At 39.8% G+C, this 56,373-nt stretch carries 46 protein-coding genes; 17 read left to right on the top strand and 29 right to left on the bottom strand.

The features are described 5' to 3' along the window. The 12 genes from AC4E96_RS06220 to AC4E96_RS06165 all read right to left on the bottom strand — a co-directional run. A partial coding sequence (locus AC4E96_RS06220) for a bifunctional metallophosphatase/5'-nucleotidase (protein WP_490255220.1) occupies positions 1–1,331 on the bottom strand: 1,331 nt, incomplete at its 3' end. 151 nt (positions 1,332–1,482) lie between these two features. Next, positions 1,483–1,983, bottom strand: a complete 501-nt coding sequence (locus AC4E96_RS06215; RefSeq protein WP_488033120.1) for a lipid-binding SYLF domain-containing protein — start codon at positions 1,981–1,983, stop codon at positions 1,483–1,485. A gap of 225 nt (positions 1,984–2,208) precedes the next feature. Next, complete coding sequence (locus AC4E96_RS06210; RefSeq protein ID WP_490255219.1) at positions 2,209–3,105, bottom strand: WYL domain-containing protein; 897 nt, start codon at positions 3,103–3,105, stop codon at positions 2,209–2,211. Between the two features lie 78 nt (positions 3,106–3,183). Continuing rightward, positions 3,184–3,876 (bottom strand): orotidine-5'-phosphate decarboxylase, encoded by a 693-nt coding sequence (pyrF, locus tag AC4E96_RS06205; protein ID WP_490255218.1) that lies wholly within the window; start codon positions 3,874–3,876, stop codon positions 3,184–3,186. 39 nt (positions 3,877–3,915) lie between these two features. After that, a complete protein-coding gene (locus AC4E96_RS06200) occupies positions 3,916–5,070 on the bottom strand; it encodes a hypothetical protein (RefSeq protein ID WP_490255217.1) in 1,155 nt (384 codons plus the stop codon). After that, positions 5,063–5,275, bottom strand: coding sequence for a lipopolysaccharide assembly protein LapA domain-containing protein (locus tag AC4E96_RS06195; protein ID WP_488033111.1), 213 nt, complete (start codon positions 5,273–5,275; stop codon positions 5,063–5,065). The genes AC4E96_RS06200 and AC4E96_RS06195 overlap by 8 nt, the downstream gene beginning before the upstream one ends. A gap of 62 nt (positions 5,276–5,337) precedes the next feature. Further along, complete coding sequence (locus AC4E96_RS06190; protein ID WP_488033110.1) at positions 5,338–5,619, bottom strand: integration host factor subunit beta; 282 nt, start codon at positions 5,617–5,619, stop codon at positions 5,338–5,340. A 78-nt stretch (positions 5,620–5,697) separates the two neighbouring features. Continuing rightward, complete coding sequence (gene rpsA / locus AC4E96_RS06185) at positions 5,698–7,365, bottom strand: 30S ribosomal protein S1 (protein WP_488033109.1); 1,668 nt, start codon at positions 7,363–7,365, stop codon at positions 5,698–5,700. Positions 7,366–7,458: 93 nt separating this feature from the next. Continuing rightward, entirely contained in the window at positions 7,459–8,136 is a 678-nt protein-coding gene (cmk, locus tag AC4E96_RS06180) for a (d)CMP kinase (RefSeq protein WP_490255216.1), read from the bottom strand. 178 nt (positions 8,137–8,314) lie between these two features. After that, positions 8,315–9,607, bottom strand: a complete 1,293-nt coding sequence (aroA, locus tag AC4E96_RS06175) for a 3-phosphoshikimate 1-carboxyvinyltransferase (protein WP_490255215.1) — start codon at positions 9,605–9,607, stop codon at positions 8,315–8,317. A 4-nt stretch (positions 9,608–9,611) separates the two neighbouring features. Further along, positions 9,612–10,712 carry a 3-phosphoserine/phosphohydroxythreonine transaminase gene (gene serC, locus AC4E96_RS06170; protein ID WP_488033106.1) on the bottom strand — a complete coding sequence of 367 codons (1,101 nt, stop codon included), beginning with the start codon at positions 10,710–10,712 and terminating at the stop codon, positions 9,612–9,614. 93 nt (positions 10,713–10,805) lie between these two features. Beyond that, on the bottom strand, positions 10,806–12,299 hold the full coding sequence (locus AC4E96_RS06165; protein ID WP_490255214.1) for a cryptochrome/deoxyribodipyrimidine photo-lyase family protein: 1,494 nt from the start codon (positions 12,297–12,299) through the stop codon (positions 10,806–10,808). Positions 12,300–12,539: 240 nt separating this feature from the next. On the opposite strand from AC4E96_RS06165, the gene AC4E96_RS06160 reads away from it, so the two are divergent. Next, on the top strand, positions 12,540–14,765 hold the full coding sequence (locus AC4E96_RS06160) for a carbohydrate binding family 9 domain-containing protein (protein WP_490255213.1): 2,226 nt from the start codon (positions 12,540–12,542) through the stop codon (positions 14,763–14,765). A 100-nt stretch (positions 14,766–14,865) separates the two neighbouring features. Here the strand turns inward: AC4E96_RS06160 and gyrA are convergent, their stop codons facing one another. Then, entirely contained in the window at positions 14,866–17,529 is a 2,664-nt protein-coding gene (gene gyrA, locus AC4E96_RS06155; protein WP_490255212.1) for a DNA gyrase subunit A, read from the bottom strand. Positions 17,530–17,789: 260 nt separating this feature from the next. Here gyrA and ubiG point away from each other — a divergent pair, with 260 nt between their 5' ends. From ubiG to yfaE, 4 genes are all read left to right on the top strand, one after another. Then, entirely contained in the window at positions 17,790–18,521 is a 732-nt protein-coding gene (gene ubiG, locus AC4E96_RS06150; protein ID WP_490255211.1) for a bifunctional 2-polyprenyl-6-hydroxyphenol methylase/3-demethylubiquinol 3-O-methyltransferase UbiG, read from the top strand. Positions 18,522–18,836: 315 nt separating this feature from the next. Next, on the top strand, positions 18,837–21,152 hold the full coding sequence (nrdA, locus tag AC4E96_RS06145) for a class 1a ribonucleoside-diphosphate reductase subunit alpha (protein ID WP_490255210.1): 2,316 nt from the start codon (positions 18,837–18,839) through the stop codon (positions 21,150–21,152). A 385-nt stretch (positions 21,153–21,537) separates the two neighbouring features. After that, on the top strand, positions 21,538–22,668 hold the full coding sequence (nrdB, locus tag AC4E96_RS06140) for a class Ia ribonucleoside-diphosphate reductase subunit beta (RefSeq protein ID WP_490255209.1): 1,131 nt from the start codon (positions 21,538–21,540) through the stop codon (positions 22,666–22,668). 36 nt (positions 22,669–22,704) lie between these two features. Beyond that, the gene (yfaE, locus tag AC4E96_RS06135; RefSeq protein ID WP_488033099.1) at positions 22,705–22,977 is read left to right on the top strand and encodes a class I ribonucleotide reductase maintenance protein YfaE; all 273 of its coding nucleotides are present in this window, start codon (positions 22,705–22,707) and stop codon (positions 22,975–22,977) included. Positions 22,978–23,027: 50 nt separating this feature from the next. Here yfaE and AC4E96_RS06130 read toward each other — a convergent pair whose 3' ends face one another. From AC4E96_RS06130 to AC4E96_RS06120, 3 genes are all read right to left on the bottom strand, one after another. Beyond that, positions 23,028–23,735 carry a DUF2987 domain-containing protein gene (locus AC4E96_RS06130; RefSeq protein WP_490255208.1) on the bottom strand — a complete coding sequence of 236 codons (708 nt, stop codon included), beginning with the start codon at positions 23,733–23,735 and terminating at the stop codon, positions 23,028–23,030. Positions 23,736–23,769: 34 nt separating this feature from the next. Further along, on the bottom strand, positions 23,770–24,588 hold the full coding sequence (locus tag AC4E96_RS06125) for a glucosaminidase domain-containing protein (protein WP_488033097.1): 819 nt from the start codon (positions 24,586–24,588) through the stop codon (positions 23,770–23,772). 112 nt (positions 24,589–24,700) lie between these two features. Continuing rightward, positions 24,701–25,198 carry a hypothetical protein gene (locus AC4E96_RS06120; RefSeq protein WP_490255207.1) on the bottom strand — a complete coding sequence of 166 codons (498 nt, stop codon included), beginning with the start codon at positions 25,196–25,198 and terminating at the stop codon, positions 24,701–24,703. 163 nt (positions 25,199–25,361) lie between these two features. On the opposite strand from AC4E96_RS06120, the gene yfbR reads away from it, so the two are divergent. From yfbR to AC4E96_RS06090, 6 genes are all read left to right on the top strand, one after another. Beyond that, positions 25,362–25,961, top strand: a complete 600-nt coding sequence (gene yfbR / locus AC4E96_RS06115; RefSeq protein ID WP_488033095.1) for a 5'-deoxynucleotidase — start codon at positions 25,362–25,364, stop codon at positions 25,959–25,961. A 68-nt stretch (positions 25,962–26,029) separates the two neighbouring features. Next, positions 26,030–27,367, top strand: coding sequence for an anti-phage deoxyguanosine triphosphatase (locus AC4E96_RS06110; protein WP_490255206.1), 1,338 nt, complete (start codon positions 26,030–26,032; stop codon positions 27,365–27,367). Positions 27,368–27,688: 321 nt separating this feature from the next. Beyond that, a complete protein-coding gene (locus tag AC4E96_RS06105) occupies positions 27,689–29,224 on the top strand; it encodes a GGDEF domain-containing protein (RefSeq protein ID WP_490255205.1) in 1,536 nt (511 codons plus the stop codon). Between the two features lie 12 nt (positions 29,225–29,236). Next, a complete protein-coding gene (ppnN, locus tag AC4E96_RS06100; protein WP_488033092.1) occupies positions 29,237–30,589 on the top strand; it encodes a nucleotide 5'-monophosphate nucleosidase PpnN in 1,353 nt (450 codons plus the stop codon). Between the two features lie 95 nt (positions 30,590–30,684). Then, entirely contained in the window at positions 30,685–31,065 is a 381-nt protein-coding gene (locus AC4E96_RS06095; protein ID WP_488033091.1) for a DUF3192 domain-containing protein, read from the top strand. After that, entirely contained in the window at positions 31,065–32,876 is a 1,812-nt protein-coding gene (locus AC4E96_RS06090; RefSeq protein WP_490255204.1) for an HDOD domain-containing protein, read from the top strand. Before AC4E96_RS06095 ends, AC4E96_RS06090 begins: the two co-directional genes overlap by 1 nt. A 27-nt stretch (positions 32,877–32,903) precedes the next feature. On the opposite strand, the gene AC4E96_RS06085 is transcribed toward AC4E96_RS06090, so the two are convergent. From AC4E96_RS06085 to AC4E96_RS06075, 3 genes are read right to left on the bottom strand one after another with little or no spacing between them, the layout of a single operon-like run. After that, complete coding sequence (locus tag AC4E96_RS06085; RefSeq protein WP_490255203.1) at positions 32,904–33,281, bottom strand: DUF423 domain-containing protein; 378 nt, start codon at positions 33,279–33,281, stop codon at positions 32,904–32,906. After that, positions 33,271–33,978 carry an alpha/beta family hydrolase gene (locus AC4E96_RS06080; protein WP_490255202.1) on the bottom strand — a complete coding sequence of 236 codons (708 nt, stop codon included), beginning with the start codon at positions 33,976–33,978 and terminating at the stop codon, positions 33,271–33,273. The genes AC4E96_RS06085 and AC4E96_RS06080 overlap by 11 nt, the downstream gene beginning before the upstream one ends. After that, on the bottom strand, positions 33,971–34,879 hold the full coding sequence (locus AC4E96_RS06075; protein WP_488033119.1) for a transcriptional regulator GcvA: 909 nt from the start codon (positions 34,877–34,879) through the stop codon (positions 33,971–33,973). The genes AC4E96_RS06080 and AC4E96_RS06075 overlap by 8 nt, the downstream gene beginning before the upstream one ends. A 236-nt stretch (positions 34,880–35,115) precedes the next feature. Between AC4E96_RS06075 and cysK the strand changes: the two genes are divergently transcribed. Beyond that, on the top strand, positions 35,116–36,084 hold the full coding sequence (cysK, locus tag AC4E96_RS06070) for a cysteine synthase A (protein WP_488033087.1): 969 nt from the start codon (positions 35,116–35,118) through the stop codon (positions 36,082–36,084). A gap of 112 nt (positions 36,085–36,196) precedes the next feature. Then, positions 36,197–36,655 carry a hypothetical protein gene (locus tag AC4E96_RS06065; RefSeq protein WP_488033086.1) on the top strand — a complete coding sequence of 153 codons (459 nt, stop codon included), beginning with the start codon at positions 36,197–36,199 and terminating at the stop codon, positions 36,653–36,655. Between the two features lie 16 nt (positions 36,656–36,671). On the opposite strand, the gene ggt is transcribed toward AC4E96_RS06065, so the two are convergent. Next, entirely contained in the window at positions 36,672–38,426 is a 1,755-nt protein-coding gene (gene ggt, locus AC4E96_RS06060; protein WP_490255201.1) for a gamma-glutamyltransferase, read from the bottom strand. A gap of 83 nt (positions 38,427–38,509) precedes the next feature. On the opposite strand from ggt, the gene rrtA reads away from it, so the two are divergent. Then, on the top strand, positions 38,510–39,109 hold the full coding sequence (gene rrtA, locus AC4E96_RS06055) for a rhombosortase (protein WP_490255200.1): 600 nt from the start codon (positions 38,510–38,512) through the stop codon (positions 39,107–39,109). A gap of 67 nt (positions 39,110–39,176) precedes the next feature. On the opposite strand, the gene AC4E96_RS06050 is transcribed toward rrtA, so the two are convergent. The 3 genes from AC4E96_RS06050 to AC4E96_RS06040 form a co-directional block, all read right to left on the bottom strand. Next, positions 39,177–41,642: a S9 family peptidase gene (locus AC4E96_RS06050; RefSeq protein ID WP_490255199.1), complete on the bottom strand. Its 2,466-nt coding sequence runs from the start codon at positions 41,640–41,642 to the stop codon at positions 39,177–39,179. A gap of 38 nt (positions 41,643–41,680) precedes the next feature. Then, the gene (gene sohB / locus AC4E96_RS06045) at positions 41,681–42,715 is read right to left on the bottom strand and encodes a protease SohB (RefSeq protein WP_490255198.1); all 1,035 of its coding nucleotides are present in this window, start codon (positions 42,713–42,715) and stop codon (positions 41,681–41,683) included. A 105-nt stretch (positions 42,716–42,820) separates the two neighbouring features. Then, positions 42,821–45,484, bottom strand: a complete 2,664-nt coding sequence (locus AC4E96_RS06040; protein WP_490255197.1) for a VolA/Pla-1 family phospholipase — start codon at positions 45,482–45,484, stop codon at positions 42,821–42,823. Between the two features lie 236 nt (positions 45,485–45,720). Here AC4E96_RS06040 and AC4E96_RS06035 point away from each other — a divergent pair, with 236 nt between their 5' ends. Continuing rightward, the gene (locus tag AC4E96_RS06035; protein WP_490255196.1) at positions 45,721–46,470 is read left to right on the top strand and encodes a YciK family oxidoreductase; all 750 of its coding nucleotides are present in this window, start codon (positions 45,721–45,723) and stop codon (positions 46,468–46,470) included. Positions 46,471–46,589: 119 nt separating this feature from the next. Here AC4E96_RS06035 and AC4E96_RS06030 read toward each other — a convergent pair whose 3' ends face one another. Next, complete coding sequence (locus tag AC4E96_RS06030) at positions 46,590–48,545, bottom strand: sensor histidine kinase (protein WP_490255195.1); 1,956 nt, start codon at positions 48,543–48,545, stop codon at positions 46,590–46,592. 176 nt (positions 48,546–48,721) lie between these two features. Here AC4E96_RS06030 and AC4E96_RS06025 point away from each other — a divergent pair, with 176 nt between their 5' ends. Further along, positions 48,722–50,302, top strand: coding sequence for a DUF3369 domain-containing protein (locus AC4E96_RS06025; protein ID WP_490255194.1), 1,581 nt, complete (start codon positions 48,722–48,724; stop codon positions 50,300–50,302). Positions 50,303–50,409: 107 nt separating this feature from the next. Here AC4E96_RS06025 and rluB read toward each other — a convergent pair whose 3' ends face one another. From rluB to AC4E96_RS06000, 5 genes are all read right to left on the bottom strand, one after another. After that, the gene (gene rluB, locus AC4E96_RS06020; RefSeq protein ID WP_490255193.1) at positions 50,410–51,276 is read right to left on the bottom strand and encodes a 23S rRNA pseudouridine(2605) synthase RluB; all 867 of its coding nucleotides are present in this window, start codon (positions 51,274–51,276) and stop codon (positions 50,410–50,412) included. Positions 51,277–51,299: 23 nt separating this feature from the next. After that, entirely contained in the window at positions 51,300–51,938 is a 639-nt protein-coding gene (gene scpB, locus AC4E96_RS06015) for an SMC-Scp complex subunit ScpB (protein ID WP_488033076.1), read from the bottom strand. Then, on the bottom strand, positions 51,931–52,731 hold the full coding sequence (locus AC4E96_RS06010) for a segregation and condensation protein A (protein WP_490255221.1): 801 nt from the start codon (positions 52,729–52,731) through the stop codon (positions 51,931–51,933). The genes scpB and AC4E96_RS06010 overlap by 8 nt, the downstream gene beginning before the upstream one ends. Before the next feature lie 61 nt (positions 52,732–52,792). Further along, entirely contained in the window at positions 52,793–53,413 is a 621-nt protein-coding gene (locus AC4E96_RS06005) for an L-threonylcarbamoyladenylate synthase (RefSeq protein WP_488033075.1), read from the bottom strand. A 58-nt stretch (positions 53,414–53,471) separates the two neighbouring features. After that, on the bottom strand, positions 53,472–54,317 hold the full coding sequence (locus tag AC4E96_RS06000; RefSeq protein WP_490255192.1) for a PHP domain-containing protein: 846 nt from the start codon (positions 54,315–54,317) through the stop codon (positions 53,472–53,474). A gap of 349 nt (positions 54,318–54,666) precedes the next feature. On the opposite strand from AC4E96_RS06000, the gene AC4E96_RS05995 reads away from it, so the two are divergent. Continuing rightward, positions 54,667–56,301, top strand: coding sequence for an anthranilate synthase component 1 (locus AC4E96_RS05995; RefSeq protein ID WP_490255191.1), 1,635 nt, complete (start codon positions 54,667–54,669; stop codon positions 56,299–56,301). Positions 56,302–56,373 lie beyond the last annotated feature (72 nt).

Here is a 56,373-nt window from a genome sequence, read left to right as displayed (position 1 = left end):
TTAATAACTTTAAGTTCTTGAATGTAACTGATCAAAACCTCAGATAACAAAGGCGCCAATCGAACTCCAATAGACATGGTCTTATTGCTTTTAAACATTGTATAACCATCTCCCCCGGCGGCTATATAGTCAGAGGTAGCGACGGTGTATTCGTCATTCATTACCAGCGGCTGGCCATTTATATACACTGACTGAACACGAAATTCTTCGCCTAATTTATTAATTTCATATTTAAGACCTGAAACATGGGGAAAACGACCTTTCAATTCAGTAATTTTACTGACTCCATTATTAAGGGCTTCTAGTATCTGCTTCCCTGTCACTTTTATCATCACCACACGACTTCGAAATGGTAACTCAGTCGCTATCAAGCCCCTGGTTATTGGAGTGCCTGGGTTGTATACGTTATTCCCCCTAATTACGCCACCATTTATCAAGGCAATATCACTTCCAGTAAATAACCTCATTGAATCGGCTAATAAGTTTCCAAATGCGTTTTCTTCACTTCTGACCGATCTCCTCGTAGTGTTGATACGGCTTGCAAATATACCTAATTCTGTATCCAGAAGGCGGTTTAATCGCGTGGTATATTCTTCAATTTGTTGACTTATCGCATTGTCAGCCGGAAGGTTGCTCAAACTTATATAGTCAACATAGTGGTCCTTACCGTTAGTGTTAATGACTAAACCAGTATGCGGTTCGTTATATAAAACAACATTTTTATCTCGTTTTAATGACTGAATATTTTTCTCTGACAAAGACGTGTCTGTAATGATTATGAGATCAATAACCTGACTATTAATTATTTTTTGAATCCGTTGGTCATAATAGGACACTATTAACAACGTAATATCGGGATCTTCAGGTGAAACTCGTTTTAACTCACTTGTTATTGCATCTATCGGATTTATTACTTCTACTCTTTTTAACAAATATTCTTCAATGACTGACTCGTTAATTAACCCAAACACCGCCATTTTCTTATTTTTTCGTTCTATTACGACATGTGAACTAAGTCCATCAAGAGGTGTCGATGTTTTCTTATCAACCAGATTAGTAGAAAATATAGGAAAGCCAGCTTCGTAAGCGCGCATTGATAACTCATCTTCAAAGTAGATAAATTCTCTTTTTGTTACTGCCATCGCGTCAGGTTCGATTGTATTTAATATGTCGATAATATGTGAACCTTTATCAAAGGAAGACATTGGACTTGGTCCTATAGAGCCACCACCAAAGATGAAAAAACTTGGAACCTCTTTTTGTCTTTGTTTTTTTACAAGGTAGGCTAGGTTTCTATAATCGCCCTGTAATTTGTTCAACATTGCTGGCATGTCTGCGCTAAACACTATGGTTATATTATTTTCATTTTTGATGTTTGATGCGGACACAACATAGGCGCTGATGAAACTAAAGATTAGAAACATCAGCCGGAGGTATTTTATTAAAGGTTGTGTATTGGTGTTTAACATAGATAATAACGAGTTAGTTTAGTTCTTTATCCAACCAGAACTTGGTTCCTTTTATTGTAGCTTGCAGTGCAATGCCACTTTCGGTGTAGGTATAAACTGTGACATCACCGTAATACGCTTCACCTTCTAAAGAGCCGCCCTTGCCTCCTGCTTTAACTCCTGCATCGGCGTTTCCTCCAAAGGTCCAACCGTTTTCAACAAAATCTTTTAGTGCTTTAGCGTTGTGAAATACCATAACAATTCGGTAATCTTTAGCCCCAAAGCCTAAACCAACGCCCGCTTCTGCCATATTCATATAATATGTCTTACCAGAGACTTTGTTTTTTACAACACCGTACCCGGTGCCCGCAGCGACAAATATAAAATTAACATTTGCGTTACTGAACACTGCATAACCAGGTGCAGTCGCTATTTGAGCCCTTGTATCTGGTTTTGCTTTATAAAGCTCCCTCAAAGCTTCTTTTTCCATATCATGTATCGCTGCTCGTTTGTCTTGCGGCGTACCATCTCCCATAGATGCACACCCATTTAACGCAAATAAAACGAATAACACGAAACAAGTTTTAAGAGATAGAAAGGAATGTGCGAATTGGGTAATAAAGCGTGGGTTTGGTTGGCGGTTCATAATAGCTCCATAAAACAATACAAATTAAAACAGTTGTTTAGACATAAGAATAACTATAGTCCCTATAACAAAAAGCCCCAATATAATTTGAGGCTTTAGTCGTCTTCATTTTGTTTAAGATATACCAGGAGCGATTACACTATTTTGCACATCACGTATATTAAGGTGGTTTCGAAGCCAAAGTTGATATTCTCCCCCGTTTAACTTGGCATCTGGAGAACAATCAACATTCCACCGTCTTAATAAGTATCCGACAAGAGCTGCATTGGTTTGTATTTTCAACATTCCATCGGTCATACCATAATCAATTTCGATGGCAGTGGAATATTTAATGTTATTTGGATGTGGGACTATTTCAAGTGTAATCGGCGTATTCCATTGCTCGTCAAAGTGTTTAGACTCTCTTTTATCAATTTGGTTAGACAATAAAGTAACTTTACTTATCCTTGTTAAAACAAAGTCCCTAAAGCTGTCTGATTTGCGATCATAACCCCTGACATGCCATCTTAATCCATTATCGACAATACTATGCGGCACAACTTCTCGTGCTGCAGAGCCACTACTTACCGAGGTGTATATAATACTGACTGCATTTCCATTCATTATTGCTTGTGAAAGTCGCGCAACAACCAATAATTCTGGAACGTTTAGTAAAGATGGTGTTTGAATTGGGTATGGTTGATTAGTAATAGCGTCATACCCATCTGATATTTGGTTGGACAGCTTTACCAGCGTTTTCCTTACATCATACTCAAACATAGGTTTAAAATTTGTTGCTTGAAACAAACGTTGATTCTCTGGATCTTCAATTATATTTTCAGGCGCAAAGCCTTTATACAGGGCAAAAGCTTTAAGTGCTTCGCTAGGTGCAGTTCCGAATCGCTCTTGCAACGAGAACGCATTTAAGTGCCCTTTGAAAAATAAGCTAAAATCGACAAAAGCCAACATTTGTTTTTCAGTGGTGTTTAAGGATTCCATTTTATTTTTATTATTTGAATGTGAAGCGCCCATTGATTGTTATCTTTTATTTTTATTAATTATAAGTTAATAAAAAAAGCCCGTTAAATAACGAGCTTTTCGAGGTTTCATTTAAAGAGACTGATAGATCTCTTTCATTGTTGTAATTGGATCTTGTGACTTGGTAATCGCACGACCGATCACTAAGTAGTCAGAACCACTGTCCACTGCTTTCTTGGGAGTCATGATACGTTTCTGATCGTCATTAGAAGCTGATGCAGTTCGAATACCTGGTGTGACTAATTTAAAGTCTTCACCAAACGTATCTTTTAGCATCGATGCTTCTTGAGCAGAACATACTACGCCATCTAAGCCGGCCTTATTGACCAAACCCGCTAAGAATAAAACTTGTTCTGCGGGACTGCGTTCGATACCGAGTTCTTGTAAGTCTTCTTCACCCATACTGGTTAAAACCGTGACCGCAATTAATAGCGGCGCCGATTCACCATAAGGCTCCAGTGCTTTTTTTGCCGCTTCCATCATCTTTACGCCACCACTAGCGTGAACATTAACCATCCAAACTCCTAAATCCGCTGCCGCTTTCACTGCTTTAGCAACAGTGTTTGGAATGTCGTGAAACTTGAGATCCAAAAACACATCAAAGCCACGAGCGTGCAACGCTTTAACAAACTCTGGTCCAAAATGACTAAACATTTCTTTACCAACCTTAAGTCGACATAACTTTGGGTCTAAATGATCGACAAGGGCTAAGGCATCTTGTTGTTTATCAAAGTCTAATGCGACTACAATTTTTATATCTTCCACGCTCTACTCTTTCAAAAAGTTAAAATTCAAAATTGACGTTTAAATTCCATCTAACCCTGTAAGCGGCTTTATTGTCTGCCAACTGTTACAAGCTGGACAGCGCCAACTAAAGTTATTGGTCGAAAACCCACAGGACTTGCACTCGTAATTTGGCTTTAGTTCAATGTAATGTTTAACCAATTTTTGTAATTGGTCAAAATGTTCATCTGACATAAAGAACTCTTTTTCAAGTTCAATTAATTTACCAAATCCACGTACGCTCGGTACATACTGTAGTTGTTGTATAATGTATTGCCTAGCGGCTTCAATACCTTTTTCTTTCGCTATGAAATCGGCCATTTGATTATGGGCATTCACACTAGAAATGTTTTTTTCTTTCAATAGCCAATATAGCCATGCAGCTTGTTCAAACTCATCAACAAAACACTCAGGCGCTATATCAAATAATGCAGGAGCAAATGTTGGTTCTTTATCTAATGCTTGAATGATTAATTCACGAGACTTTTGTTTATTGTTAAGTAGCAGATATATCTTCGCCAACGACACAAGACTTCGTAAACAATGAGAATTTACTTTTAGTGCTCTTTTATAATTCTGTTTTTTGGCTTTTACATTATCGCTTTGATCAGCGAGTTCACAATAAAAATGACTGGTTAGTTGCCTGCTCTGTTCGTTAATAGCACTAGACTTTGTTTTTAAATAGGCATCAATACCCTTTTGCCATTCTCGTGTCTGCTCGTAAATATGCAAGACCATTAGTAGTGCTTCATTTGCGTGATCGGACTTCAATAATGGCATCAAACAATCTAAAGCATGCTCTAACATACCAGCCGACATGAAGTCTTGAGCTAATTCAAGTTTTATTATTTCTAATTCAAAGGCTGGAATATCAATTTGGTCGGTGTTGACCAAACCTTCATGGATAGCAATCGCTTTGTCGATTTCGCCTTTTTTTCTGAAAAGCTTAGCGAGTGTAAGGTAATTCTCAATATTTGCAGGTGTGTCATCAAAATACTGAATTAAACGATCGAAAGCTTGCTCTTCTTTATCATTTAATAACAAGGTGACACTAGAGTTTAGGGCTTGATTAAGGGAATTTTGCTGTTTGAAAAGTTCCTTTTTAGCGCTGTGCTTGCCCATTATCCAACCGTAGGCAACGGCGACTGGTAACAACAAAAATAACAGTTCAAGCATCTTTTTTGTTGAATACCTTTTTCAATGAAATAGTCAGGCTAGTAACCAATGCGCCTAACAAAGTGGTACACAATAACAAAAGGGAAAGTGGCGCTGTCAATTGAACAAATAATAAGTTTATGACAACTTCGTGGCCATTTTCACTTCCTAGTGCAAGTGCAAAAAGCAATGCAAAAATAAAAAGTAACGTTTTTATAAATTTCAAAAGCCTACCCCTATGTTAGGGGTATAAGGCTATTGTATGTCTCGATTATAGTCAATCAGGTATTACTTAAAATCAACTCTTTCGCGTAATTCTTTACCTGGTTTGAAATGAGGAACGTATTTCGCACCTAATTCCACAGACTCACCTGATTTAGGATTACGACCTACTCGAGGCGCTCGATAGTGTAATGAGAAGCTACCAAAACCACGTATTTCAATACGTTCACCACTTGATAGGCATTCCGCCATATTATCAATAATACTTTTTACTGCAGTCTCAACATCCTTAATCGGTAGTTGTTGATGTTGATCTGCCAATGTTTCTATAAGTTCAGACTTAGTCATTTATATCACCTAATATTGAGACAAAAATAAGGGAGCATTACGCTCCCTTATATTTATAGCTCATTTAAATTCAAAAGCTTAGTCTTTTTGTGCATTTTTAAATGCAGCAGCCATCGCATTTTCGAATTCAGGCGTTTGATTTTGTAAATTATCTAACGCTTGCTTCTCTTCTGCTTCGTCAATCGCTTTGATTGATAAGCTGATAGTGCGGTTCTTACGATCAACACCAACAAACTTAGCTTCAACTTCTGAACCAGCAGTTAATACTGTAGAAGCGTCTTCGATGCGGTCACGTGAAATTTCAGATACACGGATGTAACCTTCAACGTCAGTACCTAGCTCAACAGTTGCGCCTTTCGCGTCAACGTCTTTGATAGTACCTTTAACAACTGCACCTTTCTTGTTGTTTTCTAAGTATTCAGAGAACGGATCAGAATCCATTTGCTTAACGCCTAGAGAGATACGCTCACGCTCTGGGTCTACTTGTAGAACAACAGCTTCGATTTCGTCGCCTTTCTTGAATTCACGAACCGCTTCTTCACCTGCAACATTCCAAGAAATGTCAGATAAGTGAACAAGACCGTCGATGCCACCGTCAAGACCGATGAAGATACCAAAGTCAGTGATTGACTTGATGTTACCTGATACGCGGTCACCTTTGTTGTGTGACTTAGCGAATACTTCCCATGGGTTGTCTTTACATTGCTTAAGACCTAGAGAAATACGACGACGTTCTTCGTCAATTTCAAGAACTAGAACTTCAACTTCGTCACCTAAGTTAACAACTTTAGATGGGTGGATGTTCTTATTAGTCCAATCCATTTCAGAAACGTGTACAAGACCTTCGATGCCGTCTTCGATTTCAACGAAACAACCGTAGTCAGTAAGGTTAGTAACACGACCTTTAAGACGTGAACCTTCTGGGTAACGACCAGCGATGTCGCCCCAAGGATCTGAACCAAGTTGCTTAAGACCAAGAGAAACACGGTTTTTCTCTTTGTCGAACTTAAGAACTTTAACGTCGATCTCGTCACCAACTGCAACGATTTCACTTGGGTGCTTAACGCGCTTCCAAGCCATGTCAGTGATGTGTAGTAGACCGTCTAAACCGCCAAGGTCAACGAACGCACCGTAGTCAGTAAGGTTCTTAACGATACCTTTAACTTCTGAACCTTCTTCAAGGCTAGCAAGAAGCTGTTCGCGCTCTGCTGAGTTTTCAGTTTCGATAACTGCACGACGAGAAACAACAACGTTGTTGCGCTTCTGGTCTAATTTAATAACTTTAAACTCTAGCTCTTTACCTTCAAGGTGAGACGTGTCACGGATAGGACGAACGTCTACTAAAGAACCAGGTAAGAATGCTCGGATGCCTTCAACTTCAACAGTGAAACCACCTTTAACTTTACCAGAGATAAGACCTTTAACGATCTCTTCTTCTTCACACGCTTTCTCAAGACGAACCCAAGCTTCATAACGCTTAGCTTTTTCACGAGAAAGAATAGTTTCACCGAAACCGTCTTCGATTGAATCTAGAGCAACGTCAACTTCGTCACCAACGCTAACTTCTAATTCACCAGCGTGGTTTTTGAATTGTGCTGCAGGGATTGCAGATTCTGACTTAAGGCCAGCGTCTACTAATACTAAGTCACGTTCGATAGATACGATTGTACCTTTAACAATTGAACCTGGACGTGTTTCGATAGTTTGAAGGCTTTCTTCAAATAATTGAGCAAAATTTTCTGTCATGATTTATCTTCATTTAATCCAATGTTGCGTTCCTGCGACAAAGGGGTTGATGTTTAACTTGTTACTTCCATGCTAACAAGGCTTTCTAAATGGTTATTTTATTTTACTTTCAACGACTTCTATAAGCTGTTCAAAGACTTGATGAGCGTTTAGATTGGTAGAATCTATAGTGATTGCATCTTCTGCAGGCACTAATGGAGCTACACTTCTGTTCATATCCCGCTCATCACGAGCCTGAATATCGCTCAAAAGGTCGCCGATTTTAACATCGTGACCCTTGCCCTGCAACTCTTTAAAACGCCTATTTGCACGTTCTTCAGCACTTGCAGTTAAAAACACTTTAATTGTTGCATCTGGAAACACAACCGTTCCCATGTCACGACCGTCGGCGATTAAACCTGGTGCCTGACGAAAAGCGCGTTGGCGACGCAATAGCGCCTCTCGAACTCGTGGTAATGAGGCTATCTGTGACGCTACACCACCGACTTCTTCATTCCTAATTGAGTGGGTCACCTCTTCACCTTCTAAGATGATCTTTGAGGCATCTTCGCTTGACTCAAACTGCACGTCCAAATGTGCTGCTAAGGGAATCAAACTCTCTTCATCACTTGGTTCTATTTGGTGGTGAATGGCGGCTAAAGCCAATACGCGATAAATCGCACCGCTGTCCAAAATTTCCCATCCAAATCGTTGAGCTAATAAACGACAAACTGTGCCTTTACCTGCACCGCTTGGGCCGTCTATTGTGATTACTGGTACTGATTGCTCCATAAATACTCCACTCGCTAAATTTGCGGGCGGTATTATACGCAAAAAGCCTCAAAAAAGAATTAATTTTAATTGAAGGTTTGTGTTTGGGGATCCATACATTCCGAAAAGCTTGCTCTAAAATCCCCAAACTAAACAGCTTTTGTAAGGAAAAGGTGTTTAGTCAATAACCATTAAATGATTAATCAAACAATGTTGAAAAGCGTTCAAAGTAATCTGGGAAAGTCTTACTCGTAACCTCTGGGTCATTAATAGTAACGCCACATTCTTTAAATATAAGCAATGAAAAACACATCGCGATTCTGTGATCATCATAGGTGTCTATGTCTACGTGCAATTCTTTATTTGGAGTGACCTTGATGTAGTCGTGCCCTTCTTCTACTTGCGCACCAAACTTTTTAAGTTCTGTTGCCATCGCCGCCAAACGGTCTGTTTCTTTAACACGCCAGTTGTATATATTGCGAATAGTCGTCGTGCCTTTTGCAAATAGCGCTGTTGTTGCAATCGTCATTGCCGCATCTGGAATATGATTAAGGTCTAAATCGACACCTTGTAATTGACCGTTTGATTCAACAGAAATGTGGTCATCGAAATAGCTAACCTTAGCACCCATTTTTGTTAATACGTCCGCAAATTGAATATCACCTTGCACACTATTTCTACCAACACCATATACATTCACTGGTCCACCGCTAATGGCCCCAGCCGCTAAAAAATAAGAAGCGGATGACGCATCCCCTTCCACCATGAACGTTTTAGGGGATTGATAGGTTTCTTCACCGGTAAGTTCAAAAGATTCATAGTTGTTATTTTTGATGTCTACACCGAATTGCTTGATGATTGACAAGGTCAGTTCTATGTATGGTTTAGAAACGAGCTCGCCAATCATAGAAATTTTAACCGGTTGGTTAAGTATTGGTGCGGCCATCAACAACGCCGATAAAAACTGGCTTGAAACACTGCCATCGATTTTCATTTCAATGGACTGGTTAAGCGAAGTCGCATCGAAAGGTTTTATGTCCAATGGCGGAAAACCTGGTTCCTGTGAGGCTACAATGTTTGGTGCAACCGGTGACAGTGCATCTAGCAAATGTCCAATTGGGCGTTCATACATTCTTGGTTCGCCGGTTAATTTGGCGTTGACCTGACTGAACGCTAAGACTGCCGCAAGGGGACGCATTGCTGTACCTGCGTTACCTAAAAACAACTCTGACTCTGGTGTTTCAAATTGCCCCGCGACACCAGTTACAGTGCACACCGTTTTGTCATTATTTAATTCTGTCTTCACGCCTAACAGATTTAGGGCTTTTAGCATGTGGCGTATGTCATCACTGTCTAAAAGATTGGTAATGGTTGTGGTACCTTCACAAAGCGCCGCTAGTAATAAAGCTCTGTTCGATAAACTCTTTGATCCAGGAACTGTGATATCACCTTTGCAATCTGTTTTATGGGTTAATGTTAACGTTGATGACATGGATTTACTTCTTTCCTTCCTGTTGTAATTCAAATTCTTTCATAAACTCTGTAAGCGCTTGAACGCCTTCAATTGGCATCGCGTTGTAGATGCTCGCTCTCATTCCACCGACGCTCCTGTGCCCCTTCAATGCAACTAAGCCACGCTCTTTAGCGGCGGCCAGAAATTCATCGTTTAATGATTCGTCTTTGAGATAAAATGTAACATTCATCAAAGAGCGATTTTCTTTTGCGACACGGTTTTCATATAAATTGGATTCATCGATTGCCTTATACAGTAAGGCCGCTTTTTCTTTGTTTACTTTCTCTATAGCGTCAACGCCGCCATTTTCTAATAACCACTCAAATACAAGCTTGGAAAGATAGATAGCGAAAGTAGGAGGCGTATTGAACATACTCTCTTTTTCTTGGGTAACGCGGTAATTTAACAAGCTCGGTATGTTGTTTGGACTTCTTTTTAGTAACGCGTTATTAATAATAACGATACTTAAACCAGACGGGCCTATATTCTTCTGAGCACCGGCATATATAATGTCATAGTCTGTAACATTAATGTTTCTAGAGAGTATATTAGATGACATATCACAGACAACTGGTACGTTACGCGTTACCTTTAATGCCTTAGGTGACTCAAATATTTCAATCCCATCAACCGTCTCATTCGAACAAAAGTGAATGAAATCGGCGCTTTCATCAACGGTCCATTTATCAAACGGTAAAACACTTGATAAGCCGTTTTTTACCACTCTGCAGACTTGTTCATTGGCCGTCATAAACTTACTTGCCTCATCAACAGCGTCAGATGACCATTGCCCTGTTGTGACGTAGTTTGCCGTATTACCTTGGTTTAGATTCATAGGTACAGCAGCGAATTGACCACGGCCACCCCCTTGCATAAACAGCACGCTATAATTATCAGGAATATCCATTAGCTTTTTGAGCGCAGCAACGGCATTTTCATACACGGCAATAAACTCTTTACTGCGATGGCTCATTTCCATAACAGAACAGCCAGTGTCCTGCCAATTGATCAGTTCGGACTGTGCTTTTTGCATCACTTCTTTAGGTAAGGTCGCGGGTCCAGCGCAAAAGTTATAAACCGTCATTGTATTCCTGCGTACGTATTTGGTGAGAATAAGTAAATTGAACTTTTACTCTAACCTCCTCAAACGCGGGAAACAAGGGCTAATACAGATATTTTAAAACAAAGATTGTTGACCTGAGCTCACTACACTTTGGGTGTTTTTCTTTTTGAGATTTTTGGTTCCATTGCGACGACGACTAGCGTGTTTTTTTATTACTCTTTGTGTTTCAGATTGTATTTCGTTTTGTTGGTAATATTCTTTAATTCTTAAACGAGCTTGTTGAGCGAGTCGCTCAGGTGGTTCTATTTTGTAGTACCTATCTTCCTTTAGCTTGGTGTATAGCCAGGGTTGTTGTATAAAGCTGTCAGGGACATGGTCTAGTTCCGGTATCCATTGCCTAACGAAGTAATTATTCGGGTCGTATTTCTGGGCTTGGATCAGTGGATTGTAAATTCTAAATGGGTTAATTCCAGTCACACCCGATTGCATTTGAATTTGCGGATAGTGGATACCTGGCTCGTAATCAACAAACATTTGCGCCAAGTGGTGCGCAGGCCTTTGCCAATGCAACCACAAATGGTAACTCGAAAAAGACGTCAACATTGCTCTCATTCTAAAGTTTATCCAGCCGTTGTGATTAAGCATACGCATGCATGCATCGACGAATGGCATTCCTGTGTTTCCCTCGCGCCATCGAGAGAATCGCGTCTCACAAAAGTCATTTCTTCGCATTCCATCCAAGCTGCGATTTACAGCACGAAATTCATGTTGAGGTTCAGATTCAAACTTTTGAACGAAGTGCGAATGCCAATGCAGCCTCGATATAAACCCATTTCGGTTTCGTTTAAGCTTTGGGTCATCTACTTCTAACGCCTTTTTCATTACGGTTCTTAGCGACAATACACCATATGCCAAGTAAGGACTGAGCCGAGAACTGCAGGTTTGACTTTTTATCGGACTACTTATCCCATATAAGTAAGAACTTAGCCGCGTCTCTAGGAAGCTCTCCAACGTTGTGTGAGCTTGATGTAACCCGCCCAATTGAGGCGATACCGTCGTTAAAGCATCATTGCCTGGATATGTATCAAAAAACTCAAGCCCCGTATTTTTGTTTAAGTAACACTCAATCGGTCGAAATGGTGAGTAGGTCAAGTCATTGTAAAAATCTTCGATAACTTTATTGTAGTTATTGCGATTTAACCTTCCGCGCACTACGGCTTTGTGCCTAAACTGTCGCCAGGTTATTTGAGCTTTTTTACACCATTTGGCTACTTTTTTATCTCTTTCGAATGTCCAGTCGTTCCCTGTCTCTTCATAGCTATAGATATTTTTGATTGGTACATGACGATGAATATTATTCAAAATAGTGGTGGCATCTCCTTGTCTAATTGTAATCACCATTTGATGGTGATTTAGCGCTTTCGTTAATTCGCCTAGCGATTGCTTTATGAATTCAAATTGACGCTGACTTGTATCGGGCAAACACCAATATTCTGGTTCAACCACGTACAAAACAATAACGGGAAGTTTACTTTGTTTGGCGGCATTAAAACTCTCGTGATCCTCTAGGCGCAGGTCCCTTTTTAGCCATATAACATTTACAGACATACTCGTTCGTTAACGCTCAATCAGGTCTATTCGACAATGGAAATTAAAGTTTAGACAATCCTTGTTTTACGACTAAAAACCAATGTTGATCACACTAAATAGACATCGTTTTTGAACAGACATAAATTGTTACACCCTAAATTCAAACCTTTTTCAACGCCACAACGACTAAGTGTGTGTTCAAGTAATTAATACTAAAAACTTATAACCACTTATAAACATCTATAAAAGAATGGAATTATGATAAATAAAACAGGTAGTCCTTTTATTGCCCCGTTAGTGATGTTAGTCATGAGTGCAGGTGTTACTGCAGCGGAGTATTATCCAATCGTAAAAACGAACGCAACATTCGAGCTTGATGGCAAGTTAGACGAGCCGGAATGGAAACACGCGACTAAGGTCGAGCTTCCATACAATATTAACCCAGGTTTGAGTACTCCCGCTCCGGTAAAAACAACGGCTTATATATACGAAACAGAGTCTTCGTTAATGGTGGGCTTTATTGCAGACGATCCTGACCCGAGTAAAATTAGAGCCTATTACCGTGACAGAGATACCATCTTCCAAGACGACTTTGTCGGTATCGTTATTGATACGTTTAATGATAACCGCCGTGCCTATGAGTTTTTTGTTAATCCGTTTGGTGTCCAAGGTGACTTAATCAAAGATGACACTCAAGGGGGTAATGAGGATCATAATTGGGATGCGATCTGGAATAGCGCCGGTCACATTTCAAACACAGGTTATTCTGTAGAAATAGAAATTCCTTTTAACGTTATGCGTTTTCCAGCTGATAAAGAATCAATGGATTGGGGAATTCAAGTATTAAGAATATATCCCAGAGATAAGCGAATGGTTTTGGCAAACACCGTTATCGACCGAAACCTAGATTGTAGCCTTTGTCAGTTTGATAAATTAACGGGCCTTTCCAAAAAAGAACAAGGTAACAACCTACAAATCACCCCTACTCTGACCTATTCCTATTCTGAGGGTAAATCAGTAATACCTGGAGAGTGGGATGAAAGTGACGATAAAGCAGATGCTGGTGTTAATGTTCGTTGGGGTATAAACGATAACGTATATCTAAACGCAACCATCAACCCGGATTTTTCTCAAGTTGAAGCAGATGCTGCACAACTTGACATTAATAACACCTTCTCTTTGTTTGTTAATGAAAAACGCCCATTTTTCCTGGATGGTCGTGACTACTTCAGTACCCAACGTATGAACCTTTTGCATACTCGTAATATCAACGCCCCAGAGTACGGTTTGAAATTAACGGGTAAACAAGACGCTCACACATATGGGCTACTTGCGGCAAATGATGAGTCCACCGCATTTTTGATGCCTGGTAATCAAGGCTCCAGTGTGGCAGAACTTGATGAAAAATCAGAAGTCCTTGTGGGTCGCTATCGCATGGATATAGGCTCCAGAAGTAATGTCGGAGCTATCATCACCAATAGGCAAGGTAGTGATTACAAAAACACCGTTACTTCTATTGATGGCAGAAACAGCCTGACTAAGTCTGATACGATCAGCTATCAAGTTTCGTACTCTGATACAACTAACCCAGATTCAATTCAAGAAGACTTTGACGTCGCAAGAAAACAAAGCGACAGCGCCTATTCTCTTCGTTATAGCCACAATGCCCATAACTATGGTTTTAGTGCAAATCATATGAATTTTGGTGAAGACTTCCGTGCTGACTTAGGTTTTGTAGGTCAAACCGGCGTTAGAAAGTCGATTGTTGGTGGTTATTACAGCTGGTTACAAGAGGACGGCAGCAGTTGGTCAAGGTATGGGGTAAATGGTGATTGGGATATTACTCACGATGAAGACGGTAATGTGTTAGAACGTGAAATTGAGATGTATGTAAACGCTGATGGTCCCCGTCAATTGTTTTTGGAAGGAGGCGTAGTATCTCGTACCTCTTTCTGGGAAGGGCAATTTTACGATGTTGTTAATCCAATGACGTTCTTTAGATTTGACCCAATAGACAACTTAAGAGTGTGGACATTTTTGAGAGGTGGTGACCAAATTGATTATGCAAATAACCGTTTAGGTGATGGAAAAATAGCCGAAATTGGTGGCGCTTTTAAAATTACAAAGCATCTCAATGGTGAATTGAATTATAACCATCGAAAGTTAGATGTTGAAGGCGGTAACCTATTTACCGCTAACCAATATGATTTGCGCCTTAACTACCAATTTAACCTTAAGTCGTTCATCCGTTTTAACGTTCAATATACGCAAATTGATAGAAACCAAGACTTATATGTCGATAAAGACGTAACTGAGAAGTTTGAAGGAATGCGAACAGAGTTGTTGTACGCTTACAAACTCAACCCTCAGTCTCTCTTCTATCTTGGCTATACCGACCGTGGTAAAAAGGACGACTTAGTCGATGAAATAGAAAAAGACCATCGTAAAGTTTTCATGAAACTGAGTTATGCTTTTAGAATGTAGTTTGTAAGAAATCATAACAGGCACAAAAAAAGACGGCACATTGGCCGTCTTTTTGTATATCTCTTTTAATATCAGTAAGCTGATATCTTTTTAAAGATAATTAGTCTTCTTGTGAATTAGACTCATCGCCCGCTTCTTCGCTAGGACTGTCGTTGGAAACTTCTGACGTTTCTGTTTGAGCATCATCAACGATGATTTCGTTACCGTCTTCATCAAACACTGGACTCTCTTCGTCTTCAATTTCTTCAATCTTAGCAAGGCCAACAACTGACTCACCTTGAATCGTCCTTATCAAACGAACACCTTGAGTATTACGACCTACAACTGACACTTCTTGGACGCGAGTACGTACTAATGTGCCCTGGTCGCTGATGATCATAATTTCGTGGTTGTCAGCAACTTGTGTTGCACCGACTACCAAACCGTTACGTTCACTTACTTTGATAGATACAACACCTTGTGTTGCACGACTCTTAGCTGGGTACTCATGTTGTGGTGTACGTTTACCAAAACCATTTTCAGTAACAGTCAAAATGTTGTCTTCGTGATTTGGCACAATCAAGGATACAACTTTACTGTCTTCAGTAAGCTTGATACCACGAACACCAGTAGCAGTTCGGCCCATTGAACGAACTTGGTTTTCATGGAAACGAACCACTTTACCGTTTTGCGAGAACAACATGATTTCGTCTTCGCCGTTAGTGATAGCAGCACCGATTAACTTATCACCTTCGTTTAGGTTCACTGCGATAATACCGCTTGAACGTGGACGAGAGTATTCCGTTAACGCTGTTTTCTTAACGGTACCGTTCGCTGTTGCCATAAAGACAAACTTATCTTCTTCAAATTCTTTAACTGGAAGAATAGTTGTGATCTTTTCTTCAGCATCAAGTGGCAACAAGTTAACAATTGGACGGCCACGTGACTGACGGCTTGCCAATGGCAATTGGTAAACCTTTAACCAATACATACGACCGTAGTCGGAGAAACACAATATAGTATCGTGTGTATTAGCGATAAGTAGCTTCTCGATGAAGTCTTCGTCTTTCATCTTCGTAGCAGACTTACCACGACCACCACGACGTTGTGCTTGGTAATCAGTTAACGGTTGGTACTTGGTATAACCTTCGTGAGACAGCGTTACTACCACATCTTCTTCGTTGATTAAGTCTTCTAGGTTGATATCGTGAGATGCATCGCGAATTTCTGTACAACGATCGTCGCCGTAGGTTTCTCGAACTAACTCAAGCTCTTCACGAATGACTTCCATCAGTCTTGCAGGTGAACCAAGAATTTCTAATAACTCAGCTATAAGTTCGAGAAGATCGGCGTATTCACCTAAGATCTTTTCGTGTTCTAAGCCAGTCAACTTATGTAAACGTAGCTCTAGAATCGCTTGCGCTTGTTGCTCAGTCATATGATATTCGCCATCGCGGATACCATATTCAGGCTCAAGCCATTCTGGACGTGCGGCATCATCACCCGCGCGCTCTAACATTGCCGCAACATCGCCAAGTTTCCAACCACGTGCAGTTAAACGAACTTTCGCTTCTGCAGGGGTCGGTGAAGTTTTGATCAACTCAATGATTTCATCGATGTTAGCAAGCGCAATGGCTAGTGCTTCAAGAATGTGGGCGCGATCGCGAGCTTTTCTCAAGTCAAATACGGTTCTGCGAGTGACGACTTCACGACGGTGAGAAAGGAATGCTTCTAGCATTTCTTTTAAGTTAAGAATCTTAGGCTGACCGTGATCAAGTGCAACCATATTCATACCAAATACAGTTTGCATTTGCGTCAATGAATATAAGTGGTTGATGATAACCTCTGTCGGCTCTCCACGCTTAAGTTCGATAACGATACGCATACCATCTTTATCTGACTCGTCGCGCAAAGCAGAAATACCTTCTAACTTCTTGTCTTTAACCAATTCAGCGATTTTTTCGATTAGACGCGCTTTGTTTACTTGGTATGGAATTTCGGTAACGACAATAGTGTCCTTACCTGTTTTCTCGTCCGTCTCGATTTCGGTACGTGCACGGATATAAACTTTACCGCGACCTGTACGGTACGCTTCCTCAATACCTTTACGGCCATTGATAATAGCGCCAGTAGGGAAATCAGGGCCTGGTAGGTGTTCCATCAATTCTGGCAACGTAATGTCTTCGTTGTGAGACAAGGCTAGCGTTGCAGCAATAACTTCACGTAGATTGTGAGGTGGAATATTGGTCGCCATACCTACTGCGATACCCGAAGAACCGTTTACCAACAGGTTAGGAACTTTTGTAGGTAAAACTGCTGGGATTTGCTCAGTGCCGTCGTAGTTAGGTACAAAATCAACGGTTTCTTTTTCTAGGTCCGCTAATAGTTCGTGAGCTAACTTTTCCATACGTACTTCGGTGTAACGCATTGCAGCCGCAGAGTCACCATCGATAGAACCGAAGTTACCCTGACCGTCTACTAATGTATAGCGAAGTGAGAATGGCTGAGCCATACGAACGATAGTGTCATAAACTGCACTGTCACCATGTGGGTGGTACTTACCGATTACATCACCTACGACGCGCGCAGATTTTTTGTAAGGTTTGTTCCAGTCATTTTTTAGTTCGTTCATCGCGAACAACACACGTCGATGTACCGGTTTCAATCCATCGCGGACATCTGGTAACGCACGACCTACAATTACGCTCATCGCATAATCTAGGTAACTGGTTTTTAATTCTTCTTCAATATTAATCGGGCTAATATTGTTGGCGAGATCTGTCATAAACGCACTGTTCCCTGCAACTACTTTAATGAAGTTTTATTGTTATAAATCAGCTCGCGATTGTAACACAATGCTCAAAGCTGGCTAGTTTAAATTGTAACTTTGACTTGATGACGATTAAATTTCAATCTCTATATAGAACAACAGGTGAATTAATAGCTAATTAGCGACAAAGATCTTTTTCGATCTTTATAAACCAACGAGAATATGGCATCGTATTTGACGATAATTTAGAACCTATATTTGAGTAGTCAAAAAGAATGACGTCCAATTCTGATCAAAGCAATTCAAACACCAATGTCGACAACCAAGAAATCGACAAATTTAACTCTATCGCAGCCTCATGGTGGGACCATAGTGGTGAGTTTAAGCCACTACATTTATTAAATCCCGTAAGAGTTGCTTACATTCAAGAAAAAACAAATTCTGTCGCGGGACGTAAGTTATTAGACATCGGCTGTGGCGGCGGCATCCTTGCTGAACAACTTGCAAAACTCGGTGCCGATGTAACGGGTATCGACCTAGCTGATGACTCACTCGCAGTTGCAAAGCTTCATGCATTAGAAAGCCAAATTACAAACGTACAATATAAGAAAGAGTCTGCCGAAGAGCACAGCTTTAACAACCAGGAACAATACGATGTTGTCACTTGTTTAGAAATGTTAGAACACGTTCCTGATCCCCGTTCTGTTGTTCAGGCAGCGGTATCAGCGTGTAAGCCAGGTGGTACCATCTTCTTTTCAACATTAAACAAAACCTTGAAGTGCTATTTGCTGGCAATAGTGGCAGCAGAAAAAATGTTGAAGTTAGTACCCAATGGAACTCACGATTATGAGAAGTTTATAAAGCCCGCTGATTTAATTCGATGGATAGAAGAAGCTGGGGCAAAAGTTAAAGAAACAACAGGTGTACATTACAACCCTTTAACTGAACAATTTGCGATCAAGCCTGGGGTTGACGTTAACTACATTTTGTACGCTGAAAAACTTTAGATCGTATTAACAAAATCGAATGAATTAATGAATTTTTTCGAAATATTTTTTTAGAGAAAAAAGCTAAAAACTATAGATTTTTAAATTTTGTTTTTGGAATAAACATTGTAGCGTAAGGGGCTACTTACCCAAAAAAACAGCGCTCATTTTTGCGCCTAATTTGGGGCTTGCATTTAGTTCCCTCACACTCTATCTTGTGGTCTAGCAATTTTCAAAACACTATATGATGTGTTTTTATCCAACGGGTAAAAACAGCTGATGTTTAGATAAACAAAGCCGTGCGCATAATATAAAAATAAAGGACAACCGGGCAAAATGAACAATAGCCTTTCTGTGAGCAAACGCGATGGTTCAAAAGAACCTCTTGATTTAGAAAAAATCCACCGCGTCATTACTTGGGCCGCTAAAGGCCTAGACAACGTATCCGTTTCTGAAGTCGAAATTCGTTCTCATATCCAGTTTTACGATGGAATTAAAACTGAAGATATCCATGAGACGATCATAAAAGCAGCCGCTGATCTTATTTCTGAGACAACGCCAGATTATCAATACTTATCTGCGCGCTTAGCTGTTTTTCATCTTCGTAAAAAAGCGTATGGCCAGTTTGAACCGCCACGTTTATACGACCACGTCACTAAAATGGTTGCAGAACGCCGCTACGACGAACATTTACTTGCTGATTACACAGAAGCTGAGTTTGACCAAATTGACTCGTTCATCGAGCACAATCGTGATTTAGACTTTAGTTATGCAGCAGTCAAACAGTTAGAAGGTAAATACCTGGTTCAAAACCGAGTTACCGGTGATATCTATGAAAGTGCGCAATTCCTATATGTCCTTGTAGCGGCTTGCCTTTTTGCTAAATATCCAAAAGAAACACGTCTGGACTATATTCGTCGTTTCTATAATGCTGCATCACAGTTTAAGATTTCACTACCTACACCAATTATGTCCGGTGTTCGTACTCCAACTCGTCAGTTTAGCTCTTGTGTTTTGATTGAAACTGATGACAACTTAGATTCAATTAATGCGACATCTTCTGCTATCGTGAAATACGTTAGTCAGCGAGCTGGTATTGGTATTAATGCCGGTCGTATACGTGCTCTGGGTAGCTCTATCAGAAATGGTGAAGCTTTCCACACCGGTTGTATTCCTTTCTACAAGCATTTCCAAACGGCGGTAAAAAGCTGTTCACAAGGTGGTGTTCGTGGTGGTGCGGCTACCCTATTCTATCCGCTTTGGCATTTAGAAGTAGAATCACTACTTGTACTAAAGAACAACCGTGGTGTTGAAGAGAACCGTGTTCGTCACTTAGATTATGGCGTTCAGTTCAACCGCACTATGTATGCGCGTTTAATTAAAGACGATTACATAACGTTATTTAGCCCGTCGGATGTTCCAGGTTTGTATGATGCGTACTTTGAAGACCAAGACAAGTTCGAAGAATTATACGTTAAGTACGAAAACGACGACAGTATTCGCAAAAAGCGTATCAAAGCAATCGAACTATTCGGCTTATTCTTGAATGAACGCGCAAGCACAGGTCGCATTTATTTACAAAACGTAGACCATTGTAATACCCATAGTCCGTTCAATCCGAAACTAGCGCCAGTGCGTCAAAGCAACCTTTGTTTAGAGATTGCTTTACCGACTAAGCCTCTACAACACTTCCATGATGAAGAAGGTGAAATTGCATTGTGTACCCTAAGTGCATTTAACTTAGGCGCAATTAAGTCACTAGATGAAATGGAAGAACTGTCTGAACTAGCAGTACGTGCACTAGACAGCCTTCTTGATTATCAAGATTACCCCGTTAAAGCAGCTTACAATGCAACTATGGGCCGTCGTACATTAGGTATCGGTGTCATTAACATGGCTTATTACCTGGCCAAGAATGGCGCTAAGTACTCAGACGGTTCAGGCAACAACCTAATTCACAGAACGTTTGAAGCAATGCAGTTCTACTTACTCAAAGCTTCAAACAACTTAGCTAAAGAAAAAGGTGCGTGTCCTAAATTTAACGAGACTACCTATTCACAGGGTTTGTTGCCAATCGATACTTATAAAAAAGCGGTTGACGAATATTGTGATGAGCCTCTTCATTTAGATTGGGATTCACTGCGTAAAGACATCGTGGAGCACGGACTACGTAACTCTACTTTATCAGCGCTAATGCCGTCAGAGACATCTTCACAGATCTCTAATGCAACCAATGGTATCGAGCCACCGCGTGGTTTGATCTCGGTTAAAGCAAGTAAAGACGGTGTACTTAAGCAAGTCGTTCCAGAAATTACGACTTTACGCAATCAATACGAGTTATTGTGGAGCCTTGAGAATAATACCGGTTATTTACAGCTTTGCGGCATTATGCAGAAGTTCATCGACCAAACGATTTCTGCAAACACTAACTATGATCCGAGTAATTACAAAGATCACAAAGTGCCAATGCAACAACTGCTTAAAGACCTATTAACCGCTTATAAGTACGGTGTTAAAACGCTTTACTATCATAACACTCGTGACCAGGCTGGTACTGTGTCTAAAGACGGCAAAGTAAAACCAGTAGAAGCACCGACAACAGTTGTCATTGAAGAAGACGACGGTTGTGAAGGCGGCGCTTGTAAGATATAGCTCGTTTGGGCTAGTCAAACGATAATAAATAAGGTGCCTTGGCACCTTTTTTATTGCACTACAAGATTTGTTTAACTTCATAATTTTATTATAAAAAATACCTATAATTTTACTGGAAACATTTATCTTAAATGGCAGTGGTACTAGTTCAAAAACATAGGTATTATTGTGAACAATAACGGGACTATTCTCGTATAGATTCTAGTAAATCAATCACAAACTTATGTTACAATCACGGCTTGAAATTAAAGACCGTTCACACAAAAAGTAATGGACGTACTTAACCCTTTAATTTAAAAGTTATTAAATTTATTTCGTCGCGTGGGCACTGCAGATAATTGTAGTTTCACGGCCAAGTTTAATATTATAAGTAGAGTTTAAAATAATGCGCTATACCACTTTTAATCAAAATGATGTCAATCCGTTAGAACAGCCAATGTTTTTTGGCGAGAGCGTAAACGTTGCTCGTTATGACCAACAACGTCACTCTATTTTTGAAAAGTTAATTGAAAAGCAGTTATCGTTTTTCTGGCGTCCAGAAGAAGTTGACGTTAGCCGTGACCGTGCTGACTTCCAAAACATGACGGATAGCGAAAAACATATTTTTATCTCTAACTTAAAATATCAAACTCTGCTTGATTCAGTCCAAGGCCGAAGCCCAAATGTTGCTTTGCTGCCTATTACGTCATTACCAGAGTTAGAAACTTGGATTGAGACATGGTCGTTCAGTGAAACCATTCACTCTCGTTCATATACACATATCCTTCGTAACTTGTTTACGGATCCAAGTGAAGTGTTTGACGACATCGTCAGAAACGAAGAAATCCTGCGCCGTGCAACGGATATCTCTAAGTACTACGATGATTTGATTTTCCATACACAACTATTCCAAACCTTAGGTCTTGGCGAACATACTATTGATGGCGAAACATATACCGTCAGTATGCGCGGACTTAAGAAAAAGCTTTATTTAGCGGTCAATTCAATCAATGCCTTAGAAGCGATTCGTTTCTACGTTAGTTTCGCCTGTACGTTTGCGTTTGCAGAGCGTGAAATCATGGAAGGTAACTCAAAAATCATCCGTTTGATTGCGCGTGATGAAAACCTTCATTTAACCTCTACTCAGCACATGATCAACTTGTGGGCTGACGGTGAAGACGATCCAGAAATGCAAGAAATCGCGATGGAATGTTTCCAAGAAGCACAAGATATTTTCATGCAAGCGGTTGAACAAGAAAAAGAATGGGCGGCATACCTATTTAAGGACGGTTCAATGATCGGTCTTAACGAAGAGATTCTTTGCCAATATGTAGAGTACATTGCAAACCACCGTATGACTGCGATCGGAATGCCAGCTAAGTTTGACATCAAGAGTAACCCACTCCCATGGATGAACAAATATTTAGAGTCGGACAATGTTCAGGTCGCACCGCAAGAAGCAGAGATCAGTTCTTATCTTGTAGGCCAGATTGACTCAGAAGTTAATGCTTCGGAATTTGATGGTTTTGAACTGTAACTAAAAGTTGCAGTCTAATTTAGCGCCACAAATTAAATGAGCAAAATCCTAGTTTCAAAAGGAAGTGATTCTGACACTACTTCGGCTATCGAGTTTGATGAACAGGACACCTGTTTATTGAACTCGTTACAAAAAAACGGTGTAGAGGTGTTATATCATTGTCGTGAAGGATTTTGCGGAGCGTGCCGTTGTAAATTAAAAGAAGGCGCAGTTGAGTACTTGAATGAACCTTTAGCTTATGTTCGAAAAGGCGAAATCCTCACCTGTTGCAGCAAACCAACTTCTGATATAAAAATAGAGCTTATATAAGCTCTATTTTTTTATTACCAATACAATAACTGTTTTTATAAATCAACTTACTACCTGGCTATAAAAGGTATCGCCTTTTTTGGTAACTGGCTAAATAGTATGACATCGGTATTAGTTAAGTCTTTTGTGGTGATCGTACATCGATTATTTTTACAATCCCCCACTTCACTATTAACAATCGACAACTCCTGATCTTTATCAATCAAAAATGTAACGCCAACGACATCAGGCGTTAAAAACGACATCATTCCTGCTTGTTCTTTCAAAGCTTTATCGAATGAACGAACTAACTCTTTAACCGATTCTGCAGGCACTTCTTTTTCAAATAACTTGGTAGATTCCAGCCTCATATCAAGACCGCATTCTTCAAATGTCCTCTTTTCTATGACGACATGTGCTTTATCTAAATCTAATTGTTTATCATAAGGCAAAATGATTTCACCACTTTCTAAAAAGTATACAGGCTTGTCTTTGAGTTTTGTTTTAAGTCGAACTGATTCAATTGGGCACACACCGCCGTCGTTTAACTTTCTTAAATAGAAACCGAGCTTTACACCAACAAATTCAGGTGAATCAAACTTTTCAATTCGATCAAAAAAACCATCATAATTCAATATCATTGTAGAGTCGCTAGTTCCCACATCGCCACCGTTAGAGTTGGCAAAACTATGATTTGAAAAAAGCGATATGCTTAAAACTGACGATAAACAAAAAGGCGCTAACCAAGCGCCCTTTTTACTTCTTTTTAATATATTCAATGCAATGTAACCCGAATAAAACTGATTTGTCGTATTATAAATACTTTTTGTTTACACGTATCATATTTTGTATTTCAACTACATACTCTTCGCGACGAATTGAATATTTTGATAATCCTTCTGCCATTTCAGTAGCATCTAATGGCTCACCATTTTCACGATGTTGCTCACGAATGTCTCGTAATGAAACATACGCGTGGCCTGTATTTAAGTTATTAAAATAGCTTCTAATTGAGTCGATAGGATGATTAAACTTACGTACTTCATAGGTTTCTCCGTCTGGACGCCCTTTCGGTACGACTCCACATCCTGGAGAAAAGCACCATTGTCCAAACAAATTGTTTGCTTGCAGTGCAAATCGAGATGTTCCCCACGCACTTTCATTTGCAGCCTGCATTAACACTAGCGCGACCGGTAATGTGTCTACTCGACGCAGTAAACGAGACTTTAACTGTTCAAACTCGGACTCTATATCCGTTTCTTCAATGTCGATATCGTAACGCTTTATAATATTACTCAGTGCAATTCGTGCATCTTGCTCTTCTGGGTAACTAGTTAATGACGCAACAAATTGCCTATCAGATTTAATCTCCTGATTTACCGCTTCAACTAAAGGCTTTAAGTAACCAAAAAATTTAGCTTTCTTTTCTTTTACGTCTCGAATGCTGGCAAAGTCTGGTAAAAACTCGTTCTCATATTTGATTCGTTTTGCAGGCTCTTTTACTTCGTTATTAGCTGTACTTGCGCTTTTTGAATGTTGCGGAGAGGTCTCTTGAGTAAACGGATAAATTGCTGCGATTAGCGTAATACAGATAACGAGGGTCAGTGGTATTTTACTACTTAAACTATTCATATATTCTCACTACAGAAATTAGAAGATTCGTACAATTTATAGTTCAATATTAGTAATTGTGTCTATGCTGTACAAAAAATAGTAGCGTATATTATCACAGCCATTTAACTTGTTATACCTTAACCTTATCCCACACTACGCCAGTAGAATTCAGGTCAGATAAAAAATCATGTAATTCAGAAAAAGAACGAACTTGTACTTGCTGATCAATACAACTTGCAACAAATGAATGGCAATTATTCATCAACAAATGGTAATTTTGATAAGTAAATATACTTTTGAGTGCCGCATCACCCCAAGTTTTGTTGGCAATGACACTCCCTTTATCATTACAAGCAACATAAATCTCATTGCCTGAGCGCCCTTTTACGAACCTTTCAGGCGTCATTGATTTAATCAAGCCATTGTTACTAAATTCAATGATAATATCTTCATCGAGCCATACTCCGGTGTGTTCAAATTCTTCATAAACTTCACAGCAAACAATAGAACCATACACGGGTTTAACTGTACGTTTTGATTGAAGGCGTAATTGGTTATGAGACAAAATCTCAGAGGTCGCGGCAACGGTAGCAATTGCGCCTGCGATCGCGATGACTGGAAACGGCATAAATAACCTTTTTTGTATGCATAATAACTAAATATAGTAGATAGCCTATTTTGTGAAAATGGTTTTCTGGTTCAATGTGCAACAAATTGTTAATTATGTTTCAGACAAAAGCTTTTGTTTGTTATGATTTTTTTATAGAGCTTAAACTAAGAAGTAAAACTACATGGAAAACAGTCACTTTTTTGCCAATCTGTCACGTTTAAAACTTATCTTTCGATGGCCGTTAATGCGCACAATTACGCCTGAAAATGTTCAGGAACACAGTCATCAAGTAGCAACTGTTGCCCATATGTTAGCAATTATTAAAAACAAAAAGTTTGGTGGAAATATCAACCCAGAACACGTTGCCGTTGTTGCGCTTTACCATGACTCAAGTGAAGTTTTGACAGGCGATTTGCCTAGCCCTATCAAATATCACAATGATGAAATAGCAAATGCCTATAAAAAAGTCGAAAACATTGCAGAGCAACAGCTTATAAATATGCTACCAGAAGAGTTCAGAGAAGAGTTTGCAGAGTTAATTGACCACCACCACATCGATAGTGAAGTCGCCAGAATTGTTAAATCAGCTGATGTTATTTGTGGTTACATTAAGACATTAGAAGAAATATCTGCGGGTAATCATGAGTTCGAGAAAGCCAGAAAGAATATAGAAAACACAATGCAAAGCTATCGTTCCGACGAATTAAATTACTTCATAGAGGTCTTCCTGCCGAGCTTTTCTTTAAGTTTGGATGAAATATCAGCGCCTTTGGATAAATAAGATGCTTCGGGATTAACCATAGTTAATTTTATTGCTATGCAATCAAACTATATAGGTGGGTGTAAGTAATGAATATATATCAGCAACGTCGCTCTGGTACAAACAATGTCCGTCCGAACGATCATCGAGATCCATATCAGAGAGACCGAGCAAGAATACTACATTCATCTGCTTTTCGACGATTACAAGCCAAAACCCAAATTTTAGGTGTTGGTCACGACGACTTTTATCGCACTCGATTAACCCACTCGCTAGAAGTCGCTCAAATTGGAACTGGTATACTGGCCCACCTAAAACAACATCCAGAGGTACTACAAAGTCCAAAATTAAACCAAATACTTCCATCAGACGCTTTAATAGAATCATTATGTCTGGGGCACGATATTGGCCACCCACCATTCGGCCATGGCGGCGAAGTCGCCTTAAACTACAAAATGTGGAAAGCCGGAGGGTTTGAAGCTAATGGCCATGCTTTACGTATTATTGCTAAACTAGAGCCTTACACAAAAGATTTTGGCATGGACTTAACTCGGCGTACGACGTTAGGGTTAATTAAGTATCCCCAGTTTATAAGAAGCAACCTTAACTTTGAAGATACCCAATCGACGCCCTTTATCGAACAATCTAAATGGAAACCAGTAAAAGGCCTATTTGGCATCGACAAACCGATAATCAACTGGGCTTTAGATGGCTTCTCAACTTCTGATATCGAACTATTCACAACACAAGATATTGAGACTCAAGATACCGGCTCAAAGGTTTTAACAACACCGTATCAACAGACCAGTTCGGTTTATAAAACACTTGATGCATCAATTATGGAAATGGCCGATGATATCGCTTATGCAGTTCATGATTTAGAAGACGCTATCGCACTAAACATCGTCACCAAAGATATGTGGTTTCACGACGTACTACCAGCTTTTAAAGCATTAGATAATCCTTGGGCTAGAAAGCATTCTGAACAGCTATCTAATATGCTGTTTAGTGACGAACTGTTCGAGCGTAAAAATGCAATTGGTGCACTGGTAAATCATTTGATAACCAATACTGAAACCTTTCAGGTTAATGAACAATTTGCTGAACCATTATTCGCGTTTAATATTCGACTCACTGCAACGTCAGCGCCGATTTTAAAGTTACTAAAAGGGTTTGTTTTTAATAGAGTTATTCAAAGTTTTGAAATACAACAAGCCGAATTCAAAGGTCAACAAATCTTAGCAAACTTGTTTGACGCCGTTTATTCAGAGCCAATAAGACTGACGCCCAAGCATATTTCACAGCACTTGAAGCCTGATTCAGATGAAACAGCTATTAAACGATTTGTGTGTGACTATTTGGCAAACATGTCCGATAACCAGGCATTACGAAGCTATAACCAGCTATTTGGCACATCAGATTTATAACCTCCCCAATTATGTAATTCTGATTGTAATATTACATACACACTTTCATTATTCTCTAACTTGACGTAAACTTAAGTAAGTTAACTTGCCAACGAGCAAAATGGAGAAACAAGATGAATGATGAATATTCAAGCGAGCCGAACTGGTTGCCATATTATTTGACTAAATAATTTTTAGTTTTACGGATTAATTAAAAATAAACTCAGTAAAATTAAGTTTTTAATGATTTAAGAAAGCCATGTTGAATGGCTTTTTTTATGCTTTGTTATTATAGTTACCTACAAATACCCTTTTCAAATAGTCTCTGGTCATAAGAACTTTATGGATTCAAAACAAAAAGCAGAAATCACACAGCTTAGACGCGATTTATCTCAACAAAGTGAGATAGTCAAAGGTGCTTGCAAAGTAATTGATAGACTTGGGTTGATTTTAAAAGGAAATAACAAAGAATTTGACAAAAAGTTAGCCACCGTTCGAAAGAAAATTAAAAGTGATGGAGATTTAGATCAACTATCCAATTCACTAAACGAATTGACCAGTACTTTATCAGAGTTTGAAAAGCGCTTTACGGCGGGTCTTCGAGAGCTAAAAACACATCTATTGGCGGCCGGTGAATCTTTACAAGCCAGCAAAGGCATGGACGACACAATTCGTCGCCAGCTGCGTATGGTGATGAACAAGCTCAAAGCGACTGATTCAAACCAACTTGCCGAATTGCAACCAAACTTTTTAACTTTTTTCGATATAGTTACCGCTCTAAAAGGAGCGAATAACCAAGCGGAAACTATCCAATCAGCAAACTTAGCACCTGAGCATGATAATTTTAATCAAGAAGTCATCGACAAGTTGGTTTCGGGACTTATAAAACTCTCTAAAAACGACGTTATCAAACCCAGTTTAGACAGCTTTTCCGAACGTATAAAATTAGCTAACAACAATGATCACAAAGTCGATATTTGCCTCAAATTTTTTGAAGAGGTGGTGGGTCGTTTTACAGAGGAATATAGTCAGACTCAAAAGCTTATACTTAATATCAATAAAGCACTGGCTGATGTTCACAAGACTCTGATTAGCTCATTGAAGAGCTCTAAAGGCTATGATGAGCAGCTTCGTAAACTAAATAAACAAATTGACCAACAGATAGCCGAATTGTCACAGAGTACAACATCTGCAACCTCTCTTGATGAATTACAAATCGTCATAGATAAAAAACTTGGTGTAATAAATACATCCATAAAAGAGAGAGACATCATCGAGCAAGAACGAAGTGATAAACTGCAAGAAGCACTTCAAAAAATGGAATCTAAACTAGGCGGACTAGAACAAAGAACTGAATATTATCGGAAAAAGTGGATTGAAGAAAAAGTTCGCAATGGTATCGACACTTTAACTGGTCTACCAAACCGAAGTGCTTATGACACCCGTATTCAAGAGGAACATAAAAGGTGGCAAAGACAACCGCAACCTATGTGTATAGCGGTAATGGATATCGACCATTTTAAAAATATCAACGACACATACGGCCACAGCGTCGGAGATAAAACACTTAAGATTGTTGCTTCAACATTAAAGAAACATTTACGGGCTACCGACTTTTTAGCTCGATACGGCGGTGAAGAATTTGTTGCAATTTTATTAAATAGCGGTCCTAATGAAGTAGCTGCTCCATTAGAAAAAGTAAGAATAGCAGTTGAAAAAATACCATTTAAGGTAAAAGATACCCCCTTAAATATCACAATATCAATAGGTTACACCCAGCTTTTAGAGAGCGATAATATCCATACTGCCTTTGATCGTGCAGACAAAGCACTTTATGAAGCAAAAAATACAGGAAGAAACAGGGTGTGTTTTAAATAATAAGGAGTCTCTATGAGAGTAGAGTTAAACCCACTAGACGGCATGAACGTCCTTTCACAAATCGAAGTAAAATTATTAGAAAAATCTTCAAATAGTAATCTTTATCAATTATTTAGAAACTGCGCACTCGCAGTGTTAAACGTAGGCAGCACAACAGATGTTAGCTCAGACGTGTATGAAAAATACAAAGACTTTGATATTCATTTAATTGCTCGAGAGCGTGGTATAAAAATAGAACTTATCAATCCTCCAGAGTCGGCCTTTGTAGATGGTAAAATCATCACAGGTATTCAAGAACATTTACAAACGGTCATTCGAGATATTTTATTTAACGCTGAAAAGTTCAAAAACTTAGACGTGCCTGGCATGACTACAGCAGATCAAATCACAAATAACGTTTTTGATATGCTCAGAAATTCAAATGTTATTAAACCAATTGACCACCCTAACCTTGTTGTTTGCTGGGGCGGCCACTCGATTAATGAAGAAGAATATGACTACACCAAAGAAGTCGGTTATGAGCTTGGTCTGCGTGGATTAAATATATGTACAGGTTGCGGACCGGGTGCGATGAAAGGGCCAATGAAAGGTGCCACACTTGCACACAGTAAACAGCGAATCAAAAACGGTCGCTATCTCGGTTTAACGGAGCCAAGTATCATAGCCGCAGAAGCACCTAACCCGATTGTAAATGAACTCGTTATTCTGCCCGACATCGAAAAAAGATTAGAGGCTTTTGTACGTGTCGCCCACTCTATCGTTATTTTCCCAGGTGGTGCCGGTACGGCTGAAGAGCTACTTTATATTCTAGGAATCATGTTGGATCCTACTAACTCGGCACAAGTATTACCTATCGTGTTAACCGGGCCAGACTCTTCAATCGCTTACTTTGAAAAAATTGCAGAATTTGTAGAGAAAACGTTAGGGCAAGAAGCCCGTGATTTGTTAACGATTATTCCAAATGACGCGCCCGCAGTGGCAAAATTAGTGAAACAAAGTATGACTCCAGTTCGCGATTATCGACGTGAGATCGGTGATGCATACCAGTACAACTGGACACTAAAAATTCCACAAGATTTCCAACAAAGCTTTATTCCTAGTCATGAGAATATGGCGAATTTGGATTTACACTTAGACCAGCCAGCGCAGAGCTTAGCGGCAAACCTTCGCCGTGCTTTTTCAGGTATTGTTGCCGGCAACATAAAAGATGAAGGCATAAAAGCGGTCCAACAACATGGTAAATTCAAGTTGTCTGGTGATCCTGAGTTGATGCAACGCATGGACTCCTTACTTATGGCTTTCATAGCGCAAGGAAGGATGAAATTACCAGGTGCTGCGTATGAACCTTGTTATGAGATTATTTAATTAAGTTTAGACAATATTTTTTACATATTGGTACTTTAATACTAAGCCTTTGTCATTATAATGTCAGAGGCTTTTTTTTACTCTGAAGGATCGAAATGAAAAACTCTGTTTTCAAATATGTCGTCATCGGTTTTGTGTTATACGGCGTCTTTGCTGCGCTGGTACTTACCTTTTATAAGGATGATCCGGATCAAATGACTTGGGAAGACAGGCAATCTTATAATCTAAAATTCATTAATCAACTAGACCTTTCTAAGAATTACACTCGCGATAAGATTATTGAACTGCTCGGTGCCCCCGATATTACAGAAGCCAGAATGGACGAAGATAAAACGTTACAAGTTATGTTTTATCGTACGAATCATGCGAAATCTGATGGCATTACGACAAAAGACGAATGTACTCCACTATTATTCAAAGATGGCAAGCTGATTGCTTGGGGAATAACAGCCTTTGAAAAATATAATGCATTTTAATGACGATTGAAGAAAACCATAACAGTGATAAACAAACCGCGAGAATAGAACTTTCAACTCTGTTCGAAACGTTTTCTGTTTTGTTAAAAACTTTTCGTCAAAAAGATACATTAAAAAGTGAGGACTTGGCAGAAGCCATCCAACAGTCCTTTAAATTGTTGGATACCGATGCTTTTTTCCATTTTGTTGCCCTCAATAATTTAAACAACAACCATACTCGCTTAACCAATTTTGTCGTCAAAACCGTTTTGATGGTTAATACCATCTCGTCGCAATTTCATTATGATCGTCAATCTCAAATCTATATTGCAAAAAGTACGCTTTTGCTTAGCCTTATTTGGACAAAGCAACTAAATAATACATCTGTTAAACCGACTCAAATTCCGCTAAGTCAAATAGCCAAACAAGCATTTTCATTAGGTAAAACAGCAACTAAGAATAATGCCGAAGTTCTGCGCCTATTATCTCAAATTGGTAGTTTTAATGAGTACCAAGCAAAATCACAGTTGAGCCAGAGTATCATCTTGACCACCGTTAATGGCTGCTTGCTAGCGATGGGTCTTCTTACAGGAAATAAGTCAACACCGTTCAATGGGCTGAACCGGCTTCCTTATACACATTTGAATAAACTATCAAAGCCCTTTGTAAGGAGACATTGCTTTGAGATTTTGGAAAGGATTTCAGGACTTTCAAACATAGGGTTGTTGGTCCGAACTCATGTTGATCAAATCGGGTTTCTCATCGCATGCTACCGTCCATTAAGTCAAAAGATCGGTAAAAGTACACATTTAAAACAGAGTACGAAGTGGACCGTTGTAACCTTTGAACAGTCACCATTTTTGAAAAACATCGACATTGAAATTTACAAACCTAATGAGATTCGGTTCACCGCTAAGTTAGCGGCCTTTGATTTCACGGCACTTGATTTGGCGCGGCCTAAGCTTTGTCAATTTGAGGCAATAACCCGTATTAATAAACAACTTTTGTCACACAAGAAAGACAAGTGCTTTTTGTTTCCGCCGGATAATTTGAGAGAGTTGTCTCGACTTATTTTAACCAGCACGACAAAAAAGATAGCTGAACATTTACAACAAGACCTTCAAACAGCAAGTTATATCAAGCAATATGCTTCAGATATTACACGTGTTCAAAAACCTATAAATGACATCAAACACGCTGCTGCTTTAATAGGGATAGTTCGGTTATATCCAGTTGTTTGTATGAGTGAAATCTATCACATACAAGATGAACAACGGTTTATTGGCTCTAAAGAGGCATATAACAAAGCGAATCAATTGGCTCAGATCGGTAAAAAACTAGCAAATGATTTTGGAGCTGAGATTCCAGAGTATTTTGGCTTAATAAATCAATTAATGATGCACGCACTTTTGATGATCCCTAAAGGTAGGTATGCAGCAAGCATCGGCTTGTCTAAGTTACAGCAAAAACCAGAGGCTACTTTTGCAGAATTCTTTGCTATCAATCACCCGAAACAATGGAGACAGTTAGTCAATAAAGTGACTAGGCAGTGGTTACTTCCTAAAGCATATCAAGCACCAATAAATGACTATTTCAAGTTTCTTGAAGGCGATTTAGACCCTAATACCTTACCTAGAGCGTCTAAAATTTCGGTTTCGGTCATTTGTTTAAGCCAATGGGTATTTATGAATATGCATCTGGGGAACAGCCAGCCATGCAGCCTAGGAAAATTAAAGAGTGTTCAAAAGATGATTGGTTACAACGACGCAGAGCTTAAACAGCTCTATGTCGAAGTCATTGATTCATTAGGCCCACAATCTAAACTGTTTTAAAAAATGACTATAATCGTCTAAACCAAGTCAGTTTTTCTTATTAAATTGATAACCCAAAATAAATAGATAACACCACCCAGCAATAAAGAGCCCTCCGCCGATTGGTGTAATTGCACCCAGCCACTTTGTGCCAGTGAGCGCCAATAATTGCAGTGAACCAGAAAAGACAACACACCCAGACAAGAAGCACAACGCTGCACGTTTCGTTAATTTATTGGGATTCAATAAGGCCAAAAACAATACAACCATAGTATGAACGAAAAGGTAAAGCACCGCTGTTTGCCAAATACTCATAGCGTATTCACTTAACTGACTTTTAAGGGCATGGGCACCAAATGCGCCTGACGTTACTCCCCAAAACCCTAAAACTGCCGAATATTGAACTAATCGTTTATTAAATGCCATTGATAACCTTTTCCATATATTCTACGCTTTGTGTTACCGCTTGTTCGATGTTTTGTTGTTCCGTTTTACCCGAGGACTTTCTCGGCTTAAAACTATGATCTCCATCTACAACCCACTGCAAATCGATACCTTGAGGTAATTCAATGCCTTTAAGTGTTTCCATATTTCCAAAGGTGTCACGCTCACCTTGAAGTATTAAGAGCGGAGACGATAAGCTAACAAAGTGACTCATACGATCAGCCAGCTTTTCTGGTTTTCCCGGTGGCATAAATGGATAACCCAATACGATCGTTGCCTTTACCACATCGTTTAATTCGGTGTTATTGTTTAACGTGCGATCAGCTAATTGCGAGCTCAACAACGTGGAAACACGTCCACCCATGCTTTTACCCATTACAAAATACGGAGCACTAAGCGCTGAATTTTTGACAATATGACCGAGTTCTTGTTCGAGGTAGCTTACTAACTGTGGCACCCTATTAGGCGGTCTTTTTTTATCTAGCTCGTAAGCTTGTTGCATATAAGGAAAGTTGATCGACACAACATTAAAACCCTTTTCACACAGCCCATCAGCGATAGACCTCATAAAGGTGTGTCGATTGCCTGCCCCAGCACCATGGCTCAATAAAACAGTACCTTTTGCATTTTCAACGAGATAAATGTCTCTTTGCAAAGTTGATTCAGACGTATTAATCAAAAGAAAGCTCCTGTTGCTCTTTTTTTACCTTGTTTAATAACCATTGCCTAAACACTTTAATCTTTTGGCTTTCTACTTGTGAGTCTCGGCATACAAGATAATAAGCTCTCTCACTCACTAGTGCTTGCGTGAATGGGACCACTAAACGACCTGAATCAATATCTGGTTGTGCTAGCACGCTGTGTGCTAGCGCTATTCCTTGGCCATGAATTGCGGCTTGTAAAACCATCGATGAGTGAGAAAATACGGGACCTTGATTGACATTTACACCGCTCACACCCACAGACTTAATATAGTCTTTCCAATTCGTTCTCGACGTATCATGTAATAATGTAAAATCTTTTAAATCTTCAAGTGAGCGAAGACCATCATTTTGTGACAATAACAACGGCGAACATACAGGAACCAAATACTCTGTATGCAACTTGTCAGCATGAATACCGTGCCATTGGCCTTTTCCGTAGTAGATAGCGACGTCTACATCATCTGTTAACGAGTTCTCATCGTGATCTTGGGCTTTAATCCTAATATCAATATCAGGGTTGTGCTGAGAGAAATCACTAAGCCGCGGTACTAGCCACTGAATAGCAAAGCTAGGTGTTAATGCGATACTTACCGACCCTTTAGCTCCACGACTCAAAAGGCGTTCAGTCGCTTCGTGTAAATGTGTGAATACTTCTTTTATGTCTAAATAATAACTCTGTCCCTCTTCAGTAAGCAGCAAAGATCGATTTCTTCGCATAAATAATTTTATGCTTAAATGCTCTTCTAAAAGTTTAATTTGATGACTTATCGCTGCTTGAGTTACAAACAACTCCTCTGCTGCCTTCGTGAAACTAAGGTTTCTGGCGGCTGCTTCGAATGCCTTTAAAGAATTGAGGGGTGGAAGTCTACGTGCCATTGTTATTATTATCATTAGAAATTCTTGCGGCAAGTTTACCACCCAAGGTTAAAAACTGACACCATAAACTGCCCTTCTTTTAATAACTCTATATTCTAATCATTCTGTTGTATTCAAAATCTTAGTTATATAAACAAGCTGCATAATATATTCAGTTTCGTGCTTTTAAAATTGACCTAAATTCCCACATGTTCTGTGTATACTCACTTTATTATTTATAGATATTGAGAACTCCCATGACAAAAATCTTTGAAGACAACTCAACAAGTATTGGTAACACTCCAATAGTCAAACTTAACCGCGTAACTACTGGTAACGTATTTGCGAAGATGGAAGCAAGAAACCCCTCTTTTAGTGTAAAATGTCGTATTGGCGCTAACATGATTTGGGATGCCGAAAAAACGGGTGTTTTGACAAAAGACAAAGAATTAATTGAGCCAACCTCAGGCAATACTGGTATTGCATTGGCATTCGTCGCTGCTTCTCGTGGTTACAAATTGACATTAACCATGCCAGAAACAATGAGTCTTGAGCGCCGTAAACTACTCAAAGCACTTGGCGCAAACCTTGTTTTAACCGAAGGGCCAAAAGGCATGGGTGGTGCTATTGCGAAAGCAAAAGAGATTGTCGAAAGTGCACCTGATAAATATGTGTTACTTCAACAATTTGAAAACCCAGCCAACCCACAAATTCATTTTGAAACTACTGGGCCTGAAATTTGGGAAGCAACTGACGGTAATATCGACGTATTTGTCGCAGGTGTAGGCACAGGTGGAACGATCACTGGTGTTAGTCGTTACATCAAACTAGAAAAAGGTAAGGCGATAACGTCGGTAGCGGTTGAGCCAAAAGATTCTCCTGTCATCTCTCAAAAATTAGCCGGTGAAGAGTTAAAGCCAGGACCTCATAAAATTCAAGGTATTGGCGCAGGTTTTATTCCTAAAAACCTAGACTTAGAAATGATCGACGCCGTTGAGCAAGTGACCAACGAAGAAGCGATGGAAATGTCGCACCGATTAATGAAAGAAGAAGGTATTTTAGCGGGTATTTCTTCTGGTGCAGCAGTTGTTGCCGCCAAACGCTTAGCTGAAAGTGACGAATACAAAGACAAGAACATCGTTGTCATTATCCCTAGTTCTGCTGAACGTTACTTGTCATCGCCATTATTTGCTGGTGAGTTTGGTGACGAAGAACTAGTTCAGTAGTCCAAAACCTACCGTTAACCTCAAGGGTCATCATTATTATGTTGATGACCCTTTTAAAACTGCACATTCGTATATAAACTAAAACTATCCATCAGAATAGGATTAGTTGTTTGTGAATAAAACCTTTCAAATTGTCTCACTTTTATCTGTTATTCTGTTGTTATGTTCTTGTGGTCGTCAAAGCGAAAACATACCAGCATTTGCAAACCCCAATACTCCGGAATACAAAGCATTGGCTTTTTTCGATGCGCTTTATAATGAAAGTGATTTAGACAAAGCACTTTCTTTATCAACCAAGAGCCATGCTCGTATTATAAAGTCTTATGGAAGCACCAAAGGTTATGCACGTTATGTTTTAAATTTACAGTTTGATCCAGGCGTCGAATTAAAAATTGACAGGACGTTGAGCCAAGTAGAGACAGATATTGCAAAAACGACTTCGGTTAACATTCTATTTTCAGGTTTTTATCAGGGTGATAGAGTTAACGACTTACGACAGGTAAAATTTGAGAAAGTAAAAGGAAAATGGAAAATATCAAAGATAGCGGGCGATCCCTACGCCCGCAGATAGCATTATAACAAGTCCCTTAGAGACCAACGGCTGTTCCCTCACGACGTGGATCAGCTGCGCCCTGCCACCCCTCTTTAGTTTTCAAAATACCATGAATACCAGATGTCATCGGTATAACCTTAACTCTATGCCCTTTTTGCATTAATGCGCTTTTTAATGCTTCTAAGCCCTGATTAGCTTCAAGCCCTGTATAACCATTTCGATTAGAAACTCGAGGAGAATCAACAACAGCTTGCATATCCATTCCAAATTCTAAAAGCCCCACCAAAGCGAAACCAACATAATTAATGATCCGGCTGCCGCCTGGAGAGCCTATTACTGCGTATAATTCATCGTTCTTAAAAACAATAACAGGGCTCATCGAGCTTCTAGGTCGTTTGTTACCCTCGACACGATTAGCAACCAATTTGCCCTTTTTAACTGGGTTAAGAGAGAAGTCCGTTAACTGGTTATTTAATAAAAAACCATTACTCATCACCGTCGACCCAAAACCCATTTCAATACTAGAGGTCATAGACACTGCATTTCCACTGGCGTCAATAATGGATAAATGACTGGTATTTGGTTGCGAGAGACTTTGACTACTTTGGCGTTCTAATGAAAAGTCACCCGCCTTTGCCTTACCCATATCTTTGGTATCGCTGATAAGTAACGAGCGTTGTTGTAGGTAAGTTGAGTCCAACATTTTGGCAACTGGAACATCTACAAAATCACTATCTGCGATATACCTGTCTCTATCAGCAAATGCTAATTTTGCTGCTTGTGTATAACGATGAACCGTTAATGGGCTTAAATAAGGAGACTGGTCCAAATCAAATCGCTCTAATAACTTTAAAATTTGTAAAACGGTGATACCACCAGAACTTGGTGGCCCCATACTGCAAACTTTAAACTGCTCTTTAGATTGGTAATCAATGCAAACTGGCTCGCGCTCTTTTGCTTCGTAATTGGCTAAATCGTTAGTACTTAACAAACCGGGCGCCACAGGTGAAGTCGTCACCGCTTGAACGATTTGTTTCGCTATCTTGCCTTTGTAAAATGAATCAACACCATTTTTGGCTATGTCTTTAAGTACCGTCGCATATGGTAGATTAGTAATTCGTTGTCCGGCTTTTAACGCTTTACCATTAGGATAGAAATAGCCCTTTGCGCTCACTGAGTGCTTAAGCCCTGGGTTCATTTCCATCTGTACTAACTTTGCTAACCTTGGGCTTACAACGAAACCAGACGTTGCCAAGTCAATGGTTGGTTGTAATAGAATCTGCCAATCTAATTTCCCATGAGCTTGATGTGCTTTTTCTAGCATCCTCAAAATACCGGGTACACCTACTGAACGTCCTCCCACTACAGCGTCAATCCATCGAAGTGGCTTACCATCTTCGCCCAAGAACAGCTCTGGAGTGGCTTTTAACGGTGCGGTTTCTCTGCCATCATAAGAACGCAAAGTCTTATCAGAGTTTGAATAATGAAGCATAAAGGCACCGCCACCAATACCTGAACTTTGAGGTTCAACCAAGGTCAACATAACTTGAGCTGCTATTGCAGCATCTACGGCAGTACCGCCCTTTTTTAAAATAGTGATAGCTGCATTTACTGCATGGGGATTAGCAGCACTAACCATACCTTTTTTAGAATAGCTTGCCTTCGTATAATTAAGACCAGTAAATGCTTCTGGAACCGCCTTTGATGCTGATTCTTGTTGCTTGTCCGTTACTTGCTGTGAAAACACAGTGCTTGCAAAAACAAATGGAATAAGGGTTAATAACCGCATAAAAATCCTAAAAACTACTGACATGTCTACATGGTAACAAATCCAATTTAAAAACATAGGCAATCAAGTTAAAAGAGGTTCAATTGCTAGGTTTTCCCACTCAATTAAAATATACCCTGCCATTTTTGGGGTTGATGATCGCGTGCATCGTTATGACCCTTATTGGTAGCTCTGATATCAAATACGTTATATTTGATACCGAGGCTATTAGCCAAGGTGAAGTTTGGCGGGTTGTCACCGGTCAATTTGTTCATTCAAACTTGAACCATGCTTTTTTAAATTGTGCTGGCTTATTGCTCGTCTGGGCATTACATGGTGAATATTATCCGAACTTTCGCCTGCTTAATATCGTAGGGATAGCCTCTATTTGTATTGGCATATGCCTTTGGTATTTCGCCTTTTATAATTTGTATTTTGGCTTTTCAGGCATTATTCACTTTCTGTTGGTCGTTGGCGCGTTTGTCGACATTAAACGCAAAGATAAAAGTGGTTATTTATTGCTAGTAGGTATGATTTCAAAAGTTGCTTGGGAAATGCTGCTCGGTACAGACGATGGCACGAGCAAACTGATAAATGCTGCCGTTGCATATGAAGCACATGCTATTGGTGTTGTTCTTGGTTTTATTTTTGGCATAACGTATTTGTCACGTAAAAAGTATATCGATACTTTTAAAGTAACCTAACGCTTCGCTAATAAAATCAGCAAAAAAAAGACTGCCGAAGCAGTCTTTCAAGTCTCTAGCTAACAAGTTATAAGTTTTCTTCAAATAACTTGTAAATTCGACGGTACTCATCAAGCCAACTTGATGGCTCTCTAAAACCATGCGGCTCTACAGGGTAGATTGCAGTCTCAAAATCTTCCTTTTCTAATTCGATCATACGCTGGACCAGACGCACAACGTCTACAAAAAACACATTGTCATCGATCATAGGTGCATTTATTAAAAGCGGTTTCGACAAACCTTCTGCAAAATAAATTGGAGAGCTTCTTCGATAAGCTATCATATCGTCTTCTGGGCGGTTAAGGATATTTGACGTATAGCCATCGTTATAATGTGCCCAGTCGGTAACTGGCCTTAAAGCCGCACCAGCTTGGAACAAGTCAGGCTCGGTAAACAATGCCATAAAGGTCATAAAGCCACCATAAGAACCACCGTATGTGCCAACGCGTTCACGATCAACATTTGCGTTGTTTACCAACCAATCAACGCCATCAACCAAGTCTTGAGTTTCTGGTGTGCCCATTTGACGGTAAATTGCAGTACGCCAGTCACGGCCATAACCTTTAGAAGCACGATAATCCATATCAAGAACGACATAACCTTGCTCCGCTAACATATTATGGAACATAAATTCTCTAAAGTAACCTGACCAGCCTTTATGGCTGTTTTGTAAATATCCTGCTCCGTGGTTAAAGATTACTGCACGGCGCGCTTCGCCTTCCTTGTAGTTTTCTGGAAGATAAAGGCGTGCATAAATAGGCTTATCTGTGTGACTCGAAGGTACAGCAATTATTTTAGGTGCCTTGAAAGGCATCGCCTTAAATTCTGCAGATACGGTATCAGTAAGCTTAGTTGTATGCTTGGAAGATAAATCTACCAAGTAAAGTTCAGTTGGGCGCAATAAGCTTGAGTGGGAAATCAACAATTTTGACTCATCTGGGCTCAATTTGTAATTGTTATCACCAATTAGTTCTGAAGTTAATGGCGAAGGTGCGCCTTCTTTCTTCGCTTCACTACTTAGCCTATAGATATGGTATTCACCAGGATGATTAACATTGGCTCTAAAGAAAAAAGATTTACCTTGTTTGTCTAACTTTACTTGTGAAACCTCAAATTCCCCTTTAGTCAGCTGTTTAGCACGTTTGTCTTTCAGCTGCTTTGTGTAAAGGTGCGAGTATCCACTCTCTTCTGACAGGTAATACAACTTTTCTGAGTTAGGGAACCAGCCAAAGTCATTGAAGGTATAGTTAATCCACGCATCATCGTGTAGTTGATGTTGGGTGAGAAATTTATTCTTTTTAAAATCGACAGTAGCTAACCAACGGTCTTTGTTATCCCACGCTTCCAGCATGATTGCTACTTGGTTCCCTTTAGGGTGCCACTGCACTGCTGATTGATCCCATGTCCAATCGACGATCAAGTTAATGTGTCGAGGAGATGGTTTTGATTCGTACGTTTTACCTAGTGCTTCAGCGTTCTCAGCTTTAACACTTGCGAGGACATCTTTATCAAAGTCAGGCAGGTCAGAAATAGCTAACTCTTTTACTTCTTTGGTAATCAAGTCAACAACAAAAAATGATTGTTGGACTGGCTTCGCATCAGCGACACGACGTCTTACTTTTTCAAACTGAATGCGACCGTCTTGGCCAATATAGTTCGGCATTAAATCGTTTTCGCCACGACGTTGTGTTTTAGGCGCAGTGACAACCAGCACCTTATCGCCCTTCGGTGACACTTTCGCGGTTCTTAACAGCTGCCCCTTGCCAAAATAAAACGTTGGCTTGTTGGCCGCTTGGTTTTGTTCTTTTAGTTCTTGAGCATGAGAAAAGCGCTCTTGCTTTTTAGCAAACTCTTTTGCCACATACCCTATTAATTGATGTTGTTCTTTAGCAATAATGTCTTTAGGACCTTCAGGGGCCGTTGGTGCTTCAGCCATTACAACGTTAAACAACTCTTTTGTTACATTGCTATCAAGGTCGACCGTAAAAAACGTTTGCCTCTGCCAATAACCCAAAGAGCCATCTAACAACCATTGCGGCGACGATTCTTTCGCTGAGGTAAATGTAATCTGTCTGGTTTTGTTCGATCGTAGATTCGTTACAAAAATATCACCATTAAACACGTAGGCTGCATGGGTATCGTTATAAACAGTTTGAGTTAGTTTGACTGTATGTAATGCATCGAGGCCAACTTGAGCCGCTTTGGTTTTGTCGCTTCCAGCCTGTGTATCTAATCTAACAACTTTATCTATCGCACTATTCGCCACGTTTTGTGTATAAGTAATGTGGCGACTATCAGGTAACCATTTTGCACCTTTAGGGGTGTTTCCAATCCAAGAAGGATCTGACATGATTTTTTCAAGGGTTATCGCTCTGTCACTAGTTGTAACTGTTTCACTTGAACTTGCTACGGCATTAGCATTTCCGATGATTGCGACCGCGCCCAAGACCGCAGTAGACAAAAAGCGTGTAAGCTTATAGTTTTTATAATTCATAAATTTCTTTTTTGATTTTTTGTTAAATTTTTGTGTTTTTATTTTGAATTTGTCAGTGACCAAGTTGAAAGTCGCCCTACCACTTTGGTTAACGTATTTGCAGACACTACCCCTAGCTTCTCTACTAGGTTGTGTTTGATTTTGTATTCAACACTAAACACATCGAACGTTTGGTGCGATTCTAAAACCAAATCATCACTTGTTTTAATGTCATCGATAAGATTTAACTCTTTAGCTTGAAGACCATACCAGTGTTCACCTGTCGCAACTTTATCTATATCGAGTTCACTGCGGTTTTTCGAAACAAAGTCTTTAAATAAAACATGAGTGTGCTCTAGTTCTTCTTTAAACTTCTCTCTCGCTTTATCGGTATTTTCACCAAGGACAGTCAGCGTCCGTTTGTATTCTCCAGCTGTGTGCTGTTCGATTTCAACGTCATGTTTTTTTAGTAACTTATTGACGTTTGGTAATTGCGCGACAACACCAATAGAGCCCAAAATCGCAAAAGGCGCTGCCACAATCTTATCAGCGACACAGGCCATCATATAACCGCCACTAGCCGCTACCTTATCTACGGCCGCAGTTACCTTAATATCTTTCTCTTTTAGACGGTTAATCTGTGATGCTGCCAGTCCATATCCATGAACTAATCCACCAGGGCTCTCTAACTTAATTAATACTTCATCGCCTGGTTGTGCGATTGATATGATAGCAGTAATTTCTTCGCGTAGAGACTCTGTCGCACTCGCTTCAACGTCGCCATCAAAGTCAATAACAAACATCTTTGGCTTTTTAGTTTGCTCGTTATTCTTATTTTGTTTTTTTTCTTTCTTAGCTTTGTTCTTTTGTTCTTTTTCGTATTGTTTTAGTTCGTCTTTGTCCAACATAGATTTTCGAAGAGAATCTATTTCGTCTTCAAACTCATCACTTAAACACTCAACGACTAACTCACCTTTTTTGTTTTGTTTTTGTTTTACCGCCGCACCTACAAATAACCCGATAATGACAGCAACACTAACAACAATAGTAACCGCCTTGGTCAGAAACAGGCCGTATTCATATAAAAATTCCAATCTATTCTCCTACTTAGAATTTGTGATTTCGTTATTGTTTCACAACATAAATAAATTGCATAAAAAAACCAGCCGAAGCTGGTTTTTTGTAAGATAAAAAGCTAATTATTCAGCAGTACAAACTTCTGGGTTTGCGCCTTTAACTAAACAAGCGTTAAAACCGCCTTCTGAAACAGAAACAATTGTTCCTTTACTTAGGAAGAACGTGCCTGCCATTGCTTGCGCTTCTTGGTTAACCGCACCAAACAATGTAGGGTAAGCTCCTTCTAATTCAGTAGCTGGACTCAACACAGTTGAGTGCGCACCATATCTGAATTCAGCAATCGCTTGAAGTGAACCTTCCGTCGTCATCAGCGCTTGTTTATCAAGTTTAGTTAAGCCCATTTGTGCTTCTAGACCTGACGTACCGGCTAATGGATTAGTCGAAACGCTGTTAGGTACAACTTGGTCTGGCTTGTTCATGCCACCCTCATCCAAATCACCAACCATTTCATAAACTAATACTGGTGTTTGAGTCGCAACTAGCGTTTGCGCATAGTTTGTAGGGTCAGCTGCATCGACAACTGTTTGTGCTGCAAACGAGAACGATGCAAAGGCTGCGGCTGCATCTGCTTTTTGCTCGTCTGTTGCGGTCGCCATTAGCGCTTCATATGCACAAACTAAAGCAACATTTTGGTCTACGACATTACCTTCAGCATCAAGTGCCGCGGCACAACTCGGGTTTGCTGCGATGATTTGCATGTACTCTTCTGGAGCTAGCTTTGCCATAAGCGCTGCTGTTAAGTCGTTTTCAAGACCTGCAATAACTGATGCTTTAACCAACGGACCAAATGCGCCTGACTCTAGCAAGAAGTTACCTACGCCTGCACCAGGGTTAGCTAGTACAGAACTGGTGATCTTATATAGTGCGTCCAGTTCTTCTACACCCGTTGGGCTATTTGCAACAGCGGTGAAACCAACGCCAGTAATGCCGCCCAGCGAGTGACCAAAGTAATGTACTTCACTAGGGTCAATCGTCGCTACCGTTGGGTTTGTCGCATCAACCATAGCGTTAAGTGACAGTCTTAGTTTTAAGCCATCAGCAATAGATTGACGCATATTGTCACGACCTGACAATAAACTCGCAAGGTTTAGGTAATTTGTTGCGCTGCTACCCTCTACAGAGCTAGACGCATTGATTACCGTACCATCTTCTAATGTGAAGCCGCGTTCGCCATGTAATGGGTGGTCAATTGCAACGGTAGCAAAACCCATCGCAGATAGAACGCCTGTTATCGCAAGCATATCTTCTTTCTGAGACGTAATGCCATGTTGTAAAATAACAACAGGCCAGCCTGTCATTGGCTTAGCTAGATCCGCTGGTAAGCCAAATGAAGGACGAACCATGTTCGCTACATCTGGATTAGGTAAAGTAACCTGTACGTTTACGTCTTGCATCGACTTAACCGCTGGGATTGGATTGTATTTGGTCAAGTGACGGAATTCATCAATGCCAAAATCCGCTAAACCAAATTGAGAACACAATTCATGGTTATCACCAGCGCCGGCAGATAGTGCCGCTTTCTGATCATCTGATAATGCTTGTAACATGACACCAGAGTCACATGCAGCTTCCCAACGACTTGTTAGTGCTTTCATGTCAGAATCAAGGTAATAAGGAACGCTTATGCTACCTGAGTAAAGGTTACCCGATTTAAATAGCAAGTGAGTCGGGTCCATTGGATCTGAAGGAATTAAACCTTCAGCCGCTAATGCATCTGCTACAGAGATGCTTACAAATGTATCGGCAGCAACTTGAACCTGGACAGGTGCGATAACGGTAGCTACAGCACTCGCATCAACAGCGGCAGTCTCACCGAAAACCTTACCATTTAATTGTTTTACAACTTGAAGTGGATCAGACGCTGGAACACCTGCAGATTGAACCGTAAACGCTTGTGTGTAAGTAATCTTTGATGCATCAGCATTTAGATCAGACTCAAGCACGTCTTCAAAATTATTGATCATTGTTTGTAATAAACGAATACCTGCTTGTGTCGCATTTAATTCGCTATCTGGAATAGACGGCAAAACAATTGGAGAAGTCGCTATATCGGCCTTAAGTGATGCGTACGTTTCAGACGGAGCAAGTGAATTACCTGCGCTATCCTTGATATCATCAGTTAGTGCAACTACATAACTTGCACCAGCCATAAATGGCTTAAGGGGCACAATTGCAATGTCTTTACCACTAATTGTTGCTACAAAATCAACACCAAAAGTTAATTCCTTGTGACCTTTACATAACAAGCCAGCTTTTGTCGCATCTGAACAATCTGGATCTGTTAATGATGGAAATTTTTCTACTTGATACAACGCAACAGCACCAGGGGCAATAGTAGCTGGGTCAATTGATAATTCTTCGCTTTCAAAATCTAGGGCGATAGTAAAAGAGTTTTGAGTACCCCAACCGTCTAGCGCACCAATCGCAACTTGTGGATTACCATAATCTAGGCCTTCACCCGCTTCTTTTTGTGCAACTTCTGCAGGAATTTCTAACGTGCCGTCAGTAGTGCCACTAAATAGCAGGTCGTTCGGAATCGACAACTCGCCATCAGATGGATTAAATACGGTTCTTACTCGAGGCGTTGTTGCTTCGGCAACAGCGGTCGCTTTAATTTCAGCTTTTTGTTGAGCGTTTTCAGCCTGTACGTCTTCTAAAGTCGTATCATCACAGCCTGTAAGACCCAACGCACTTGTAATCGCTATACTAAGTACTAATTTTTTCATTGTTCTCCCCAGAGTCCTTGTTTCTTTATATTTTATTATTGTTGCAAAGCCACATCGCGTACCTTCGCTTATTAATTTGGACATTTTTAACAGCTTAGACCAGTTAAAGTTACATTAGAAAAAAAGAATAAGCTAGCCCTTACAATAAATTGGATGTAAAAAATTGTAGCGAATAATGAATTTAATTGCGATGCCCTGTAACATATCTAGCATAAATTAAATTATTGAAGTGAATTATGAACCTTTCTGAGTTTCCCAAAAACAATAAACTATTAGAAAACAAAGTGATCTTGGTGACTGGTGCTGGCGATGGTATTGGCAAACAAGCCGCTTTAACATTTGCTCAATACGGTGCCGAACTTATTTTATTAGGTCGAACAGTAAAGAAGCTTGAAGCCGTTTATGATGAAATCGTTAATAATGGTGGCAAAGAACCTGCAATAATTCCGTTGGATATGCAAGGTGCCACCGTTAGAAACTATCAAGACATGGCTGCTACTATTGAGAATGAGTTTGGTCGTCTAGATGGACTGCTAAATAATGCGTCTATACTAGCGAGTCTTAACCCAATCGAGTTTGCGACGGAAGAAAGCTTTGACAAAGTCATGAAGGTTAACTTTAAAGCGACTTTTTTCTTAACCCAAGCATTGTTGCCGGTATTAAAAAAAGCAGAAAACCCATCCGTTATATTTACTTCTAGCTCGGTCGGTAAAAAAGGCAAAGCATTTTGGGGAGAATACGCCTTTTCAAAGTTTGCTACCGAGGGCTTAATGCAAACAATGGCAGATGAATACGATCACACGAATTTACGCGTAAATTGTATTAATCCAGGCGCAACCAAAACTAAAATGCGTGCAAAAGCATATCCTGGTGAAGATGTGACAAAATTAAAGACGCCTGAAGAGTTAATGCCTGGTTATTTATACCTAATGTCAGACGACAGCATTGGAATAACCGGTCAATCAATTGACTTACAACCCAAATAGCCAGTTGTCATGTTAAACGAGCGTTAGACCGTTCTATAATACTAAAAAAGGCACTTTAATCAGTGCCTTTTTATTAGCTAGAATTGGATAATTCGAGCTACTGGGTTGAGATGCCGTTTTTAATCGCTTTCTCCATTGTCTTCTTTTTCCTTCGTTGCACTCGCCTCTTCAACAGTCAAAACAATTGGAAGCGTCAGGGTAAATTTGGTTCCTTTACCCACTTCACTCCATGCCTCTATCTTCCCACCTAACGCCTCTGTAACGATGTTGTAAACTATGCTCAAACCCAGTCCGCTACCACCACTACCTCGTTTGGTTGTGAAGAAAGGATCAAATATTTTTTGAAGGTTTTCCTCGCTTATACCTTTACCATCATCACTGATCTCGACAACTGCCTTATCATTTTGTTGCGTACATTTAATTTGAACCATACCAACTTCGTTCTCATCATAGGCATGAATTAAACTGTTAAGTAATAAATTAGATATAACTTGTGAGAATGCCCCCGGTTGAGTTGATATTGAGAGGCCTTCCTCACACTCTAAAAACAAATCTATATTCGTTGGTTTAAACTTCGGTTTAACCGTATCCATTACTTTATTCATATAACTATTTAATTCAATTTCCCTTATGTCGATATTATTCTGATCGACGGCCACTTCCTTAAAGTTCTTTATTAGTGTAGAAGCAACAGATAATTGGTCATTCATCAACTCTACAAGGTTTTTGGTTTCTTCAATAAACCCATCAAAATTAGAAGCCGTTAGTTTGCCGGTGTTTTTGTTCGTCTCTAATTGGAGTAGTTGGCCTTCTATTTGGCTTATACCAGTTACCGCTACACCTAAAGGCGTATTAATTTCGTGTGCGACACCCGCGACAAGCTCACCGAGTGACGCCATCTTTTCTGCTTTAACCAACTCACTCTTAGTGTCATGAAGTTCTTCTAAAGCATCAAGCAACAAGGCATTGGCCTCTTGAAACTCTTTTGTTCGTTCATCGACCGCGAGCTCTAAGTTTTCTGTTAATTGTGTTAACTGCGCGGTTCGCTGTGAGACAACAGTTTCTAAGTTTTCGTTCATTTTCCAGAGACTATTAGCCATCTGGGCAATATTTTCTGTTAATGTTTTTATCTCTAATGGGTCTCTTGGCTCACTGACAATGGGGATATGCTTTTCCCCTTCCGCTACTTTTCCAACCGTTTGATTGATCCTTCTAATAGGGCTAGTAATTTGCCGGCTAAATAACCACCCTATAACCCCGGTAATGAGCATAGCTATAAAAAATGCAATAATGAGCTGTGAATAAAATTCGTCTATACCTACAAACACTTCAGATTTATTTAGGTTTACTTCTAATATGACATTTCGACCGCTCAGACGCCTTGATATTGTAATAAACTCTTCTCGGTTGTTAGAGAAGGACGACAATAAACCATCATATTCAATGTTATCCAAGGTTTTATCAGTCTTAATTGATTGTTTAACCTTCAAGGTTTCGATATCGACCCAAGTCCCTACAGCTGTCAACGTTAATACTCTGGTAAATCCCCCTTCTCCTAAACCTGTTTTGTCATAAAAGGCTTCTACAAACCCAGTCACATCAATAATGATATCTAGCTCAGCTATCAGTTCATCTTGATAAACAACAGGCTCATTTAAGTGGATATATGTTTTGCCAATTGTTGTTTTGCTAATCTTGTGGAATCCAAAGCTATAACCTTCACTTACATCTCTTAGAATTGCTCCCCTTTCTACTTCATTTAGAAACCCGAGACTTGCTATAGGTTCTCTCTCTGGCGTTAAAATACTCAACTTAACCAACACACCTGATGACTCTAGAATGTCATTGAGTATATTCCGAAGCTTTACATATTCGTTAGGATCACCACTTTCATTATACTCACTTATGATTGATGCTAACTGCGAGTTATTTGATATCAAAGCCGCGGATTCCGTCCAACTGTCTAGTGCCTGACTAACTTTGATTTCTTGGTTTCTAATTAATGCATCAAGTCGTTGTGTGAGAGAGGTGTTAATGTAGTTTTGACTAAAGTTTACGGTCAAAATAGCTAACATTAATAACGCTGCAAGCGCCGTTCCCATTACCAATATCAGAGTACGTAAAAAAATTGACAAGACCGCAATCCTCTTCTATTTAATTAAATGTAGACAGGCAGTTACGCACAACCACCGCTGCCACCTATAATTAAAAGTAGCACAAAATTTTAGATTAACTATGGGAACAAAAATCTATGTCCAACGATGGTTTAGATAGTGCATTTGTTTTTGCACCTGAGGCAGAGGTCGTAGCCGATGAGGGAGCAGAAGAGCACTCTCCATGGAAGGTATTAATTGTCGACGATGAACCTAGTATTCATAAAATTACTGAAATTGCATTGGGTCAATTTAAGTTCGCTGAGAAGCCACTTGAATTTCTACATTGTTATTCCGGAAAAGAAGCTTGTGAGTTGTTAGCGAATGAAAACGATGTCGCTGTCGTTTTACTTGACGTTGTCATGGAGTCCGATGATGCGGGCCTTAAAACCGTCAACCACATTCGAAATGAACTCGATAATCACAATGTCCGAGTCATATTAAGAACGGGCCAACCTGGTCAAGCTCCAGAAGTAGAAGTCATTGAACAATATGATATAAACGGTTACACAGAAAAAACAGAGCTGACCGCTAAAAAGCTTCACTCAGTGGTTTATACAGCGTTGCGTTCTTACCGTGATATTATTGCCCTAGACAAACATCGCCTCGGTCTTGAAAAAGTGATTGATGCGACTGCTACAATACTTGAAAAAAATTCCATAAAAGGCTTTGCTCAAGGCGCACTCGAACAACTAGCAGCGATCTTGTACTTAGAGGACGACGTATTTTTAATGGAATATGACGCACTTATGGCTAAACAAGACGAGCAGGACCTGCAGCTTATTGCCGCTGTGAAGCAAGGCAGTGACCATCAAACCAGCGAATTGTCTATTGATGACTCAGAACTATTTAATGAAGTTAAAGATAAAGCCCAAGAGACGACACAAAGCCAAATTATAACCGACAAAAACAGTATTACTTTCTCCAACGTATACGGCGGCAAAAAATTGGTTTTATGTATTAAAGGTTCTACAGAAATAAACCATATAGATTACTCTCTCATTGAACTGTTTTGTAAAAACGTATCTATAGCGCTTGAAAATATAGAACTTTATGAAGATGTCACTAATACACAAAAAGATATTATCTACTCGGTTTGTGAATTAGCCGAATCACGCTCCAAAGAAACTGGTAACCACGTAAGAAGGGTCGCAATGTATTCTAAGTTGATGGCTCAGAAATATGGTCTTACAGAGCATGAAATTGATGAGTTATATTACGCGTCGCCACTGCACGACGTTGGAAAAGTTGCGATTCCAGACAGCATATTAAACAAACCGGGTCCTTTAGATCCAGATGAATGGGAAGTAATGAAAACACATGCTGAAGTAGGCTTTAATAGTTTACGTCACATGGAAAAACCAATATTTCAAGCGGGTGCTATTATCGCTGGACAGCATCATGAAAATTGGGATGGCTCAGGTTATCCCAATGGTTATAAAGGTGAAGAGATCCATATCTATGGTCGAATCACCGCCGTTGCCGATGTATTTGATGCGCTTATGAGTAAACGTTGTTATAAGCCTGCATGGGCGCAAGAGGACGTAAATAAGTTTATTACCGAACAGAAAGGTATAAAGTTTGATCCTAAGTTGATAGAGATTTTTGAAGAATACAATAGTGAATTTGTTGAGATCTTCGAGCAATATAGGGATGAAGTTTTAGAGAAAACCGCCTAATGTGTCCAATTCAATAGCTAACCTATTTTGCATTTAGCCTGCCCCATAATACAAAAGGTCACTCTTAAGCAGTGACCTTTTTAAATAAAACCGATTATACCAACAGATTATCGCTTTTTAGTTTGTCGAATTTTGTGTTTTTTAACCGCTCGTTTAATTCGAGCATGCTCGACACGCCTTGTCTGGGCCGTCTCTTTTTGTACGTTCGGGTTAAACTCGCGTAACTCACGGTCCAAACCTACCTTTTTACGCAGGGTGTTAAGGTCATCTAGCCCTAGCTCTTTCCAGCCGCCTTGAATCAGCCTACGGTCTAATTTTACGTCTGCGTATCGAACACGTACTAATCGTGAAACAGTAACATCTTGTGAAGCCCACAAGCGTCTAACCTCACGATTCCTGCCTTCACGAAGACTTACGGTATACCACTTGTTTTTACCTTCGTCATTCATGTTGCGTTCGGCTTTGACTTTGTCAAACTTCGCTAACCCGTCTTCAAGTTCTACGCCTTTAGTGATGTTTTGTATTGTTTCGTTGGTTACCTCACCAAAGACTCGGACTGAGTATTCTCGCTCAATTTCGTAACTTGGGTGCATTAAACGATTTGCTAATTCACCGTCATTGGTGAAAAGCAGTAAACCAGAAGTATTCACATCCAAACGACCTATACCAATCCAACGACTGTTTTTGAGTTGTGGTAGTCGATCATATACCGTTGGACGCCCCTCAGGATCTTTTCTTGTGCACATCTCACCTTCAGGTTTGTTGTACATAAGAACGCGACAAATCTCTTCTTCTTTACTGCGAACATCAACAATATGCCCATCAACACGAATCGTTTCTGTGCCGTCTACTCGGTCACCTAATTTTGCAACGTTACCATTAACACTGACTCTATTATTGGCAATGTATGATTCCATTTCTCTTCTAGAACCTACGCCAGAACGTGCTAATACTTTTTGTAACTTTTCACTCATCTAATTTAATTCTCTTTCTCAGTTTAATGTGGTTGCTGAGTTTTAGGCTCGGATGGTTCCGGACCTGATAATTCATTTTCCAATCGCAATGCTACCGCTTCTAGTGTTTCAGGCTCCATCAATTGAGGTAACTCCGATAAACTACGCAAACCAAAATAATCTAAAAATGGTTTGTCAGTACCATACAAGGATGGTCTACCCGGCACTTCTTTGTGCCCTATCACTTTGATCCAATCTCTTTCTATAAGTGTCTTTATGATATGACTACTTACTGCGACGCCTCTTATATCTTCGATTTCACCACGTGTTATCGGCTGTTGATAAGCAATTAACGCTAGTGTTTCCAACAACGCACGGGAGTACTTGGTCGGCTTTTCTTGCCATAGTTTCGAAATCCAAGGTGCAAACGCCTCTTTAGTACGAAAAGTAAAACCACTCGCTAACTCAACTAAGCTAATGGCTTTATTTTTATAATCCTTTTGTAGTTGAATCAAAGCATCTTCAATTTCTATTTTCTTTATAGATGTATCTGCAAATACCAAAGCCTGAATTTTATCTATGGTAATTGGCTGCTTACTGGAAAATACCACCGCTTCAACAATGCGTTTTAGTTCATTCTTTGAAATATTACTCACTGCTATCGACTCTACAGGATTAATCATAGTCGGCCTCACGGTATTTTACATGGATTTGGTTAAAAGCCGAAGCTTGAATCACATCTATTAGCTTTTCTTTGAATAATTCAAGAATAGCAAGAAAAGTAACAACCACTCCGGGTTTACCCTCTTCGACACTAAACAGACAATTAAAATCTACGAACCCATCCGCTTCCTGAAGTTGCGATAGTATCTGAGACATGCGTTCACGAGTCGACAAACGTTCCTTAGATATTTCATGATGCGCAAAAGCATCTACTCTTTTTAATACCGCCTGAAATGCAACTACTAGGTCTTGAAGAGACACCTCTGGCTCAGGAACCTCTAACTTAAGATTGTTGGGCTTTTTAACTTCAACCGGGAAAAAGTCGCGCTGTGCTCGTGGTAACGCATCTAGGCTTTGGGCAGCGTCTTTAATTACTTCATATTGCTGAAGGCGACGAATTAATTCTGCTCGCGGATCTTCTTCTTGATCATCTTCAAAGTCGTGTTTGGGCAAAAGCAGACGTGACTTAATTTCCGCTAACATGGCTGCCATTACTAAGTACTCAGCAGCTAACTCAAGCTTGAGTTTACGCATCACCTCAACGTATTCCATATATTGTTTGGTGATTTCAAATATCGGTAAATCAACAATATCAAACTTTTGTTTTTTGATGAGATACAACAAAAAATCCAACGGCCCTTCAAATGCTTCTAAAAAAACTTCGAGTGCATCGGGCGGAATAAATAGATCTTGAGGCTTTTCAATCACTATCTCGCCTCGCACTAAGGCAAGCGGTAGTTCTTGTTGAACCATTTCTGTTGTATCAATTTGATTTTGCACAGACTTCCCTGCTTACTTAACCTTTTAGCCTATTCTACTGAAATTGACTGACGTCACCTTCACCTTCTCGAAGAACAACTGGCTCGCCTTCTGAAAAATCAACAACTGACGTAGGTTTTTCACCTAAGAAGCCACCATGAATGACCAGGTCTACTTGCTTTTCTAGTCGCTCTCTGATCAATTCAGGGTCTGACTCAGCAAAGGTATCACCAGGTAATAACAGTGACGCCGACATTAGTGGTTCTTTTAATTCTTCTAATAATGCCAATGCAATTTTATTGTTCGGGACTCGGATTCCGATTGTTTTTCGTTTTTCATTTAACAATCGTTTAGGGACTTCTTTTGTCCCCTTGAAAATAAATGTAAACGGACCAGGCGTTAGCGAACGAATCGCTCTAAATGCTTGGTTGTCGACTCGCGCAAAATTGGCAATTTCAGAAAGATCGCTACAAACCAACGTAAAGTTGTGGGTCTTATCGAGTTTTCTGATACGAGTGATCTGCTCCATGGCTTTTTTCTCGCCAATAGCGCAGCCAATCGCATAACCAGAATCAGTCGGATAAACAACAATGCCACCCTTGCGAATTATTTCAGCAGCTTGGCTAATTAATCGACCTTGTGGATTGTCTGGATGAATGTGAAAAAATTGGCTCATAATCTACTCTTACTTTTTGCCTGTTGTAGTAATTGGTTACAACGTGGCTTGTTTTCATTTATGTTAATACAGACCAGCGGCTATGTTCCCAAACAGGGCTACAATGCTCAGTGACCGATAAGTTACGGCCTAACTCTGTCCAACGGCCAATATGGTGAAAGTCAGAACCTTGCGAACTCATCAAATCATTTTCATGCGCTAATTGCGCAACAAACTTCTTTTGATCTGGGTTCATTTGGACTAACCCTACTTCGATAGCATCACCACCTGCCAATTTAAACTCACTGATCAACTTTCTTAACCACTTATTTGATAAATCGTACCTAACTGGGTGCGCCAAAACTGCTATTCCACCAGCTTCTCTAATAGAACGACAAGCCTCCTCAATAGTGCACCACTGCGGTGTCACAAATGCGCTTTTGCCTTTACCTAAATATTTTTTAAATGCTTGATCAAAGTTACTAATATAGCCCAACTCCAAGAGCGCTTTAGCAAAATGGCTTCGACTAATTGATTCGCCACCAGCAAGCTTAGTTGCTAATGCTACTGTGCCAGACAATCCTTTCTTTTCGAGCTTTTCACCTATTTTTTGTGCTCTCTCTTGGCGCTTTTGTCTTTGCTCCGCTAACAACGTATTTAATTGTTTCGATTGAATGTCAATACACAAACCAACAATATGAATATCGAAGCCGTTCCATTTTGTCGATATTTCGACGCCAGCAACCAAATCTAGTTGAAGCTTTTTACTGCTAATTTCGTCGTAAGCAGCCTGAACTCCTGCAACCGAATCATGATCTGTGATGGCCAATACGTCTACCTGTTTTACTGATGCGCGCATCACTAACTCACTCGGTGTTAGAGAGCCGTCAGATTCAGTAGTATGACTGTGCAAGTCAATTTTCAAAAACGACACCTTTTATAATTCAGTTTTTCTAGCGCGATTATGGCATATACCGTTATGTTCTACCATTTAATCGCATTCTATTTGAATTTGGCATTGACAGTTATGCTAAAACGCGTTTTTATATAGGCACTTTAAAAACAGATAGATACACAGAAGAGACAATTTAATGATTGCTTTACATTCAACTCGTACTTGGCATTGGTGGTGGATTCCTAATTAACGCGGGTGGATGATCTGTATCTGGCTTTTTATAGCACAAATTCATAATCAAACCCGCTTTTAGCGGGTTTTTTTGTATCCAAAATTAGCCAACTAGTTGTTGGTGACAGAAAACTTAAAGAAGAGAACGATGTTATTCAATCAAATAACAACCAGTCCGGGCGAAGTAACAAGCATTGGCCTTAAATGTGACTATGTGAGTGAACCAACAATAACGTTCGAGCGCTTAACACAGAACAATAAATACAGTTTGTTGCTTGAGTCCGCCGAAATTGATAGTAAAGATGAATTGAAAAGCATCATGTTGATAGACACCGCCGTTGTCTTTGAGTGTTATGGGCTCGAAGTAAATGCAAAAGCGCAAAATGAAAATGGTCAAGCAGTCATCAGCCACATGCGAAAAGTATTTAATTCTTCCCCTTACAAAGAAAGTGTCACTGTCAAAACAAACAACGCAAGTAAAGATAGTGAGTTCGATGCACTTACTGTCGTTTTCAAAAAGCAAGATAGCGACCTTGATGAAGAACAAAGGCTTATTCAAATTAATGCGTTTGAAGTTTTAAGGGCGGTCATCAATCAGATAAAACACAATGAAAAAGAGCCTTATGCGTTATTTCTAGGCGGTGTATTTGCATATGATATGTTGGCGAATTTTGAACAATTACCAGACGTACCAAATGGCGTAAACAACACACCAGACTACGCCTTTTATCTTGCAGAAACATTAATGGTGATCGACCATAAGAAAAGAACTACTGAACTCGTTGGTAATGTATTTAGCGGTGAGTCTGTTTATCAAAACTGTTTTGCTGTTGGTAAGAGACTCGAACAAATCCAACACATTTTATCAGAAGACATTAGTCGAGACGTTAGTGCAGATCAGCAATCGTTAGGAAAACAAAAAAGCATTGATTTTGATTTGGCAAAACCAGATGTATCCGATTCTCAATTTAAAGAGCAAGTCAGTAAACTAAAAAATAACATAATCCAAGGTGATGTTTTTCAAGTAGTACCTTCTCGAGGTTTTACCTTACCTTGTAAAAATGCCATTGCAGCGTACAAAGAGTTAAAAAGCGATAACCCTAGCCCTTACATGTTTTATTTAAGACACCCTGAGTTTGAACTTTTTGGTGCATCACCAGAGTCAGCTCTAAAGTACGAGGCGAATACAAAACAAGTAGAGGTTTACCCAATTGCTGGGACAAGAAAGCGAGGGTTCAATCCAGATGGGTCAATTAACAAAGACTTGGACTCTCGAATAGAATTAGACTTGCGAAACGATCACAAAGAAGTGTCTGAACATACCATGCTAGTTGATTTGGCCAGAAATGATATCGCTCGCATAAGTGAAACAGGCAGTCGTTATGTTAAAGACCTTTTAAAAGTCGATAGGTATTCATATGTCATGCACCTCGTATCTCGTGTTGTTGGTACATTACGAGGAGAGTTAGACGCACTTCATGCATACCAAGCCTGTATGAACATGGGAACGCTAGTTGGTGCCCCAAAAATTAAAGCCGCTGCACTTATTAGAGATGTAGAACAAACTCGCCGTGGCAGTTATGGCGGCGCAGTAGGCTATTTAAATGGTCGTGGAGACATGGATACTTGTATCGTTATTCGAAGTGCTTATGTCAGTAATGGTCAAGCTTACGTGCAAGCAGGAGCAGGCGTCGTATTCGATAGTGATCCTCAATCAGAAGTAGAAGAAACATCGAATAAAGCACGTGCTGTTATCAAGGCAGTATTGAGAGCAGGAGTATAAAATGGCTGAAATTATATTTATTGATAATCACGACTCATTTACATACAACTTAGTTGATGAGTTAAAAAAGCT

The sequence above is a fragment of the Psychrosphaera sp. genome, from assembly GCF_982872775.1.
The sequence above is the reverse complement of the archived record's forward strand: the minus strand, read 5'-3'. Positions and strand labels throughout refer to the sequence as shown.

Bases quoted from the DNA above. Each gene is read 5' to 3' on its own strand.
- AC4E96_RS06215 (WP_488033120.1), bottom strand. From the start codon at position 1,983: ATGGGAGATGGTACGCCGCAAGACAAACGAGCAGCGATACATGATATG.
- AC4E96_RS06210 (WP_490255219.1), bottom strand. From the start codon at position 3,105: ATGGGCGCTTCACATTCAAATAATAAAAATAAAATGGAATCCTTAAAC.
- AC4E96_RS06200 (WP_490255217.1), bottom strand. From the start codon at position 5,070: ATGCTTGAACTGTTATTTTTGTTGTTACCAGTCGCCGTTGCCTACGGT.
- AC4E96_RS06190 (WP_488033110.1), bottom strand. From the start codon at position 5,619: ATGACTAAGTCTGAACTTATAGAAACATTGGCAGATCAACATCAACAA.
- rpsA (WP_488033109.1), bottom strand. From the start codon at position 7,365: ATGACAGAAAATTTTGCTCAATTATTTGAAGAAAGCCTTCAAACTATC.
- cmk (WP_490255216.1), bottom strand. From the start codon at position 8,136: ATGGAGCAATCAGTACCAGTAATCACAATAGACGGCCCAAGCGGTGCA.
- aroA (WP_490255215.1), bottom strand. From the start codon at position 9,607: ATGTCATCAACGTTAACATTAACCCATAAAACAGATTGCAAAGGTGAT.
- serC (WP_488033106.1), bottom strand. From the start codon at position 10,712: ATGACGGTTTATAACTTTTGCGCTGGACCCGCGACCTTACCTAAAGAA.
- AC4E96_RS06165 (WP_490255214.1), bottom strand. From the start codon at position 12,299: ATGTCTGTAAATGTTATATGGCTAAAAAGGGACCTGCGCCTAGAGGAT.
- AC4E96_RS06160 (WP_490255213.1), top strand. From the start codon at position 12,540: ATGATAAATAAAACAGGTAGTCCTTTTATTGCCCCGTTAGTGATGTTA.
- gyrA (WP_490255212.1), bottom strand. From the start codon at position 17,529: ATGACAGATCTCGCCAACAATATTAGCCCGATTAATATTGAAGAAGAA.
- ubiG (WP_490255211.1), top strand. From the start codon at position 17,790: ATGACGTCCAATTCTGATCAAAGCAATTCAAACACCAATGTCGACAAC.
- nrdA (WP_490255210.1), top strand. From the start codon at position 18,837: ATGAACAATAGCCTTTCTGTGAGCAAACGCGATGGTTCAAAAGAACCT.
- nrdB (WP_490255209.1), top strand. From the start codon at position 21,538: ATGCGCTATACCACTTTTAATCAAAATGATGTCAATCCGTTAGAACAG.
- yfaE (WP_488033099.1), top strand. From the start codon at position 22,705: ATGAGCAAAATCCTAGTTTCAAAAGGAAGTGATTCTGACACTACTTCG.
- AC4E96_RS06125 (WP_488033097.1), bottom strand. From the start codon at position 24,588: ATGAATAGTTTAAGTAGTAAAATACCACTGACCCTCGTTATCTGTATT.
- AC4E96_RS06120 (WP_490255207.1), bottom strand. From the start codon at position 25,198: ATGCCGTTTCCAGTCATCGCGATCGCAGGCGCAATTGCTACCGTTGCC.
- yfbR (WP_488033095.1), top strand. From the start codon at position 25,362: ATGGAAAACAGTCACTTTTTTGCCAATCTGTCACGTTTAAAACTTATC.
- AC4E96_RS06110 (WP_490255206.1), top strand. From the start codon at position 26,030: ATGAATATATATCAGCAACGTCGCTCTGGTACAAACAATGTCCGTCCG.
- AC4E96_RS06105 (WP_490255205.1), top strand. From the start codon at position 27,689: ATGGATTCAAAACAAAAAGCAGAAATCACACAGCTTAGACGCGATTTA.
- ppnN (WP_488033092.1), top strand. From the start codon at position 29,237: ATGAGAGTAGAGTTAAACCCACTAGACGGCATGAACGTCCTTTCACAA.
- AC4E96_RS06095 (WP_488033091.1), top strand. From the start codon at position 30,685: ATGAAAAACTCTGTTTTCAAATATGTCGTCATCGGTTTTGTGTTATAC.
- AC4E96_RS06090 (WP_490255204.1), top strand. From the start codon at position 31,065: ATGACGATTGAAGAAAACCATAACAGTGATAAACAAACCGCGAGAATA.
- AC4E96_RS06085 (WP_490255203.1), bottom strand. From the start codon at position 33,281: ATGGCATTTAATAAACGATTAGTTCAATATTCGGCAGTTTTAGGGTTT.
- AC4E96_RS06075 (WP_488033119.1), bottom strand. From the start codon at position 34,879: ATGGCACGTAGACTTCCACCCCTCAATTCTTTAAAGGCATTCGAAGCA.
- cysK (WP_488033087.1), top strand. From the start codon at position 35,116: ATGACAAAAATCTTTGAAGACAACTCAACAAGTATTGGTAACACTCCA.
- ggt (WP_490255201.1), bottom strand. From the start codon at position 38,426: ATGCGGTTATTAACCCTTATTCCATTTGTTTTTGCAAGCACTGTGTTT.
- AC4E96_RS06050 (WP_490255199.1), bottom strand. From the start codon at position 41,642: ATGAATTATAAAAACTATAAGCTTACACGCTTTTTGTCTACTGCGGTC.
- AC4E96_RS06040 (WP_490255197.1), bottom strand. From the start codon at position 45,484: ATGAAAAAATTAGTACTTAGTATAGCGATTACAAGTGCGTTGGGTCTT.
- AC4E96_RS06035 (WP_490255196.1), top strand. From the start codon at position 45,721: ATGAACCTTTCTGAGTTTCCCAAAAACAATAAACTATTAGAAAACAAA.
- AC4E96_RS06030 (WP_490255195.1), bottom strand. From the start codon at position 48,545: ATGTTAGCTATTTTGACCGTAAACTTTAGTCAAAACTACATTAACACC.
- AC4E96_RS06025 (WP_490255194.1), top strand. From the start codon at position 48,722: ATGTCCAACGATGGTTTAGATAGTGCATTTGTTTTTGCACCTGAGGCA.
- rluB (WP_490255193.1), bottom strand. From the start codon at position 51,276: ATGAGTGAAAAGTTACAAAAAGTATTAGCACGTTCTGGCGTAGGTTCT.
- scpB (WP_488033076.1), bottom strand. From the start codon at position 51,938: ATGATTAATCCTGTAGAGTCGATAGCAGTGAGTAATATTTCAAAGAAT.
- AC4E96_RS06010 (WP_490255221.1), bottom strand. From the start codon at position 52,731: ATGGTTCAACAAGAACTACCGCTTGCCTTAGTGCGAGGCGAGATAGTG.
- AC4E96_RS06005 (WP_488033075.1), bottom strand. From the start codon at position 53,413: ATGAGCCAATTTTTTCACATTCATCCAGACAATCCACAAGGTCGATTA.
- AC4E96_RS05995 (WP_490255191.1), top strand. From the start codon at position 54,667: ATGTTATTCAATCAAATAACAACCAGTCCGGGCGAAGTAACAAGCATT.